This window comes from Paenibacillus sp. GCM10023252 (genome assembly GCF_042653305.1).
Taxonomy (GTDB): Bacteria; Bacillota; Bacilli; order Paenibacillales; family Paenibacillaceae; genus Pristimantibacillus.
In genome coordinates this window covers 115344-172389 of record NZ_JBHSHW010000022.1, presented here as the reverse complement: position 1 = coordinate 172389, position 57046 = coordinate 115344, and the positions used below count along the sequence as shown (strand labels likewise).

Below are 57046 nucleotides of genomic sequence, written 5' to 3'. Positions count from 1 at the left end.
AGCTGGTACAGTTAGCGTGATTGGTACCACGATAACGGCTGGAACGCTAACGACGGTAGAGAATGTGTTGGGAGCGACAATCACGGCAGGAACATTGTCCACCGTAGGCAGCGTGCTGGGAGCAACGATCACAGGTGGAACGCTGAACACAATCAATAGCATACTAGGAGTTACGATTACAGCTGGTACAGTTAGCGTGATTGGTGCCACGATAACGGCTGGAACGCTAACGACGGTAGAGAATGTGCTTGGCGCGACGATAACCGCAGGGACCTTGTCTACCGTAGGCAGCGTGCTTGGCGCGACAATCACGGCCGGAACGTTGTCCACCGTAGGCAGCGTGCTAGGAGCGACGATTACGGCAGGTACCCTTAGCAGCATAACCTCGATCTCGCAGAGGAGCTTCCAGGAGATTGCGAACACGGGCATTGTGACATCGAATGCCTTCACCCCGCTGCCAACTGTCACCACAAGCGTATTTGGCACATATTCTTATTTTGTATACAACCAAGGGCCTGGTATTAATGCAGTAGATGCCCGAGTGGAGATTAGCGCGAATGGATTGAACTGGTATACGGACGTAACGACTACGACTGGAATTGCGGTTGGGCTGACGGATGTTCTAGTACCCCAGCGCTTCCTGAAGTACACCAGACTATCCTATAAATCTCGTCTAGTTGGATTCCCATCCACGATTGATGTCTACTTCAACGGTCAAGGCAGCTAGTATCATTGCTACGTTGTTGCAGCTAGAACGGAGGATATTGCGATGCTGCTTGGTGTTCACCTGATTGCTCGTAATGAAGAGCGAGTTATAGGGCGCTGCCTAGACAGCTTGGCTGGCTATGTGGACGAGATTGTAGTGGGCGATACCGGTTCAACAGATGGTACGAAGGATATCGTGCGTCAATATGGAGCGAGAGTCGTTGATCTCACTTGGCAGGACGACTTCGCTGCAGCACGCAATGCTCTGCTGCTGCATAGCCGCACAATCTGGGTGCTGGTAATCGATGCCGACGAATGGGTGATGGACGGGGAGGCTATCCGTTCCGCCCGGGAGTGGCTTCGCAGCCAGCAGAGCTCGGCCGCCCGAGTGCAGATAGATAACTATACGAATGAGGAGCATACCGAGCTTGTATCCTATGAAGCGGTACGGTTGCTGCGTGCCGATCAGGGCTTGGAATATGCAGGTGCCATTCATGAGCAGCTAGTTAGGCCCTCATCCAGAGAGGGCCTGGCTAGCTATGCCTATGTTGATGGGCCTCTATGCGGAATTCGGCTCGGTCATGACGGTTATGTGCCACGTATAATGGCAGCCAAGGCGAAGGCAGAGCGGAACAGACGTATTCTGGAGGGGCAGTTAGCGCAGGGGATTGGGGGTGCTTTTGCAAGGTATAACATGGGAGTTACGCTCTGCCAGCTTGGTCGCTGGGGGGAGGCGTGCACGAGCTTCCTTGCCGCTTGCGAGAGTGTTCCGCTCTATGCTGCCTATCGGCCTGTGCTCATGCTGGATACCGGGAGAGCTATGCTTCAGACCGGCCAGCATGATGAGGCGGAGAGGCTGCTGAGGCCAGAGGCAGCAAGGTATTCCGACTATCCTGACCTGCAGCTGCTGTATGGTCAATGCCTGCAGCGGCTGGGCATGCTGCCTGAAGCAGCCGCTGCCTATCGGGCAGCTGTGCAGGCGGGACTGGAGCTGCAGAGGAGGCGAGGGACGGGCGGCTCCCATATGCCTGAAGCAACTGAAGTAACTGAGTTAACCCCAGCAGCAAAGTTAACTGAAGTAACTGAGTCAATTCCAGCAGTGGTGTCAACCCCAGCAGCTAGCCAAGCAACCCACTACATCCTGTCCAAGGGAGCGGCTACCTATCAAGCCTATACGGCTCTGGCGGATGTCACTCATCGACTTGGGGAAGCTGCGGAGGCTCTGAAGCTGTACATGGCAGCACTGCGGGAAGAGCCGACGCATGCAGATGCCCAGTCAGGGATGGCGAATCTGCTCCAGCAAGCGGGAATGAGCGACGAAGCTATCCATCATCATCTGGAGAGCTACATCGCTGCAGGCTATCAACAAGACTACACTAGGCTGCAGACAACTGTAGCTTCCAGGCTGACTGGAATTGGCGGATACATCGAAGCGCTGCCCCTATGGCGTTCTCAACTAGATGCACTGAACCCGGCACAGCGCAAGCAATATATAGAATGCCTAATGGGTACGGGGCAGTACGGCGAAGCAGCGAGGCTCCTTAGACTTCAGACGATGAACGGTGAGCCGGCGGATGAGCAGATGGAGCTGGACCTCATTCTATGCTGCTGGACAGAGGGGCATCTGGTGACAGGCTCCGCTGGGGTCGTATGGGGTGAGGAGCCTATGACATTCGAATTGCGGTTAGCCTTAATGTCGCGTGCTGTTCAGCTCGGGATGGTGAGATTGGCGGCGAAGCTAGCCAGTCGGGAGGAGCGGCTGGGGGAAGAGCTGGACCTGCTGCTCTACGATCAAGGATATGTCCAGGCCGCCGCCTATCGGCTGCTAGAGAGAATGGAGAGGGGGCCCCTGCTGCCCGCAGGATTATTCCGCCTAGCTGAGATTCTCTACAACCGGCACAATTACAATGAAGCGCTGGCACTCATGGAGCAGGCAGCGGAAGGTGTGACGGAGGCTGAACAGGAGCAAGCTGGCTCCCTCCGCACCCGGGCATATCTAGGGGAGGCTTCCTGCTGCGCAGCCTTGGCGCTGGAGGCTATTCAGCTGTTGTACCAAGGGGAGGCCGAGGCGGCTGTTCAGGATCGAGGGGCTCTGGACCGTGATGCGGTGAAGCTGAGAGCTTCCTTGCAGAGACTGCTCGGCACGGGCTGGAAGACAGAATGGAACGGCGTACAGAGGAGGCGAATGCAGGACCATGGCGGAGCGGAAGCTGATTTCCTTATGCATGATCGTGAAGAATGAGGAGGAGAATCTGCCGCGTTGTCTTCAGAGCGTGCATGGAGCGGTCGACGAGATCATCATTGTAGACACAGGCTCGGAGGACCGCACCGTGGAGATTGCCCAGCAATATGGCGCAGTCATCGTCACCACCCCTTGGCAGGATAACTTCGCCCAAGCACGCAATGCCGGCCTCTCTCAAGCTGCCGGAGACTGGATCTTGTTCTTGGATGCGGATGAAGAGCTCGAGCAAGGCTGCGCTGATCGGCTTCGCCACTATGCGGAGGGAGATGAGGCAGTTGCCTATCTCCTGCAGGTGTGGAACTACGGAGGAACAAGGGAGGATGGCGGAGCTGCCATTAATCCTGTGCTGCGAATGTTCCGCAATAGGCCCCAGCATCGGTTCGTCGGCCGCATTCACGAGCAGATTGCGGCACCGATTCTGGAACACAATGCGGAAGCGAAGTTCGAGTTAACCGATATCCGTATCCACCATTATGGCTATCACCCGAGGGCGGTAGCGGATCGAGACAAGGTTCAGCGTAACACCAAGCTTCTTGAGCAGACCCTGCTTGAGGAGCCTGGGCAGCCTTTTCACCTGTACAATCTGGGTGTGGAGTACTTGAGGAGCGGCAGAGCGGCAGATGCGCTTGCTTGCTTCCGTGCAGCGGAGGTGGCGGACAGCTTCCTGCACCTGAACTTCGCACATCTTGTACTCAAGTACCAAGTGCGCTGTCTGCTTGCACTAGGGGCCCTCGATGAGGCGCTTGAAGCGGCGTCGGGGGCAGCAGAGAAGTTCCATGACTATCCCGACATCTGGCATTACAAGGCCGCCGTATTCACTCAGCTTGGGAGGAATGCAGATGCTAGGGCGGCCGCTCAGAGAGCGCTGGAGCTCGGACCTGCCCAGGGTGCCTACCATACAGAGGATGGCATGGGAACCCATCAGACGGCTTATCTCCTTGGTCAGCTCTATGAGGCAGACTGGCTGCTGCCGCAAGCGGTCAAGGCGTATGAAGATGCGCTTCGGCTGAGCCCTGGCCAGCTTGCACCTCTATTGCGAATATGCCGCCTCATGAGTATAGAAGGCAAGGAACGGCTGCTTCTGCCTAGGCTGCAGGCAAGATTCGCTTGGCACACACCACAGGCGATGGAGCGGCTCGCGAACGCCCTGCGTGGCAGCGGGTGTTGGATCGCGCTGGAGAGCTGGACGCGTCTTCATCCCGAGGTGCAGGGAGCGGATGAAGGCGCGGGCGAGGGGACTTATATGGACTATGCGCGGAAGGCAGATCGTTACCTGAGTCAGTGCAATGAAGCAGCAGGCTTAGACCGTCCTAGTCGATGCTTGCAAGCCATTCGGCTGTTGCTGCCTATGTGAATAGATGACGGAGGGGGCGTGAGGAGATGAGCATGAAGCTGCCTATATCCCTCTGCATGATTGTGCGGGACGAGGAGGATATGTTAAGCGGGTGTCTGGCCTCTGCAGAGCCTTACGTGTCTGAGATCATTGTGGTAGATACGGGCTCTCGCGATGAGACCATTCCAATTGCTGAGTCCTATGGGGCAGTGGTTGTGAGGGCAGAGTGGGAGGATGACTTCTCAGGGGCACGCAATAGGGGGCTGGAGCTTGCGGAGCAGCCATGGATCCTCGTGCTGGATGCGGATGAGCGTCTGCTTCCTTGCAGCGAGCAGGTATGGGAACGGCTGCTGTCTCCACAGCAGACCACGCTTGGCTACTATGTCACGCTTAGCAGCCTGACTGGGGACGTATCTCAGCCTGCGGAGATTCGCGACATGGTCTGCCGCTTGTTCCGCAACGATCCTCAGATCAGGTTCGCAGGGACCATTCATGAAGAAGCGGCTACCTCTATTACAGCTATCGCAGCGGATGGGATAGGGATAGCGTATTGCCCGATTGTCATTCGGCATTATGGATACTTAGATGAGATGGTTACCCGTCGGGACAAAATAACCCGAAACCTAAGGCTCATCGAGCGAGCCTTGCATCTAGCACCGGAAGATCCGGTGCTTCGGTATGCGATGGGGGCGGAGAGCTTCGCGGCGGGGCGCATGGAGCAAGCTGTAGAATGGCTTGCTCCGCTGGCAGCTGAGCTGGAAGCCGAGCTGGCAACTGAGCTGGCAACCGAGTGTAATGGAGGGCTTGCTGCCGGTTGCCTAGTTGATGGCTCAGCGGATTGTTCAGCAGAGAGCTCTGCTGATGATGGCTCAGCGGGCAGCGGCTATGGCTCGGACCTGTTTTTGAAGCTGAGTCATGCTTACCGGCAGGCAGGGAGGCTGGCGGAGGCAGTAGAGTGGGCGAAGCGCGGAGTAAGGATGTACCCGGACTTCCCCGACCTGTACGAAGCTGCCGCTGCTGCACATCTTACGAATGGGCAGCCCGTAGAGGCGCTATTCGCCTATGAGGAAGCAATCGACGTTGGCACGTCCCCTCCTTACTATACTTCAGCTCCTGGAGCGGGAACGTATCGTGCGATGTACGGGGCGGGGCTTGCCTCCGAGCAAGTGGAGCAGTGGGTGCAGGCAGCAGCCTATTATGGCAGAGCTATACAGTTGCATTCGGCCTATTACCCAGCATGGGAGCGTCTGCTGCAGATGGCTAGCTGCAATGAACCTGTGTGGGCCGCGGTTGAGGAAGCCCTTGCACACTACTCGGCGCTTCTGCAGGGAAGCGGAGGGGTCCCGGACCTTAAGCTGCTGGAGCTCCTTACGGACTTGCCTGCAGAGAAGGCAACCGTCCTCTTGCTTCAACTGCTGCCGCTCACCTCAGCAGCTGAAGACACAGCTTGCTCCCCCCGCGATATGCTCGCGGGCGGCGCTGCACTTGCTGCCGCGGGCCGCTGGGCTGCCGCGTCAGACCGCTTCGCCTCCGCTGCCCGCGCTTCGGCGTCAGACCCCTTGCTCGCGCGGGCGGCGGCCTTCGGCCTGGCCGCAAGCTTCGCAGCACGATCCCGTGCGCATGCTGTTGCCGCACGGAACCCCGCAGGGGAGCGGTCAGCTTCGCTCCCCTTGCTGGAATTGGAGGCGGAGCTGCTTGTCCGCCTCCTCATTGCCATTTACCAGGGATGACGGAGCCGACGCTCCTTCCCTGGCTGCACTATCCCCCTCGCTCAGGCCGAAGGACGTGCGTCTATTTCGCTCCTTTTGCCCACTATACCCCTCGCTCAGGCCGAAGGACGTGCGTCTATTTCGCTCCTTTTGCCCACTGTCCCCCTCGCTCAGGCCGAAGGACGTGCGTCTATTTCGCTCCTTTTGCTCACTATCCCCCTTGCTCAGGCCGAGGAGCTCTCGTGCTCCTTTAGTCCACTATCCCTATAGCTCAGGAAGCATAATGTCGCTCCAATTGCTTACGTCGCATTGACCATAATCATTATCGCCCACAGCAATCACTGTACCATCTGATTGAAGTCCCACAGTATAGGCGCACCCCGCAGCAACTGCCACAATATCGCTCCAAGTAGTTACTTCACACTGCCCATACGCATTCCAACCAGCAGCAACTACGGTGCCGTCCGACTTAAGCCCGATTGTATGATTACTCCCCGCAGCTATAGCAATGATTCCATGCCATCCACTTACCTCACATTGCTCATACTTATTCAATCCCGTAGCTACCACAGTGCCGTCAGATTGAAGCCCTACCGAATGAAGATAACCCGCTGAAGCCGCCACTATGCCGCGCCAGTCGTTCACCTTGCTCTGACCATATCGATTATTACCTGCAGCCGCGACTGTTCCATCCAATCTAAGACCGATGGTATGCCAATCTCCCGCGGCTACTGCCACCATATCCCTCCAAGAGCTTATCTCGCATTGGCCCTCGTTATTTCTACCTGCAGCCACCACGGTTCCATCTGATCTAACCCCCACGGTGAAGCGCCAACCCGCGGCTACCGCCACAATATCGCTCCATCCGCTGACCTCGCATTGCTCGTGCTTGTTCCAGCCCACAGCCGCCACTGTACCGTCCGATCTTAGTCCAACTGTATGAGCATTGCCCGTGTTGGCAGCCATATGTACATTACCCGCCGCTACTGCCACCATATTACTCCATTCGCTTATGTCGCATTGACCATATGTATTGTCACCTACAGCGGTCACCCTGCCATCCAACCTCAGCCCAACCGTATGTCGATGACCCGCAGCTATTGTATCTTTAGGGCGCACCTTCACCTCTAACCCTCCCTCCCTCTCTCTGAAAAAAATCCAATCTCATACACAGCTCCCTGAGCTCCTCCTAGATTGGATTTTAATTCCACTGTAACGCAGTTCCTATCTGGATAACAAGGGATGGCTAGCTAATACCGAGTATGTATATTTTGCGCCTATCGACATTATCCCTTTCAGTCAGGAGAGGGCAGTTTTGGTCCTTTGCCCCACTATCCCCGTCGCTCAGTAATAGGTCTTCTTAAGGCGCAAGGCTTGCCGTCCCCCACCCTGACGGAAGGGGATAGTGAGGCAAAGGCAAGCACATCCCCCACCCTGACGGAAAGGGATAGTGTGGCAAGGCGCGCACAACCCCCCATCCTGACGGAAGGGGATAGTGTGGCAAGGCGCGCACACCCCCCCCACCCTGACGGAAGGGGATAGTGAGGCAAAGGCGCTCAGCGCCTCAGATCATCTGTTACTCTCCAAGCGGCCTAAGAGCAAGCTGGGCTTCGAGAATGTCCCTCCAGCGGGCCTGCCACTTCTGCAGGCGGAAGGAGTGGGCGGTTCGACGTGCCATACGGCCCATCATGCGGCGGGCAGAAGCATCCTGCAGCAGCTCGTCTATAGCGGGCAGCATGGCTTGTGCTGTCGGAGCGACGAGTCGTCCGTTCAAGCCGTCGATGACGATATCGTTAAGCCCGCCAATATTGGTTGCGACGACAGGTACGCCGCAGCTCATCGCTTCGAGACAGGAGAGTGAGGTGCCTTCAGAGAACAGGGTAGGAATGACGACCACATCGGCAGCGCGATAGGCTTCGCGCACCTCAGCGAATGTATAGGTCTGATGGATGATACGAGTCCGATGCGGATGGGCGGCCGTCCACAGGTGGAAGGCCGACGCTAGAGGCGTGCCCTCCACCAATTCACCTGCGAACTCAACCGTGAGCTGAGGGTGCAGAGCTAACAGCTCATTGCTGATCAGCATCATGAGGACAAGTCCCCGCTCGTAGCTGAGACGACGAGGGAACAGCAGTCTCAGCCTCGCATCCCCCTCTGGAGCAGCGGAGTTGGGCCTGCGCACAGGTGTGAACCAGTCTACATCGACGGGGTTAGGGAGGAGGGCAACCTGATCAGCATCCTCATAGACTGCAACCGATCGGCAATACGTCTGGAAGTGGCTGTCCACCGACACGACCAGCTCAAGCTGCTGCATCGCCTCTCCAATGTTGCGAGCGACATCCACCTTCGTCTGCAGAGGCAGATCATGACGGTCCCAGCTGACCCCATGGCAGATGGCTAGACTGCCTGAGCGGTACTTAATCGGGTGCCATATACAACTGGCATAGATAAGCAGAGAGTCGCTATCCGCAGAGTCAGCCATTCGCTCCATGCCTATAGCAATCTGCTCGGGATCGAAGGGGAAGCCCCGTACGAGACAGCCTTCATAGTCAACCTCGAATGCACCGTAATAGGAGAATTGATGGACGATGGGCGTCACCCCCATCTGTCTAATCAACTGACAGAGCAGATGAATATAACGCTCCAACCCACCCCCGAACGTCCGCTTCACATCGAAGTTATACCCGTCGAGATAGCTGTGGGTCAGTATCGTAATAGAGGGGGCCGTCATCTCTCGGACTCCTCCTCGCGCCACCTAACGAGATGAGGATCGGTGTCGAGTATAGAAGCATAATGAGCGAGGCTTCCCCATCGTCCGTCAGGGTCAAGCTTCATATATCGCTCGAACTTGGCCAGCCGCTCCTCCTCACTTCCAGCCCATCCCAGATGCTTCACACGCAGCTCTGTCCGCAGCCCCTGCAAGGCAGAGCAAGTGACCGGCAGCCGCGGCACATGATGATCCCACATCGGATAAGCATACGGGTAACCCGGCAGATAACGAACAAGCGTCATCGTATGCCGCTTGTGCAGATTCCACCACTCATCCTCTCTATAGTGAGAGAGAGAGCCCCAGAAGTCATATAGTCGGCAAGCAATCCAATCATACCTGTCCTGATTAATCAGCTCCCGAATCTGCTGCTTCGCTCTCGTCTCGTACAGCTCATCTGCATCGACTGCGAGCAGCCAGTCCGGGCTCGTCGCCGCCGCTTCGTCCCAGAGCCGCTTGCGCAGCTTCCATTCCTCTGCGAATAGAGGCTGCTCCAGACAGACCAGCTTAACAACCTTAGGGAATGAGCGGCACAGCTCTGCCGTACCGTCGCTGCTCGCATCATCTACGATTACGATCTCATCAACGAAGGAGGACAAGTCGGCCAGTACGGCCTCTAGATAACGACCTTCTTCATTACGCACTTGCAGCATGGCGGTCAGCTTGTTGCCCGTGCTTTGGCGAAGCAGTAACCGCTTCTGTTCCACTCCCTCGTTACCTGTTGTCTCAACGTGCATGCTCGGTCTCTCCTTCCGCTAATCGTATGGCTGCCGCTTCTATGGTAATAATCTCTGCTAGATTAGCTAAGCAGTCCTGCCGGTATACGGCTGCCTCCAGCAGCTTGTGAATGGACGCATGGCGCTCCCCTTGAAGCAGCAGCACGGTTCCTTCGAGCAGAGCCTGCTCCTGCTTGCTGGCAGGAGAGGGTCGCGGCTCTCCGCTTGTGAGCAGCAACGCCTGCTCAAGCCTGCCGGTCTGGAGGTAAGTATCCTGCAGGATGCGCTTCGCATCCAGGCTGTGATCAGCAAGCTGCAGCAGCAGCGGAAGGGCTTCGTTATAGTCGTCATTCAACCGGAACAGAACGGCTCGAGCCAGCTCCTCCTGTCCGGAATCGAGCCAGTTGAACAACTGGTGGACGACAGCATGCTCTCCCTCGGATTGCGCTGCAATCTCGTAGGTTCGGATGGCTTGCTCCGTCTGGCCAAGCTTCAATTGAATGGCGGATAGGAATAGGTAATGGCTCTTCAGCGCATGCTCATTGCCTTGCATAATCTCCCGCACATACGCCTCTACTATAGCAGTCTGCGCTTCCTGCAAGTCTCCCGTTAGATAACGATAGATGGAGTAATAGTAGGATGAGGTCGCTTCCGTAGGGTCGGAAGCGGCAATCCCTCTGCACCGTTCTGCGCGAATATGCTGCTGCAGCCGCAGGAGCGGGGAAGGGTCGAAGCCTTCCAGCACCCAGTCGAGGGCCTGCACAGCGAGCCGGTCGCTGACCGGATCTGTGCCGTCCATCAGAGCAACTGCGCTCCTGCGGAAGCATTGCTCGAAGTAGAATGGCTCTGTCGGTGCGATGACCAGATCTCCTCTGGCACAGAGCCAGTCCCGGTACTTGCGCCAGAGGGAATCCGAACCATAGTCATCGGTTAGGAGGACGGTCAGCTTAGCTGCTCCTAGCGGCAGAGCTTCTAGAATCCACGCTGGATGCATGACGATGGTCAGCAGCAGTTCCTTCGGGAGCTGCAGCTCTCGAAGCTCATGTATGGATAAGGCGGTCATTGAAGTGCCAGCCTCAGACGGCAAGGGTGCACTTGTAATGAAGTAGAGGCGATGCTTGCTTCTTAGACTAAGCAGGAACTTCCGAATAACAGGCGATAGTTCGGTCCATGCGCAAGGAGGGAATACGACAACCGAGCTTTCCATGACGAGTTCACCATCCGTATCTCTTGTTCTGACTGTAGCTTATGGGCGAATGACTAGAAATGTGCAAACCAGTCAAGCCTTCTTATATTTTTGCGAGATTTTGTGTATGATAGAGGGATAGTAATTTTACGTGGGAAAGGTTGGTCGCCATGGAGATCAAGACATCATCTTCTAACTTTATTAAGAACATTGTCGTAGAAGACTTGGAGCAAGGCGTAGTGAAGGAAGTCGTGACCCGGTTCCCTCCGGAGCCTAACGGGTATCTCCATATTGGCCATGCCAAGTCGATCTGCATTAACTTCGAGCTTGCCGATGACTTCAAGGGCCGCACGAATCTAAGGTTCGATGATACGAATCCGGTGAAGGAAGATACGGAATATGTGGAATCTATTCAAGAGGACGTGCGCTGGCTAGGATTCGAATGGGACGAGCTTCGCTTCGCTTCGGATTACTTCGAAGAGCTGTATGACCGGGCTGTGTTGCTTATTCGCAAGGGCAAGGCCTACGTCGACGACCTGACGGCTGACCAGATGCGCGAGCTGCGCGGCACGCTGACCGAGCCTGGCAAGGACAGTCCTTATCGTAACCGCAGTGTGGAAGAGAACCTGGATCTGTTCGCTCGCATGCGCGCGGGTGAGTTCAAGGACGGGGAGAAGGTGCTTCGCGCCAAGATCGATATGGCTTCGCCGAATATGAACCTCCGCGATCCAGCGCTGTATCGTATTCTGCATGCCCATCATCACCGTACCGGTGACAAGTGGTGCATCTATCCGATGTACGACTACGCGCATCCGCTAAGCGACGCGATTGAAGGGGTCACACATTCCATCTGTACCCTTGAATTCGAAGACCACCGTCCACTGTATGATTGGACGATTGCGGAATGCGAGATGGAATCGGTGCCTCGCCAGTATGAGTTCGGCCGCCTTAATGTGACGAACACGGTCATGAGCAAGCGCAAGCTGAAGCTGCTCGTGGACGAGAAGGTCGTGGACGGGTGGGATGACCCGCGGATGCCGACGATTAGCGGCATGCGCCGCAAGGGCTTCACCGCTGAAGCGCTGCGTGAATTCTGCAGAGAGCTGGGTGTGACCCGCGGCGGCGGCTTCGTCGATGAACGGATGCTTGAGCACTACATCCGCGAGGACCTGAAGCTGAAGGCGCTTCGCACGATGGCCATTCTGCGCCCGTTGAAGGTCGTCATTACGAACTACCCGGAAGGGCAGATCGAGCAGCTTGAAGCTGAGAATAACGCAGAGAATGAAGAGATGGGCTCCCGTCATATTCCATTCTCCCGCGTGCTCTACATCGAGCAGGACGACTTCATGGAGAATCCGCCGAGCAAGTACTTCCGCCTGTTCCCTGGTAATGAGGTGCGTCTGAAGCATGCGTACTTCATTACCTGTCAGGAAGTCATTAAGGATGCCGAAGGCAATGTAGTCGAGCTGCACTGCACCTATGATCCCGAGACGAAGAGCGGATCTGGCTTCACCGGACGCAAGGTCAAGGGGACGATTCACTGGGTCGAAGCGACCCAAGCCGTGCCGGCGGACTTCCGCCTCTATGAGCCGCTCATTACGAGCGAAGCAGAGGAGGAAGGCAAGCCATTCCTGGAGTGCATTAACCCGAATTCACTAGAATTGCTGAACGGCTTCGTGGAGCGCAATATGCAAGGCGCGGCAGGGGGAGAGAAGTTCCAGTTCTTCCGCCACGGTTACTTCGGTGTTGACCCGAAGGATACGACCGAGCAGAAGCTGGTATTCAACCGCATTGTCTCCTTGAAAAGCTCCTTCGACCCGTCGAAGGCGTAGCAACAAGAGCACAAGGCCTGCCGCCATCATAGCGGCATGGCCTATAGGTGAACAAGAAGCCCGCCGGCACACAAGTGCTTTGGCGGGCTTGTTTTGTTTTTTTATTTTTTTTAACCCGTGTGGGTCACCGATAATTCGGCATGTATGGTATAATCTGGGGACTACATACTAACAGATTATGAAGCTGAGTGGGGGAGTAGCATGGCAGGTCGCACAGCGGTACGAGGGTTAATATTGGCAGGGGGCAGAAGCTCCCGAATGGGGGAGGATAAGGCGCTGCTGAAGGTCGGAGGGAAGCTCTTGCTTGAGGCATTGGTGGATCAGCTTGCACCATGGTGTGACAGCGTTATGGTTGCCGTCGGTGATGCGGACAGGGAAGAACGGTACCGCTTGGAGCTCGGGGCGGCTGCCGAGCAGGTAGAGTTCGTTCACGATCAATACCCTCGGTGCGGACCGCTATCCGGCATGCATGCTGGACTTCGTCACATGAGTGAAGGTTATGCCTTCGTCATCGCCTGTGATATGCCCGTCATCTCCATGCCGTTGGTCTCGCGACTGCAGCAGCATATCCCGGACGGGGCGGCTATTATCTATGCGAACAAGGAGCCGATGCATGCCTTCTATCATTCGCGAGCAGCTGAGCAGGTAGAAGCAAGCCTCTTAGCTGGTGAATATAGATTAATGAATCTGCTAGCCAAGCTTGATTCGCTAGAGGTGGAATGGACGGATATAGAGGAGGAGGGCGCAAGCCCCTTCCTCAACTTGAACACACCGGAGGACTACGCTCGTTATAGGAGGAAGGCTGCTCCTGTGACAGAATCGGAGGGGACGTTATGAACGGAACGTTGCAGAAGCACAGCGGCCTCATCATCAGCTTATTAGTCTTGGGAATGGCGTCGTTAACAAGCCTGATGCTCGTCGACCTGTTCACCTTCCGGCCGCGCCCGAATGGGCACTTCTCTGGCAACGGGAATCCAGCCCTGCTGTTCGTATTCCTGCTAGTTCCACTGTATGCCGTCTGGCTGGGGCTGGTGGGCCGTGCTTCCTATCTCTTCTTCGGAGAAGGGCTGACACGAGGGGAGGAGCGGCTTGGCATTGTGGTTCTATTGATCCTGCTGCTGCTCCTGCAAGCCTTCATCGCTTACGGCTATGCACATCTCATCTTCCATTCCTTAGGTTCGACCTCGGACCCTGAGGCGACTTTTGCAGGGAGCAGGGGAATGAATCAATATACGAATACCGCTTATGTGAATCTCATTACGTATACGATAGGCACTATTATCGCAATTCTTGCAGGTTACGTGTTTGCTCTGCTTCGGAGGAGGAATTAGATGACTTTCCAGACGAGGAATTCACCGCGAGTTCCGGGAGTTATTGTTTACACAATCTACCTAGGGTGGGCCCTTTATCAATATCTCGTCTTGTTTCGAGACAACTTCTTATCTGGAATCTTCGGCATTGTATACCTTATTCTAGTGTGCATTCTCATTGCCTTCGCCATCTATCGGGCATTCGACAAGCCTGCACCGCTGACATTGGCAGATGACTCCCTTCAGATCAGTCCTATCACACTGACAGCTAATCAGGTCAAGGTTATCTACATTAGTGGATACTTCAAGCCCGTGATCGGCATTAAGCCGGTCGGTAAGCAGCTGGTACCGATCCCCTTGTCCTTCCGCTTCATCAGAGAGCAGGAGGACGAGGGGATTAAGGAGCTTGAGCGCTGGGCTGAGCGGAACAAGGTCAAGCTGAGCAGGACAAAGTTCATGAGATGGTTGTAGGGGGGCTATGAAGTGAATAGCAATTTTGTCCAATACATGACTAGGAGCCCAGTTCCTAAGGGTTTTTTAGTTGTAAATATGGTGTTTGTTTTTATATATGTTTACCTGTTCTATTTAACCTTGGATTGGACGAGCATCCTGACGTATTTGTATATTGCACTTATTATATTCATGTCAGGTTACCTCTACCAAGTCATTGTTAGAGCCTTCGAACCTCCTTCACTTCTAGTGATGAATAGTGAGGCTATTCAGAGAGAAGGGCAGACCTTATTGGCTGCTGATATTCATTGTATTTACCAGGAGGGTGCCTTCCGTCCTATCATTGGAATTAGTCTTGTAGGGGAGAAAAAGGTACCAGTACACCTATGCTTCCGGTTTACCGCGGAAGACTCGGATGCTGGAGTGCAGCATCTACAGAAGTGGGCAAGGAATCATCAGATTCCGTATCGCTGGAGACCATTCGCAAGACAACTTAGGAGGCAAGAGCATTGACATCATCGAACTCGGCTGCTGAGAAGGTCGTCTACGTCGACACCAAGCAGGCAGCACTTACAACGAACACCCTTCCTGTAGAGCATGCCCATCCCGTGAAGACTTGGCATCGCTATTGGGCGAGGATGCTTGATATTCTTTTTTTCACCATGGTTATTCAGATCATTGCTGCCCTTATACCAGCCTATCAGCCAGGTCTCTGGATGGGATTGCTGGAGAACGTGATTATTCTCATTCTATACATACCTGTAGAGGCGCTGCTGATGTCTGGAATTGGCACGACTTGCGGGAAGTGGCTGTTCAACATTGTGGTTAGGCGCACTGGGGATGATGGTAAGTTAACTTATGTGGAAGCGCTCATGAGAGGCTATACCGTAATCTGGCGAGGACTGGGCCTATCTATTCCGTTCATTAATCTGCTATGTCTGCTGAATGCGCAATATGATCTGCGTGCGAAGGGGACGACGAGCTGGGATCAGGACCGCTTCCTCGTTATGCATGAGAGGATGGGCTGGCTGCGCAAGATGGCCTCTGTACTGCTCGTTATCGGCTATGTCTGCCTGTGGTTCGGGGACTTCTACATCCGGATAAGTCATATATAGTAGAGTGTGGTTCGACTATACGAGCAATAACAGTTGAGGGGCGTTACACGGGTGGAAATGAGTGAAGAGAAGAGCAGGCCGATCATCGTCCTGCTGCATGAGATCTATGGCGTGAATGCATTCATGGACAGCGTGAAGGGTACATACGAAGCACAGGGCTATGAAGTGATGTGCCCGAATCTGCTGGGTCGAGAGTCATTCAGCTATGAGGATGAAGCCTTGGCTTACAAGTACTACATGGGTGAGATTGGCTTGAACCAAGCACTCGATCAGGTGAAGCAGCTCCTGCTCGGGCAGCAGACGCAGCAGCGACAGGTTCTCCTCATCGGCTACAGTGTAGGAGCTACCCTGGCCTGGTTATGCAGCACGGAGCCGCAGGTGTGCGGAGTAATCGGGTATTACGGATCGCGAATTCGCGATTATACGGAGCTGTCCCCGGCTTGTCCCGTCTTGTTATTCCTAGCGGAGCAGGAATCTTCCTTCGAGCCCGCTGTGCTGCAGCAGCAGCTGGCTTGCAAGGAGAGGGTTGCGGTGAGCATGATGAATGGAGGGCACGGGTATGCGGACCCATATTCTCTTCATTATAACGAGGAGCTGGCGGTTCAGAGCCAGGAGCTGGCTGAGAGGTGGATGGAGGAGCGTATTGCAGAATAGGGAGGAGAATGCCGATGATCGTCGTCTATCTATTCGCCGGAGCGGCGGTGTTGTACCTGATCATCTACTTGGCCGTCATTACGGCGATGAATGACTCTAAGTCGACGAAGCTGCTCTCCGACATTCAGCAGCTGCTGCAAGAGAAGCAGGAGGTCGAAGCGACTGACAAGGAGCGGGTGCAGAGTAGGGATGAACTGTAACGATGGAGGGATACAGTAACTTCCTGCTGCTTCGATACGTCTCTAATGACAAGAACGATATTGGAGAGGGTGTAGAATGACGGGAATGGAGTGCTGCTTATGAGCGAGGTCATTAATTATTACACTTCCTTCGGTGAACGGGAGTGGAGCCGATTGGAGCGGGAGCCGCTCGAGTTCCTTGTGAATTGGCATTACATTCGGAAGTATCTGCCACCTGAGGGACTTGTGATGGACAATGGAGCTGGTCCAGGGCGTTATGCTATGGAGCTCGCCGTTCTTGGCTATCGGGTTACGCTCACTGATCTCACCCCAGGACTGGTGCAGCTTGCTGAGAGGAAGGCAGATGAGCTCAAGTTAAGCCGTTCATTCGATGGATTCCATGTTGCTAATGCTACGAATCTTAGCTTCATCTCGAATCATACCTATGATGCATCTCTCATGCTCGGCCCTCTCTATCACTTGCAGCAGGTCGAGGAGAGGGAAGCGGCGATGGCAGAGCTGAACCGGGTCACTAAGCCGGGCGGCGTTGTTTTCATTGCTATACGGAGCAGGCTTAATCATATGCTGACTTCACTTCTGCATCCGGAGAGTTGGAAGCCGAATAATCAAGTCGATGCTATCGAGCGATTTATGGAGACGGGATTATTTAATCATGCGGATGAGGGCAGGTATACGGGAGCTTACTTCTACAACGTGGAAGATATTCGTCCGTTCATGGAGAGCCATGGCTTCGACACCTTGGAGCTGATTGGGTCAACTAACGCAGGCGCTGTTCTCAGAGAGGACCAGTGGGCGCATTGGCGGGCCAAGGGTGAAGAGGAGTATGCCAAGCTCGTTCAGATGCTTATTCGGACGGCTTCAGAGCCTTCGCTGCTGGGGATGTCCTCTCATCTCCTGTACATCGGACGGAAGCGCTAATGGAACAACCAGTTCATATAGATACTTTATATAGATACTTAATTATCAAAAAATAAAACGAAAAGTTGCGGTAGAGGGAGAGGCTGCTGATGTATTCGGGACAATCGTGGAATGTATGGACCTCGGGAGATGAGGTGCTTAACTTCTGTATCTATGTCGGCTGTGCTTACGGGGTATTCGAATCGCATGACCGGAACAGGTACAGCTGTTGGCCCAATCAGAGCTTGCTGCGGGCAGAGGACGACCTCATGACGATCAAGCAGAATTGGCATCAATGGTGGACGAAGGTCGTTGCGATGAAGGCAGACCGTGTGGTGCGTAAGCAGTACCCTGCCTCACCTGCCCTAGTAGCCCCTTACTTCACAGCAGAATGTCCGATACTTCGAGCTTGCTGCGAGCGGGCATGGGAGCCATTCCAGCAATGGTGGTACATGCCGGCCGGCGGCCAGAGTGCCATCTACTACTGGGAGAGCGCTCCGCATATTCCTAGCTATATCTCGGAGTTCGAGCGTGAGATGGGTCGCAAGTCTAAGCCTTTTCAGCTTCAGATTGATCTGGTCTACACCGGTCTGAATAACCCGATTGAGCCAGCTCCCAATTACATCATATTCCCCGTAGGCCCCCTTCTCATTGATAAGGAGTGGTGGATGGAGCGGCTGAGGAGGATGGGGTAGGTGAACGAAGTGGTCCAGATGGAGGAATCGGACATCGATAAGAGTACTGGGCGAAGGCGGTTATCTTGGTACTTACTGTTTTGGTTAGTTTCGTATGCCATCATTCATTTGGTTTTATTTTTTATAATCTATGTCATGGACAGTGACTTCTCCTTCCTATCGGTACCCTCTGTCATGCTCCCCTTACTCTTCACCTTCATTATCATAGTAGCCGAGTGGCGAAGCGCGGCCGTACTTAATCGCTCCCGCCCGTTCATCGTGGCAGTTGCTCTGCTCTGTGTGCTCATCTCAGCGGTTCCCATGTATCGCTTATCCATGAACGAATACTACTCGTGGTTCACAGTCAGCAAGTGGGAGCAGCTTCCAATGAAGAGGCACATCATGATGGATAGCCTGCTGAAGAAGCATAAGCTCGTGGGGATGGAGAGAGATGAAGTAGAAGCGCTTCTGGGCGAAGGGGAGGAGTCTACCGAGATTGGGGAGACTGGTGCAATAACGACGACCTATCTAATAGGCTCAGTCATGATTGACCCCGTCTTCCTGGATATTGAATACCATTCTAATCGAATAGTATCAGCCTACCATATTAGACACCACGAGTAGCGAGCTCTAACTTAGCATGACGACGGAATCCAGTGAGTGTAGTATAATATGGACAAGTTGGTTCACAATTGGAGCTAGACTTAAGTTAGAGCGAATCCTAACCTTGAAGAGGAGGCGTTGCCGCTTGACGAGAGGGAAGTTGATCTATAACTTGGTCAGTGTCGTGTTGGTCGTCGCATTAGTCATGCTGATTAGTCTATTCATTAAGGATTATTGCATAGAGAGCTTAGAGATGACCCCATCGCAGACGAACAAGGTGCTGCTCCTCATGTACATCGTTAGCATTGCGACCGCTATCGGCGGGTGGGGGCTGGAACTGCTTAAGCATCGTCTCGTTGATCGTAAATAAAATAAACGGTACCCATACAATAGACACTTTGAGATAAGTGCTATCGTGTGGGTACCTTTTTATAGTCTAGAGACATACCCACTCCGTCCCATAGTAATTCCCTCCGTGTATGATGCCGTTCATTTGTCTCCTACTTTATGCTCCCAGTAACTAGTGCTTGTGACTCTTATCGAAAATCTCAGATGAGATACAATTTATCTGTTCATGAAAATTATTCCTACAACCTAGAAAGTGAGATGATGGAGCAGTGAAGAACGTAAGTTGGCGCAATAAACTGGGTGGAAAAGTGCTTCCTTGGTTAGTTGCAATTGGAATTGTGACGACTGGGGGAGTGCTGTACTCGGACATTGCAGAGGGGCATGGCTACATCCAGCAGCCGGCGAGCCGCGCAGTGCTGGGGGGAGCGAACAATGTGGGCGCTGTTCAGTATGAGCCCCAGAGTCTGGAAGCGCCTAAGGGCTTCCCTGAGGGCGGCCCCGCTGATGGGAAGATTGCTTCTGCAGGAGGTCTGTTCGGAGGAGTACTGGATGAGCAGACAAGCACGCGCTGGATTAAGCATGAGATGACAGGCGGTATCAACGAATTCACGTGGTATAAGACAGCGGCCCACAAGACGTCCAAGTGGCATTATTATATAACCACCAAGACCTGGAACCCGAACGCCCCGCTGAAGCGTTCCGACCTGGAGCACATCGCTACTATTCAGCATGACGGCTCGAACCCTGCCCAGACTGTCACTCACAGAGTGAACATTCCAACAGACCGCAGCGGGTATCATGTGATTCTTGCGGTATGGGATATTGCGGATACTGCGAATGCTTTCTACAATGTCATTGATGTGAATCTGAAGAATGGAAGCGTTGTGGTTCCGCCGGATACAGTAGCTCCTTCTGCTCCAACGAATCTGCATGTGATGAATACCGCCTCCAATGAAGTGAATGTGATGTGGATGCAAGCTTCCGATAACACAGGAGTGAGCCATTATGTCGTATATCGTGCAGACAACAATGGAACGGCTCGGCAGATCGGAACATCCGATACAACAAGCTTCAAAGATACTTCGGTACAACCAGGCAGCAAGTACTCCTATTATGTGGTGGCTGTAGATCGTGCCGGCAACGCTTCACAATCCAGCAACGTCATCCATGTGAACACTCCGGCAGTAGAACAACCGAATCCGACGGACCCCGATACGGTTAAGCCTTCTGTTGTAACCGGCTTGCATACGATGTCAGTGACACATGGGAGCGTCGATGTGATGTGGAATGCGGGTTATGACAATGTAGGTGTGAAGCACTACGTGGTGTATCGCAACGGTGTAGAGCTAGGCATTGCTGCGGGAACTTCGTATCTGGACACAACTGTGCAGCCCCAAGCGACCTACCAGTATACCGTCGTTGCGGTAGATGCAGCTGGCAATCGGTCGAATCCGAGTACAACGCTATCGGTAACGACACCTGCTAAGCCTGAATTGCCGTCGGTTCCCGAATGGAATGCGTATAGCACCTATACCGTCGGGACGAGAGTACAATACAAGGGTGTGGTGTATCAAGCTCGTGTCACGTATACAGGCCACGGAGATCCGAGCTGGAATCCGGAATCGGCATTGTCTCTATGGCTCCCAGTGAAGTAAATCATGTAAGGCGGCAGCGATAATCGCTGCCGCCTTCATCTCTGTAGGAGCTCCATTGCACGCATACTGACCTAACATCATGACTTGTTCTCCAGCGACTCCCGAGCGACACGCTCCACGCGCACGGTGCAGATCTTGAACTCCGGCATCCGCGAGATGGGATGCAGGGCATCGCTGGTGAGCTGGTTCACCGACAGCTCGCCGCCCCAGTGGAAGGGCACGAAGATCGTTGAGCGGTGGATGCTCTCCGTGATCTTCACCTCGAACACGAGCGAGCCGCGGCGCGTCGTCAGCCGCACCCGGTCGCCGAGCCTCAGGCGCAGCCGCTCGGCCACAACCGGGTGAAGCTCGGCGACAGGCACCGCCGCCTTCTTCAGCAGCGCAGGAGTCCGGCGAGTCTGCGCGCCGCTGAGGTAGTGATTGCCGAGGCGGCCGGTCGTCAGGATGTACGGATACTCCGTACAGACGGTCTCCGCCGGCAATCCCGGCGTAATGCCATGCAGACGCGCACGGCCGTCGGCATGGTAATAACGGCCATCCTCGAACATGCGAGGGGTGCCGGGATGGTCTGGGGCAGGGCAGGGCCAGAATAGGCCGCCGCTGCCCCGAAGCCGGTCATAGCTCATGCCGCTGTAGTCGGCCTTGCCGCCTGCCGTTGCCCGGCAGAGTTCAGCGAATACATCTTCCGGTGATTCGTACCGGAAGTATTCGCCTCTGCCGAGCCGTTCAGCCAGCTGCGAGATCAGCTGGTAATCCGGCATGCTTGCGCCGGGCGAAGCCAAGGCGCCGGGCCGGTGGAACACCCGCCCTTCGAGGTTCGTCAGCGTGCCCTCTGCCTCGAGGAAGGAGGAGCCGGGCAGCAGCCAGTGGGCATACTCGGCGGTCTCCGTCTCGAACAGATCCACGACGACGAGCAGCTCCAGCCGCTCCAGCGCCTCCTTCACCCGCTTGCTGTTCGGGCAGGAGACGAGCGGATTCGAGCCGAGCACGATCATGGCCTTGATCTCTCCATCGAGCACGCGGTCGAACAGCTCGTACGCCGACACCCCCTTGCCTGGCAGCTCCGCAGGATCGATGCCCCAGACGCCGGCGACATGCTCCCGCGCAGCAGGATCATCGATCATGCGGTAGCCTGGAAGCTGATCCGCCTTCTGCCCATGCTCGCGGCCGCCTTGTCCATTAGCTTGGCCGGTGACGGCGCCGAAGCCGCAGCCTGGCTTGCCCATCTTGCCTGTGAGCAGACATAAGTTCATATAGTTGAGCGTATGCTCCACGCCGTTCACCTGCTGCTCTACTCCGCGAGCCGTCAGCACGATACCCGTCTCCGCCTTGGCGAAGCCTCTGGCGATAGCGCGGATGAGCTCTGCAGGAACGGCCGTATAGCCGGATACCGTCTCTGGCGAATAGCCCCGTACCGCTGCGCGGATATCCTCCAAGCCATTCGTATGGTCACGAACGTAATGACGATCGTACAGCTGCTCCTCTAGAATGACGTAGAGCAGCGCGTTCACGAATACCGAATCGAAGCCCGGCTGCAAGCTGACATGGACATCCCCGAGCTTGGAGGTCATCGTCTGCCTAGGGTCAATCGTGACGATGACGGCGCCATTCTTCTTCGCAGCGACCAGGTAAGGGGTCATCGTAGGCTGGCATTCGGCAATATTCGTGCCTGCTAGAATAATATACTTCGCGAGCGGAATATCATCGAGCGGAATGGTAAGTCCCCGGTCAACGCCGAAGGCGCGCATGCCAGCCGCTGCTGCAGAGGACATGCAGAAGCGGCCGTTGTAGTCGATATAGCGGGTGCGCAGCGCGACACGGGCGAACTTGCCCAGCAGGTAACACACTTCATTCGTCAAGGAGCCGCCCCCGAATACAGACACCGCATCTGGTCCATGCTCCTGCTGAATATGCTGCAAGCGACTCGCAATATCATCCAGCGCGTCGTCCATCGTGCTAACCGACCAAGCTCTTCCCGGACCCGCAGCGCCATAGTCCCGGCGGAGAGGCGTCAGCAGCCGATCCGGATGCTGGGCGTGGACGAGTGAGTTCAAGCCCTTCTGACAGAGACGGCCGGTCGCCACAGGGAAGGAGGAGCTGGGCTTCACCTCCCAGCCGGAAGGATTCTCCGCCGGTAGGAGCTCCATGCCACACTGCATACTGCAGTAGCAGCAGTGCGTCTTCACTCGCTGGTTCAGTTGTTGGTCTTCCTGGATGGGGGCAGCCGTCATCTGTTCGTTCCTCCTTCAACCGTCGACATCATCTATTACATCAAGCAGATCGCCTATATCCTCCCCGTCCCAGATGGACATAGAGCTATCCCTCCTCATTCTCGGTCCCGGTGCCAGGCGTCCTGATTAGGAAGCAAGCGTATCTTGCGTGAGCGCCTTGCCGCCCTGACCGATCCATGACTTCTTCCAACCAATCTGCACGATCATAATCATCACGATACAAGCAAGCGCAATGCCGCTCAGGATGAGGAAGCCAGGCGTATAGGAGCCCGTTGTCAGCTTCATATTGCCTAGAATCTTAGGCAGGAAGTAGCCGCCGAGGCCGCCCGCCGCGCCGACAATGCCCGTTACGATGCCAATCTCATTCTGGAACCGCTGCGGCACGAGCTGGAACACAGCCCCATTGCCCATCCCCATCCCCATCATCGCGATGAACAGCAGCCCTACCATGAGTCCGAGCGGAGGGAGGGAGGAGACACAGGCCAGCATAATCCCGACGACTCCGTACAGCACGAACAGCATCCGAATACCGCCGAACTTATCCGCCAGCCAGCCCCCTACCGGTCGGAAGAAGCTGCCCGCGATGACGCAGATCGTAGCGAAGTCCGCAGCGCGAACGGCACTAAGCCCATATTGTGTGTTGAAAAAAATCGTCAAATAATTCGCCATCCCGACAAAACCGCCGAACGTCACACTGTACATAATACAGAACACCCACGTATCCTTCTGGCTCAGAATCGAGGCATAATCCTTCAGCTTCTTCGGAGCGGGCTGGTTCGGACTGTCCTTCGCCAGCAGGCTGAAGACCAGGAACACCACAACGATTGGAATGAGAGCGAAGCCGAACACGACATGCCAGGAGCCGTAATGCTCGGCAATTCGGTTAGCGAAGAGCGTCGTGAACACGGTGCCGCTGTTGCCGGCGCCGGCGATACCCATAGCGAGCCCTTGATATTGCGGCGGATACCAGCGGGAGGCGAGCGGCAGAGCAGCGGCGAAGGAAGCGCCGGCTACGCCGAGCAGCAGGGCGACAATGTGCAGCTCCTGCAAGGAATCAGCGAACTGCCAGCCCCATACGAGCGGAACCATCGTAATGATCATCCCGATCTGTCCGGTCCGCTTCGGTCCGATATAATCGGTCATGAAGCCGAGCACGAGACGTAGGATGGAGCCTCCCAATATAGGCAGGGCAACGAGATTCGCCTTCTGAGCGGCATCCATCTGGTAATCATTCATGATGACGACAGCGAGCGGGCCGAGCAGCACCCAGATCATGAAGCTAACGTCGAAGTATAGGAAGGAACTGAGCAGAGAAGGACTGTGACCGCTTTTTAGGAAACCATCACGATTCATCATACAACATTACTCCTTTGGCTTTTGGAATTTTAGATGGATTGCATCATAAAAGGCCGCATAACAATCCCCAGTAGAGGATTGAAAATGCGGCCTCATTGCCTGACGGCGGCACGACATTGTGCCAGCCGGAATTCGTTTCGTTCACGTCCTTGTGAGCTTAACCGAATTATAGGGGACGTCTTGCGGGTATGTCAAGATAGTTAACATGAATTATTTTGTGAAAAGAATTCGAAGCCGCCATCACCCATGAATGAGCTGATACACCTTCACAATGTTCATCGCAATGTCCCCAATCCTCTTCCGCTCATTCATCGCTTGCTTGCGCAGGAAGTCATAGGCTTCCGCCTCGGATATGCCCTTAATCTCGCACAGCACGGACTTCGCTTGATCAATCCACTTGCGCTCCTCGAGCCGCTGCATGAGCTGCTCGCGCTCCTCGCCCCAGCGCTTGCGCTGCAGGAAGCAGCGGACGCCCCAGCGCAGTGCATACTGCATCTCGTATGCCGTCATGGAGGGGAATAGCAGACCGTCAAGTGAATACCCCCAGTCCATCTCGCGTGGCAGCTCCTGCTTCGCGCAGCTGTACCAGAAGATCGGCAGCTTGCGCATCCGGACAGCGGAATTCTGCCATTCATTCATCTTCTCCAGCGGAACATGCAGCACGACTGCATCTGCCACCGAGATCAGCCTCTGAGATTCCTCTTCATTCTTCGCAAGATGCAGCGTCCTGCAGTTCTGCTGCAGCTGGGCCACCTGGGCATCGGGATGACCATTCGTAATTAGCAGGATTGTTGACAGCATTGAAGCAATCACCTCTTAGATTCCTTACTCATAGCCTTCTCTCACTCTAACACGGACTGGCAAAGTTGTAAGTTAATATAACACGGCTCCCCAGCTCTGTCGACGTAAAAAGGTGAGTACCCTCAGGGAAATAGAGTTCCTTCAACTATGGGAGAATAACTAACTTCATTATTGAATCTTGGCACATAGAAGAGAGATTCATATTTTTATGTTAACTATATTGACATGAAATTTGCTGGGAGGTATACTTTAGTCAAATTTATACGCAGTCGACACAACGGCGTGTCGCATCCAATTCGGCAACGAGGCCTATCTTTATGTGGTTTTTTTACACATGGGGATAGGCCTTCTTATGTACAGGAGGAATAGCTGATGATGAAGTCCAGATTAGTAATGATTGGCAATGGGATGGCCGGGGTGTCGTTCGTCGAACAACTGTTGAAGCTGAATCCGAATCGGTACCAGATTACGATTATTGGCGCAGAGCCGCATCCGAACTACAACCGCATCATGCTCTCGTCGGTGCTGGCCGGTGACGCGACGATGCAGGACATCGTGCTGAACGACTGGAGCTGGTATGAGCAGAACGGCATCACGCTGCATACGGGCCAGACGGTTACGGAAGTGAATACGACCGAACAGGTCGTAGTGACACGGGAAGGGCTGTCCCTTCCTTATGATGAGCTGGTGCTGGCCATCGGCTCGCTGCCGTTCATGCTTCCGCTGCCAGGCGCAGACAAGGAAGGGGTCATCGCCTTCCGCGATATTAAGGACTGCGAGACGATGATCGAGACGGCGAAGAATTACCGCAAGGCGATCGTCATCGGCGGCGGCCTGCTCGGCATTGAAGCGGCCAGAGGCTTGCTGAATCTGGGGATGGAAGTTAGTGTGGTGCATATTTTCAAGTACCTCATGGAACGTCAGCTTGATGATACGGCCTCAAGACTGCTGCAGGAGGAGCTGGAGCGCCAGGGCATGAAGTTCCTGCTGGAGCAGCAGTCAGACAGCATCCTCGGGGAGGATCGCGTGAAGGGACTCCGGTTCAAGGACGGTACTGAAGAAGAAGCGGACCTCATCGTCATGGCGGTCGGTATCCGGCCGAATGTACAGCTGGCGAAGGATGCAGGCATTGAAGTGAATCGGGGCATCGTCGTGAATGACTATATGCAGACCAGTATTCCGAATGTGTATTCGGTAGGGGAATGCGCGGAGCATCGCGGCATGGTATATGGATTAGTTGCACCGCTCTATGAGCAAGGCGCTATCCTCGCTAAGAAGCTGGCAGGTGTAGACAGCGAAGGCTATCAGGGCTCGGTCTTGTCGACGAAGCTGAAGGTGTCCGGCGTGAACGTCTTCTCCGCAGGAGACTTCGCGGATGCTCCGGGTACGAAGGCGCTTCGTGTACAGGATGACCTGGACGGTGTATATAAGAAGGTCGTGTTCAAGGAGGGCAAGGTCGTCGGTTCCGTTCTGTTCGGCGATACGTCTGAAGGCTCGCGGATGTTCGCACTTATTCGCAGTGGCGAGGACTTCTCCGGCAGGGAGAAGGAAGTGCTGTTCGGAGCAGGGGGCGGCGGTAAGCCTGCTAGCACGGCGGATCTGGTTGCCACGATGAGTCTGGATGAGATCGTCTGCGGCTGCAACGGCGTCACCAAGGAGACGATTGTCGAGGCGATTACGGAGAAGGGCTGCGTCAGTGTGCAGGAGATTAAGGCGTGCACGAAGGCGTCGGGCTCCTGCGGCGGCTGTAAGCCTCTTGTTGAAGCGATTCTGCTGAATACGGTTGGTGCGGATCAAGTGGTTGCAGCGAAGGAAGGCATCTGCAGCTGCACGGCGCATACGAGGGACGAAGTCGTTGCTTCTATTAAGGAGATGCATCTGACGACGACGAAGGAAGTCATGCATGTGCTGGAATGGAGCAATCCGGAGGGCTGCTCGAAGTGCCGTCCTGCCATTAATTACTACCTGGGCATGATCTATCCGGAGGATCACGAGGATGAGCCGGAATCCCGGTTCGTCAACGAGCGCAACCACGCGAATATACAGAAGGACGGCACGTTCTCCGTGGTTCCTCGAATCTACGGCGGGGTTACGACTCCAGAGGATCTGAAGCGGATCGCGACGGTTGCAGAGAAGTACGAGGTCCCCTTGGTTAAAATAACCGGAGGCCAGAGAATCGACCTTCTCGGCGTCAAAAAAGAAGATCTTCCGAACGTCTGGAAGGAGCTTGATATGCCTTCTGGCTATGCTTACGGGAAGTCGCTGCGGACGGTGAAGACTTGCGTCGGCAATACGTTCTGCCGGTTCGGCACCCAGGATGCCATCAAGATGGGCATCGATATGGAGAAGCGGTTCGAGCGGCTGAACACGCCGCATAAGGTGAAGCTGGCGGTGTCAGGCTGCCCGCGGAACTGCGCGGAAGCGACGATTAAGGATCTTGGCGTCGTCGCGATCGACGGCGGATGGGAGATCTATGTTGCCGGCAACGGCGGTACGAGAGTGCGTGCTGCTGATCTGCTGACGAAGGTGAAGACGGAGGAAGAAGTGCTGGAGTGGACGGGGGCCTACCTGCAATATTACCGGGAGACGGCGAACTTCGGGGAGCGTACGAGCGAATGGTCCGTCCGCGTAGGCCTAGATACAATCAAGGCGGCGCTGTCGGAGCAATCCGAGCGTGACGCGCTCGTTGAGCGGATTGACAAGACGCTTGGCCTGACGAAGGATCCTTGGCAGCAGATTATTGAGAGCGATGAGCTCCGCAAGGCATTCGACGCGCTGACTGGCCCGGTGGCTCCAGAAGCGGCTGCGGCTGGAGAGCCGGGAGCTTAGCATAACGAGGACTCATGCTTGAGGGTTGCCGGCGTAGCTGCTGAACGAGCTGAGTCTCCGCCGGAGTAGGCGTAACAGCAGATATTAGCTTAACTGGTTGGGCTGGCTAACGGAACGGACAGACGTTATTTCACAGTAAACAGCCAATATGGAAGAGCTAACGGAACTGGATGCTCTTATTGTGCAATACACAGCCGTATACCTCTCGATGTTAGCCTAATAAGGTCGCTTAGTTCCGTTAGGTAATGAGAATGTTGCTATATAGACCGAATAAGGGCTGTAGGTTCCGTTAGACACCTAGCCAATCAGACATAACAATAGCGATAGTTGGCGGCATGCCCGACTAATCCGCTAGTAGACTTACTGCATCGGTCCCCATCATATTGGAATGATTGGTTCGATGGGATTCTTCTTGAAGCTGTTCCTTTACTAGGGATGCAGATGGTTAGTGAGAGGGCTGGAATCACATGGAGGGAGAGGTTAGGATGAATGAATTCATCGTGGGTCATATATCGGAATGGGAGGAGAGGCGCAGCCGCGTGCTGCGCTTCGGCGATCTGGAGCTGGCGTTGTTCCTGCTGAGCGACGGGACCGTTAAGGCCGTAGAGAACAGCTGCCCGCATAAGCAGGGGAAGCTGTCCGAGGGTATGGTGTGCGACCATCATGTCTATTGCCCTCTTCATGATTGGAAGATTGATCTGAGAGACGGCAAGGTGCAGGATCCGGATGATGGCTGCGTGACGACGTTCCCAGCCAAGGTGGACGCTGGAGGCAATGTGGTGTTGCAGATTGATATCATGCGCTATCGGGCGGGGTAGTGGTTGATAGTTAGATTAGGCCGGTGGGCAACCATGGAGAGCCTATCATACAGTAGTAGAGATGGAGTGCAGATGTAGATAGAGAGTGAGTTCGGTCTTTTTTTTATCGAAGGGGAGGGGTGGCCATGGCTCGGTTAGAGGGAATTCGGATTGCAGTTACCGGTCCGCGCAAGGCGGAGGAGATGAGCAAGATGGTCGGCAAGTTCGGAGGAACGGCGGTCATTCGTCCAGCTCAGGGAACGGTGTTCCTGGATGACTCTTCTATAGAAGAGCAGCTGGGTGAGCTTATCCGCAGGCCTGCGGATTGGATGCTGCTGACGACTGGTGTCGGGACGGAGGCTCTTGTGCAGACGGCCGAGAAGCTGGGACTGCTGGAGCAATTCCTGGAGACGCTGGGTCGGATGAAGCTGGCCGCCCGCGGCTACAAGACCGTCGGCGTCCTTCGCAAGCTCGGGCTAACGCCGACTGTCCGAGATGACGACGGGACAACAGCCGGATTGCTGCGTGCGATGGACGACTATGAGTTGCAGGATGCTAGAGTAGTGCTTCAGCTCTATGGCGATCCCGCCCCTCGAGTTACCGGAGCCTTGGCCGCCCGCGGTGCGGTATGTGAGGAGCTGCTGCCTTATCGGCATATTCCGCCCGAAGGCGATGTAGTTGAGAGATTGATAGGTGAGATCGTGGCTGGCGAGGTGGATTCGGTTGCTTTTACGAGTACGGTGCAGGTTCGGTATGTGATGGGTTCGGCCGTTCAGCTCGGTCTGTATGAGCAGGTGCTGGCAGCGTTCGAGGGTCCGGTGCTCGCAACAGCCGTTGGCAAGGTAACCGCGGAGGCGCTTCAAGAGGAAGGCATCGAACGGATCCTCTATCCCGAGGAAGAACGGATGGGCAGCATGGTGGTTGCGATGTCGAAGTACTTCGGCAAGGGGGGCGGCTCGCTTGCTGCCGAGGAGCGTGAGGCTGTGGTGCGGGCGAATGAGGCTGGGGAGTGCTCGAGGGAACAGGGAGTGGGCTGCCTGAGATAAGATCTCCCTATCGTGGTTGTCCAGTAGTGAACCTGAGTGAAAACAACTGCCATGGCAGCACAGGGGAGTGGCGAAGCTGCCCAGCGTCTGCAGCTGCGAGCGAGCGGTGGGCGTCCAGGCTCCGCCCTCGACACGAGTGCAAGTAAGAACCGCCTAGGGTGCTTGGCGGTTCTTTTTGCGCTGCGCAGCCGACATGGGGCGGCGGCTGCCCCGCGGAGCAGCAATAGCATCGCAATGTGATGCTGCAGGGAGCAGACGGGGGTAGTTGAGCGCAATAGCATCACAATGTGATGCTGCAGGGAGCAGACGGGGGTAGTTGAGCGCAATAGCATCACAATGTGATGCTGCAGGGAGCAGACGGGGGTAGTTGAGCGCAATAGCATCACAATGTGATGCTGCAGTGTGCAGGCGGGGGTAGTTGAGCGCAATAGCATCACAATGTGATGCTGCAGGGAGCAGACGGGGGTAGTTGAGCGCAATAGCATCACAATGTGATGCTGCACGGTGCAGACGGGGGTAGTTGAGCGCAATAGCATCACAATGTGATGCTGCAGTGTGCAGGCGAGTGTAGTTGGGCTCAATAGCATCACAATGTGATGCTGCAATCCGCTGGGGAGCGCAGTTCGCTGCAGTAGCATCCAATAGAGATGCACCTGAATGGCGGTCCGGCCTCGGCGGGCGGGCCAACGAGGTGCAAAAATGCACCTGAATGGCGGTCCGGCCCTGGCGGGCGGGTCAACGAGGTGCAAAAATGCACCTGAATGGCGGTCCGGCCTCGGCGGGCGGGCCAACGAGGTGCAAAAATGCACCTGAATGGCGGTCCGGCCCTGGCGGGCGGGCCAACGAGGTGCAAAAATGCACCTGAATGACGATCCAGCCCTGGCGGGCGGGCCAACGAGGTGTGCTCGCTAAGCAGCAGCGCCCTACACCTGCCGCTACCCTTCATTCCACCCTTGACAACGTAGAGGAAGGGGGATAGAATGATTTTCATAAGGGCAACCTAACGTTCGTTAGGAACAAGAACAGCGCGGCTGAGACGAAGAAGGCAACTTAGCTCTCCTACATGCACGGGTAACAACAAGCTCTTCTACATGCACGAGGTAACAACGAGCTCCACCTATTATCTACTAAGAGGTGAATAACCATGTCCGATATACATCCACCTTCAGTGCCGTCGTCAACACACTCAGCTGCCACAACCTCCGACCGGATCAAGCAGGAGGCGCTTGGATGCTTCCTGGAGTCCGGCTACGAGGGAGCATCCATGTCTGAGATCGCCAGGGCAGTGGGCATTAAGACACCATCTATCTACGCTCACTTCAAGTCGAAGGAGCAGCTGTTCATGGAGCTTGTCCACGATGTCTTGCGCGACGAACACCTCCAGCTGTCAGCCAGCATTCCGCTGAAGGAGGGCCAAGACGCAGTTGGTCAACTTCGAGCAGTATATGATTTATTCACGAACCTGAATCAACTGACGACCGGGCAAGCGTTCCTCAAGAGAACGATGCTCGTCCCTCCAAGGCATCTGAAGGAGGAGCTGCAGCGGCTGTTCTTGCAATATGAGACGGAGTATACCGACTATCTGCACACGATTATGCACAGAGGGCCATCCGGCCAGGCATCGCTGTCGCAAGCGGAGATCGATTGGATGATTGCCGTGTTCTTCGCTTATACAGATGGGCTGCTGGTGGAATACCAACTATACAATGAGGAGCTGTATGAAGCTCGCAAGGAGCTGCTGTGGGAAGCCTTGCTTGAGACCTGGGCAGCCAGAGAGGATGGATAGAAGATGGGTTGGATGTACTTGTTATTCGCAGGGGTGCTAGAGGTAGGCTGGTCCTTCGGGCTTAAGTATTCTGAAGGCTTCACGAAGCTCGTTCCAAGCCTCATTACGGTTGTCTTGCTTGCGCTCAGCTTCATGCTGTTCGCCAGGGCGATGCGTACCATTGAGATCGGCACGGCTTATGCGGTGTTCACTGGGATCGGGACGGTGGGAACGGTCATTGTCGGAATTGCTATCTTAGATGAGCCGTTCGACATGGTTAAGCTGTTGTTCGTAGCGATTCTAATTGCGGGGATTGTCGGGCTGAAGCTCGTCTCCAAGGATAAGAAGGCCGAGACAGCAGGTTAATGCATTTATTTGTAATCATGTAAAAAATAAGGGGTGTGTAACCATCATGGCATGGATTTTTCTACTCATATCAGGGCTGGGCGAGGTAGGCGGGGTTACGTTCATGAAGCTGTCGAACGGCTTCCGCAACTGGAAGGGCACCGTCGGCGCAGTGTTATTCGGCTTCATCTCCTTCTACTTCCTATCGAAGGCGCTGCAGGACATTCCAATCTCTACGGCGTATGGAATATGGACCGGAATCGGATCCGTGGGGAGCGTTCTGTTAGGTATGCTGGTGTTCAAGGAGTCGAAGGATCTGCGCAAGATTCTGTTCGTCCTCATGATTATCACAGGGGTTGTCGGACTGAAGTTCGTCGGAGGCGGCGGTCATTAAGGCTGAAGACCGTGACATTCGAGCAACTCGGGCGAATATCGCGGTCTTCGTTACGCCAGCAGCTATTCCAGCATATAGGATAATGTTGTAAACTAATATTCGTTATAGTCCATTAATAGAGGTGAACACCATTAATCCATCCCAACTATCCGAGCTGACCGCCCTTGTCGAGGGGCAGCTCATTCCAGGCCTGCAGCTCATGAGCGAATCTGACTGCGAGCCGATCAAGGTGACACATACTCCCAAACCGTGGAAGGTGCTGGGAGCCGGTAACTACGCTGGCGTATTCGCCCATCCCGATTGGGAGGACGCGGTCGTGAAGGTGTACGCTCCGGGCCGAGAAGGCTGGGAGAGCGAGCTGGAAGTATACAGCAAGCTGGGCAGCCATCCCGCCTACTCCGAGTGCTACGGCTCTGGCATCCACCAAGGCCGCCAATACCTAATTCTTAAGAGAATCAGAGGGATGACGCTATACAACTGTGTGCTTCACGGCATACTTATTCCCCAGAGCGTCATTCATGATATAGATGAAGCATTAGACTATGCGAGAACTCAGGGGCTTCATCCCCATGACGTCCATGGCAAGAATATTATGATCGCAGACGGCAGAGGGCTCGTCGTCGATGTGTCAGACTTCCTGAAGGAGCAGCCATGCGGCATGTGGGATGACTTGAAGAAGGCATACAACCGCATCTACATGCCATTCTTGTCCAGGCGGACAGTACCGGTCCCGGAATGGGTGATGGATGGCGTCCGCAAGGGATATCGCTATCTCCGGAACGCCGCCCTGACGGGCAAGTCCTCTTAGCCGAACATGCGCGAGCAGCGTAATACAGGCCAGCTCCCCTTAGCCGAAGCCATCAATGGACGATCATCTAGGCCGGACGTGCAACCTGCAGCAGCAAGCCAAGCATCTCTTCCTTCGGATAAGCACCAGACAGTGCATAGCGATTGTTGAATATCAGGTAAGGAACGCCCGTGATCCCCAGCTTCTTCCCACGCTGCAGACTGGCCTGCACCAGCTCCTCGCCATCACCTGACTGCAGCCGCTGCTCCAGCTCTTCCGGCGAGAGACCGATTCCCTGAGCAAGCGCGAGCAGAACGGTCAGCGACCCGATATCAGCTCCTTCTTCGAAGTAAGCGCTGCTGAGCCGCTGGACCAGCTCTTCCTGCTTGTGGGCCGGCGTGATGGCTAGCAAGCGATGGGCGAGTCTGGAATTCGGAGCAACCGTAATGCGGTCGAACGCCAGGGTTACGCCGACAGCAGCCCCGGCAGCGGCGGTAGACGCCGTAATGCGGGCAACCGCCTCAGCCCCGCCCATCTTCTTCTCCATCATCTTAAGGAATGGTTCGCCCTCTGGCGGGATATCAGGGTCTAGGATGAAGGAATAATATCGAATCGTTACCGTCTCATCATGACTCTGGCGCCATTCGTCCAGCGCATCATGCAGATTTCTCACACCGATACGGCACCAAGGGCATACGAAGTCAAGATACACGTCTATGTGCATGGATGCAGGTCTCCTTCAAGGGTGTAGTATAGGCTTGTCTTCACAGGGGGCGGATACCTATAAGTATGAACGATTCGGAGCACCTTCACAACGAGCCTCGCAAAAAAAAAGGAGCGACCCTCCTAATGGAGCGCCGCAGCAGTCATACGGAACAGCTTGTCAAATTCGAGAGGAGTCACGGAAAGTCCTTGAGCTAGAGGGAGCGGGCTACGCTTGTTCTTCGTCGAATGCAGCAAGCAAGTCGCGAGCACGGTCTTGGTCCTTAGTCCGTACATGGATTCGCTTCAGTCCGTTGCCCTCTAGCGTAATCTTGGACTTCAGCCCGCTTACCTTGAAGTAAGCTTCCAGTCGATCAATCAGTTCGGCTCTTGTGCCGCTCTCGGTTCGGAGGGGTGTCCACCGATTCCACAGCAGTCCCATAAGAAACTCTCACCACCTTGATCAGAGATGTGCATACTGTCTTCTACTTATGTTATTCAAGGGTCAGGCCTGATGATGACAGCTGTATGTGCGGTTCTGTATAAATTTTTAACCCCGGCTTGTCCCACCTCTGTTTCATCTATCGGGAAGGTGGTAATATAAAGAAGGCAAGCTTGCTGTATAGGTGTTGGTTGTAATCTGTACAATAAGAGAATGATGTCATGGGAAAAGGTTGACAGCCCCAACTGTAACTGATAAAATTACAGTAGAAAGCAGGGAGGCCGTACACCGTGAACAGCGAATTTACGATAGCCGTACACAGTCTTGTCTATCTGGCTTATGTGCCGGATCGCATGGCAACAAGTGAGATGATAGCTGATAATGTAGGGACTCATTCCGCGAGGGTGCGGAAGGTGATGAGTCTGCTCAGGCGCAGCGGATACGTGGATACACGTGAAGGTGCGGGCGGAGGCTATAGGCTGACGATTGATCCTGATGTCGTTACTCTGGGAGATATCTACCGGGTGATGGCTCAAGGCTCGCTCATGCCAAGCTGGTGCTCAGGCAATCCAGAGATGGATTGCGTCGTCGGATCCAATATGAAGCAAGTGATGGACGGCATCTTCTGCCGAGCGGAGAAGCAGCTGGAAGACCACTTCAGCGCTATCACGATTCAGGACGTCTTAGGACAGATTCATGACTGTAAGTAAGCTCGCGGTGAAGCTGGTGTGGCGGTACATTCCTTAGCATACGAATCATACGACTCGAGAGGATGATTGAATATGGCAGTAGCATTGACCAAAGAGAATTTCTCAGCAAGCGTAGAGAGCGGCGTATCCCTGGTAGACTTCTGGGCACCATGGTGCGGACCTTGCAAGATGCAGCTTCCAATCGTAGAGGAGCTGGCTACTGAGCTTGAAGGCACAGCCACTATCGCGAAGATTAATGTAGACGAACAGCCGGAGCTTGCTTCCCAGTTCGGCGTCATGAGTATCCCTACACTTATCCTGTTCAAGGATGGCCAGCCTGTCGATAAGATGGTAGGCGTACAGAGCAAGGACTCCTTGAAGAACAAAATCCAAAGCCACCTGTAAGCTCTAAGGCTGCAGATGAGTGGATGAACATGCAAAGCTGTTCCTTTTTTATAGGAATGGCTTTTTTTCTTTTTTTCCAAGGGATAGGCGCAACTTCCATATCATTCCTGTCGTCTATACAGGTGAACAGGCTATTGCCTTAGTTAATGACGAGGAGGGTATTCTTAGTGAAGAAGCTTCGGAATAACAAGAACGGCAAGCGTGCGGTTGCCATTGCAACCGCTCTCGTACTGGTAAGTACGCTTCCGGCAGGCGTGTATGCGCAGAGTATGACGGGAGCCATCCCTTATGATCAGGGGTCAGTAAGCTCGGAAGCGGGGGGAGCGGCAGTGGAGAGTGGAAGCGAGAGTGCTCCGGCTAATGTGAAGATTACGAAGGATAAGGCTGTCGCTCTTGCGCGCAAGGCTGTTAGCATCCCGGATGATTATAAGCTGCAAGGGGCGAACTTCTCTACGGACCCTCTCTTCAAGGGTGAGAGAAGCATATGGGGCCTGGAGTTCGTGAACAAGCAGTCGGGCAAGGTGCAAGGTACGATTAGTGTCCGGCTGAACGCTGACAATGGCCAGCTGCTTGGCTTCAACTCATGGGTGAACAATCCGAATGCTAAGCCCTCCTATCCGCTTAAGGTAGATCGGACGAAGGCACAGACTATTGCTCTGGACTTCTTGTCGAAGCAAGCTCCACAGCTTGCTGGACAGGTTATCTTCAACCCGGATTATGGGGTGCAGCTGCTCCCGCCGCTCACAGGTGCGGTCACGCACAGCTTCCGTTACAACCGAGTAGTGGCTGATATTCCATACGTGGATAACTATATGGAGCTTGAAGTGGATAGTGAAGGCCGAGTACTAAGCTACAGCCTGCAGTGGGACGAGACCATTGTATTCCCTAAGGTGGATTCGAAGCTGACAGCGGCTGAAGCGCTTGTGCAGGTGAAGGCGGCATCGAAGCCTGTGCTGAAGTATGTCCTTCCGTATCATGCCAAGGGTGAGCGCAAGCCGATCTTGGGATATGAGATGGATGGCGCGGTCATAGATGCGGTTACGGGCAAGCCAATCCTTCAGCCATATAGGAATCGAGCGGAGCTGTCTGCATCTCCGCTGGACAGCAAGCCGCTCGGAGAGAAGCCGAAGGTGAGCAGCCTGACGGAGAAGGGAGCAGTAGCTGCGGTGGAGGCCGCCTTCAAGCTGCCTGAAGGAGCCGAACTGACGAACTCGAGCTACAATGAATCCGAAGATGAGTATTCAGGTAAGGTTGCCTCGTGGAACCTGAATTGGACCGTGAAGTCGAAGGACGGCAAGGGTGAGGAAGGCGGAGCATGGGCCTCGGTGGATAGCCGAACAGGTACTGTTCGCACCTTCAGTTCGTATTCGAGTGGCAGAGGCGATGGAGCGGCGGCGGTCACCTTGGAGCAGGCGAAGACGAAGGCAATCGAAGTCATTCGCAAGCAGCTTCCGTGGCTCTCTCATGAGCTATATCTCGTTGAGCCGGATAAGGAGCAGTATGAGAACCGCAAGCCGGAGCAGATTCATACGTATGAGATCGGATTCCGGCACAAGGTTAACGGCGCAATCGTTGATTACGACTATGTGAGCGTGGGGATAGATGGCAAGACGGGGCAAGTGAGCGAATTCCACGCGAATATTCAGGATATCGCTTATCCGGAAGCTGCTCCGAAGACACTTACCCCAGCAGAGGCCGTGGCGAAGTGGCTGGAATTCTACCGGGTAGAATTAACTTACCAAGTGAATCATGAATTCTGGTGGGGCGGGAAGCCTATTCCGGTCGAGAAGTATAGACTGATGGTCGCTGCGGGAGAGATTCCAGCTGGCGGTGATTCTTCGGAGGATGCTAAGGAAGAGGCGACGGTCAAGCTGGTATACCGTCTTGTTCCCCGCAACGTAGATGAACCGCTCATCCTGAATGCCGAGTCAGGCCAGTGGGTGAATCGGGATACGGGTGAGGTCACCCAGCTGGAGAAGCCGAAGGCAGCAGATGTGACAGGGCACTGGGCGCAGCGCGAGCTAGAGCTCATGGTCGCTTACAAGGCGCTCGATGTGAAGGATGGCAAGGTCCGGCCGAACGAGATCGTGACGCGGGGCGAGCTGATCAAGATGCTCGTACTGGCGATGAACAGCGGACAGAGGCCGTATCTAGCTATGGACTCATCATCGGAGAAGGTCGGCTTCGGTGATGTAACTTCTACTTCTAATTATTACATCTACGTGCAATCGGCCCTGCAGCAGAACCTGATCGATATCGGTGACGGCTCCTTCAACCCTGAGGGCAAGGTGGACCGGGAAGAGATGGCACAGCTTATCGTCCGGGCGCTCGGGTACAATTCACTGGCTGACTATGAGGAGCTGTTCAACATCTCCTTCAAGGATGCTGCCAAGGTGGAGAGCAAGGGTCAGGCCGCAATTGTCGTGGGGTTGAAAATCATGAGCCTAACGGACGGCAACTTCCGTCCGGACCGTCAAGTGAGCCGCGCCGAGGCATCGGCGGCCTTCTTCCGCTACTTGCAGACTCGTGCGGAGCTCCAAGAGGCTTCCTTGCGCAACTAGTTCTGCGTAGGCTGTTGAAGCGGGGCAGGGAAATGTGCGGCATCAGGAGATTCGATGCTGCAAGCTCCAGTGGTGAAAAATCAAAGCCTTCCCATGCCGCATGACGGCACGGGAAGGTTTTTTTGCACGCAATGATGGGAGGTTCGAATTAGTCCGTCTTCTTCTTGTTGCCCGTGAAGTTACTCACCGACTTCGTATCCTCGAGCGTGTCGTTCACGAACGCCATGTCCTGGTTCTTCGCATGCATATGCGTCGTGCCCTTGTAGTTGCCCTTGTGGCTCTTGTTCTCCAACGTCATGCACCTCCGCCGCTTCATATTGCTGCACCAGCGCTAACCAACCTATCCTTCTAATCGATTCCATCTACCCAGCTCTTGTTGTTAGTCACGGTACTGCCGCAGACCTTGCTCGCTCTCCCTGACTTATTATCTCCGGCCCCGCCTCTCCCATGCGCAACCCAGAGGTTACCTGCCGCCGCGAAGAAGACAGCATCATCATCGTAAGATTAGAGTGGCTCGTGCAAGCTCCTGATGCTTTCTTTGTTGGGGGACCTAGGGTATAATGACGTGAGTATTGTTACTTCGGAGGAAATAGGGGTGTCTTGATCCATGGCTTTGAAGGCTGGAATCGTTGGACTGCCGAACGTCGGCAAGTCCACTTTATTTAATGCAATAACGCAAGCAGGCGCGGAGTCTGCGAACTATCCGTTCTGTACGATCGACCCGAACGTGGGCGTCGTTGAGGTACCGGATGAGCGTCTAGACAAGCTGACCGAGCTGGTGTCACCACAGAAGACCGTGCCGACGGCATTCGAATTCGTTGATATTGCAGGTCTTGTTGCAGGCGCGAGCAAGGGCGAGGGTCTGGGCAATAAGTTCCTCGCACATATTCGCGAAGTGGATGCGATCGTGCATGTTGTGCGGTGTTTTCAAGATGAGAATATTACGCATGTGTCCGGCAAGGTCGATCCGCTGAGCGACATTCAGACGATTAACCTCGAACTTATACTGGCTGATATTGATTCCGTAGACCGCAAGATCGAGCGCAACAAGAAGAATCTGAAGGGCGGGGACAAGAAGGTCGCTCAGGAGCTTGAAGTGCTTGAGCGTATTAAGGAAGCTCTCTACAACGACCAGCCGGCGCGCAGCCTCGAGCTGTCGGAAGACGAGAAGGGACTTGTGCGCGATCTTCACCTGCTGACGATGAAGCCGGTGCTGTATGCGGCGAACGTGAGCGAGGCGGAAGTGAATGATACGGATAATAATCCGTATGTGCAGCAGGTTCGTGAGTTCGCAGCTGGCGAAGCGGCAGAGGTTGTGCCGATCAGCGCGCGCGTAGAAGCGGAGATTGCCGAGCTAGAAGGTGAAGACAAGGAGATGTTCCTTGAGGAGCTGGGGCTCACGGAATCTGGTCTGAACAGACTGATTAAGGCCGCTTACAAGCTGCTTGGCCTATACACCTACTTCACGGCTGGCGTGCAAGAGGTTCGCGCTTGGACGATTCGCAAGGGAACGAAGGCTCCGGGCGCAGCAGGAGTCATTCATACCGACTTCGAGCGCGGCTTCATTCGTGCGGAAGTGGTGTCGTATGAGGATCTGGTCAATGCCGGAACGATGAATGCAGCCCGCGAGCGCGGTCAGCTTCGCCTCGAAGGCAAGGAATATCTCGTGCAGGACGGCGACGTCATGCACTTCCGCTTCAACGTATAGCATAGAATAAGGAAGGCTCGAGGCAGGCATGCGGCTTGCTCGGGCCTTTTTCGACATCGTATGGAAGTGGAAGTGCAATATGTGGCAGTGCAGGTGACCTGTCGAAAAAAACCAGCATCTATGTTATAATAAAGGTTATCATTATGCGAAAAATTAGAGGTGAATGACAGTGTTGGATCGTTTACAAGCGTTGGCCGATCGTTATGATAAGCTGAGTGAGCTGCTGTGTGATCCGGATGTATCGAGCGATCCTAAGAAATTGCGCGATTACTCCAAGGAGCAGTCCGACTTACAGGAATCATATGAAGCCTATACGGAATATAAGCAAGTGGTTGAAGGATTGGAAGAAGCGAAGGTCATGCAGGGTGAGAAGCTCGATGACGAGATGCGCGAGATGGTGAAGATGGAGATCGAGGAGCTGTCGCAGCGCAAGTCGGAGCTCGAAGAGAAGATTCACATTCTGCTGCTGCCGAAGGACCCGAATGACGACAAGAACGTCATCGTGGAGATTCGCGGAGCGGCTGGCGGAGACGAGGCGGCGCTGTTCGCATCGGACCTGTACCGGATGTACACGCGCTATGCGGACAGCAAGGGCTGGCGTGTGGAGCTGATGGACGTGAGCGAGAGCGATCTGGGCGGGTTCAAGGAAGTTATCTTCATGATTAATGGCAAGGGTGCCTACAGCAAGCTGAAGTTCGAGAGCGGTGCGCATCGCGTGCAGCGGATTCCAGCGACGGAGTCGGGCGGACGGATTCATACCTCCACTTCGACGGTAGCGGTTATGCCTGAGGTCGAAGATGTGGAAGTCGAGATTCTGGATAAGGATATCCGGATCGATACGTTCTGCTCCAGCGGCGCGGGCGGGCAGTCCGTTAATACGACGAAGTCGGCGGTTCGTGTGCTTCACGTGCCTACGGGCATCATGGCTACGTGCCAAGATGGCAAGTCGCAGAATGAGAACAAGGCGAAGGCTCTTCAAGTACTGCGCGCACGGATCTCGGATATTCGCCGCCAGGAAGAGGAAGCGAAGTATGCGGGCGAGCGCAAGAGTAAGGTAGGTACGGGTGACCGCAGTGAGCGGATTCGGACGTACAACTACCCGCAGAGCCGCGTGACGGATCATCGGATCGGCCTGACGCTGCACAAGCTGGATTCCGTCATGAACGGGGATATGGAAGAGATTATCTCCTCGCTCACGATCGCGGAACAAGCGGATATAATGGATCGGGAGTCTGTGTAACGGACGGATAAGAACGGTCGATCGTGAGTGAGTAGTGGTGATAAAAAAGGCTAGTGCATAAAGAGTAAAAGAATAGAGGTGAGTGGCTTGATTGGAATAGAAGATTCCTTCCAGCCGCCATTGACACTTAGAGAAGCCTGCTTGCAGGCTTCTTCGTTGTTGGCGGGGCAGGGCGTGGAAGAGCCGCGCTCGAACAGTGAGCTGCTGCTGATGCATCTGCTCGGCATTGACCGCGCGGTGCTGCTGCGCGATGGCGGGGAGAGGGTGCCAGAGGATCGGCTGGCGGAGTGGCGCGCGCTTGTGGCGCGCAAGGCAGCTGGCGAGCCGATTCAGTACATTATCGGCGAGGGGTGGTTCTACGGGCGGCCGTTCACGGTGGCGCCCGCGGTGTTGATCCCGCGGCCGGAGACGGAGCTGCTCGTCGAGGCAGTGATGGAGGCGGCGGACAGGCTGTGGCCGGGAAGCGCGGGTGGAGCTGAAGGTGCTGCGGGGACGGAAGGTGGAGGGGCTGCGCGGGCAGGAGCTGAAGGTGCTGCGGGGGCGGAGGCTGGAGGGGCTGCCGGAGTACTCGGGCAGCCTGCCGTTGAAGCTGTGCCTACGGTGCTGGATGTCGGCACGGGCAGCGGCGCCATCGCCGTGACGCTTGCGGCGCAGCGTCCGGGCTGGCGCCTGTGCGCGTCCGACCTGTCGCCGGACGCGCTGGCTGTCGCCCGCACGAATGCGGTCCGCCATGGGGCGGCGGACCGGATACAGTTCGTGCAGGGCGACCTGCTCGCGCCGTTCCTGCGGCGGCGCGATTCAGGTGTTAACACCGGCGACGGCGGCTGGAGTGCGGCGGGCCTCGCCGTCGACGTGCTGGTCTCCAATCCGCCGTATATTCCGGCGGATGACTTGCCAGGGCTGCAGCGCGAAGTCCGCGACTTCGAGCCGCGTCTCGCGCTGGACGGCGGAGCGGACGGGCTGGACCCGTACCGCCGAATGGCTGCGCAGCTGCCTGAGCTCGCTCAGCTGCCGCGCATTGTTGGCTTCGAGCTTGGCATGGGCCAAGCCCGGGAAGTGGCAGCTCTGCTGCAGGGACTCGGACACTGGGACGAGGTCCGAGTCATCCAGGACTATGCCGGCATCGAGCGGCATGTCCTGGCTGTACGCAGCAACGCGTAGCTCGCTGCGTGTACCGTGGTGAGCGCCGCGGCTTGAGCGCTCCCTCGGCAGGCACATGCTGCTGTGTGTTTGACTTCAGCGCCTCGGGCTCCCGCTCACCCACCGCGAGTTTGTAGCTGCCCACGATGCCAAACAACTAGCCACCTCAAGCGCGTGCAGCATCACAATGTGATGCTATAGCGCCCAACGAGTCACCTCGAGCACCTGCAGCATCACAATGCGATGCTATAGCGCCCAACGAGTCACCTCAAGCGCCTGCAGCATCACAATGTGATGCTATAGCCCTCAACGAGTTACCTCGAGCGCCTGCAGCATCACAATGTGATGCTATAGCCCTCAAAGAGTTACCCCGAGCGCGTGCAGCATCACAATGCGATGCTATAGCGCCCAACGAGTCACCTCAAGCGCCTGCAGCATCACAATGCGATGCTATAGCGCCTAACGAGTCACCTCAAGCGCCTGCAGCATCACAATGTGATGCTATAGCCCTCAACGAGTTACCTCGAGCGCGTGCAGCATCACAATGCGATGCTATAGCTCCTAACGAGTCACCTCGATCGCGTGCAGCATCACAGTGCGATGCTATAACGCCCAACGAGTCACCTAGAGCGCGTGCAGCATCACAATGTGATGCTATAGCCCTCAACGAGTTACCTCGAGCGCCTGCAGCATCACAATGTGATGCTATAGCGCCTAACGAAGTTAGTTTGGACCTGCAGATGCGGAATGCGTCTCAGCAGTCCAGCAGATTGGCTAGTTTGGACCTGCAGAGGCGGAATGCTCCTGCTCAGTTCAGCGAGCGGGTTATCTAGTTTATCCCTGCAGACGCGTAATGCATGCACCTCTCCAACTCTGTCCATCTCCCCAAGACCTCCCCCAATACCCCCCTCCTCACCCTCCCAAACTATTTTCAATAGTTTGATAGAGCTGCTAGGTTTAGATATTCCTCCTCGCGGTCATACTAGGGACATAGACGTTCCGGAACGCAAGCTGCAGCACTGACGGGTGCTCGCGAGAGGAGCTTGTGTATGAACCGCACTTATTCTTCCATCCCTTATGGTGAGTCTTCCCTTAATGTCGCTGCTAGCTCTTCCCTTAACTATAGCTCTTCCTACCAACCGTTCTACCGCAAGCCATCCAGATTCCCATACCGCAAGTCCTATGGCTACCTGGTGTTCCTGCTGCTGCTGCTCGTGATGAGCTGGGAAGCGCAGAAGACTGATGCCGCTGTGGTCAGCGCATCTATTCCTGCTGATGCCATCCGTCTTCGCATTCTAGCCAACTCGGATTCCGCGGTTGATCAAGCGGTGAAGCGCCACGTTCGTGACGCTGTTGTCCAAGCCATGAACAGCTGGGTGACGGGTCCCCAGACGATTGAGGAAGCTCGCAACACTTTACGCACTCATATGCCTGAGATTGAAAATATCGTCCGCGAACAGCTGAACAGCCGCGGCTTCTCTTATAACGCTCATGCTGAGCTGGGCGTGGTTCCTTTTCCAACGAAGATGTACGGTTCGAAAGTGTACCCTGCCGGCAACTATGAAGCGCTGCGCATCACACTAGGGGCAGGCGAAGGCCAGAACTGGTGGTGCGTGCTGTTCCCGCCGCTGTGCTTCATTGATGCGATATCGGGTGAAGCCTCTGCAGCGTCTGCGTCCAGCGACGAAGCTGCAGCAAGTGCTGCTCCAGCTAGCAGCCCTGCCAAGACAGAAGTGAGCAAGGCAGAGCCAGCTGGCAGCGAAGGAGTGGCGCCGGAGCCAAAGTTCTTCCTGTGGGAGATGATTCAAGGGCTGCTCAACTTCATTAAGTCCCTGTTCTAATAGATGTGGTATACTGTGGAATAAACTATGGCATTCGAGGATGATCGATCAATCATGCAATCCATAACCACACAACTATGGCACATTAATAGCTCCTCCTCCCAAGAGGGAGACATTCAGCAATCAGCAAGCCTTCATGAAGCGGCGGTTATGCTTCGTGAGGGGAAGCTGGTTGCTTTTCCAACGGAGACGGTATACGGACTTGGGGCCGATGCTCGCAGTACGCAGGCGGTTCAAGGTATATTCGAGGCGAAGGGGAGGCCTTCGGACAATCCTCTCATCGTTCATATTGGTCGGACCAGCCAGCTCGATGAGCTGGTGCTTCCTTACAGCGGCCTCGCTTCCCGTCTCATGGCAGCGTTCTGGCCTGGACCTCTTACGATGGTGCTGCCTATGCGTGAAGGATCGGTCTCGCCGCTCGTCACAGCTGGGTTATCGACGGTTGCTGTTCGTATCCCCGATCATCCCGTCGCGCTGCAGCTGCTAGAGCTGGCGGGCTGTCCGGTTGCTGCTCCTAGCGCCAATCTCTCAGGACGGCCCAGCCCGACGAAGGCTGAGCATGTGCTGGATGACTTGCGGGGACGGCTGCATGGGGTCGTAGATGGAGGAGCGACGGGAGTTGGGGTGGAGTCGACTGTCATTGAGCTGGTGGATGAGAGGACGGTTCGCATTCTGCGGCCGGGCGGCGTTACCTCGGAGCAGCTGGCGATGATTGCGCAGCATGTGCTGCTCGATGATTCCCACGGAAGTGAGATTCACCCGCAGGAGGTGCAGCAGCATGCAGCAGCAGCGGGTGCGACGGCAACAGGTGCGGCGGCCGAAGCTCCTCGATCCCCGGGCATGAAGTACACCCATTACGCTCCGCAAGGAATGATGGAGGTTGTGCTAGGGAGTCCGGAACAGACCGTTCTATATATTCGTTCCAAAGCAGCCCAAGCCCAAGCATCCGGATACAAAACCGGTATCCTGGCCTTCAACGAACACGCTGCTGGGTACGAGGCTGACCTCATTATAGAAGCTGGAAGTCTGGAGCGTCTGGAAGAAGCGGCGCATCTTCTATATGATGCCTTAAGAGAATTCGACAAGCAGGGCATTCAGATGATCTGGGCCGAAGGCTGCGAGCCGGAGGGCATCGGAATGGCGCTCATGAACCGCATGCTGAAGGCAGCAGGCAACCGGGTGCAGTTGGTGTAGAGTCCTCGCAGCGCGAAGCAGTAGATATTCGCGGTCAACGAGGTGCATAAATGCACCATATGGAGCCGGCCGCCCGCGCTACCCGCGCTGCCCGCACCCCAACGCGCCACACGCGCAGCCGGCACTTCCAGAGCCCCCCAGCTCCCACCCCGCCATCCTACAGCTTGGTCATTTTATCCTGCTCGTCCGCATATGCTCAGGTAGTGAGCTTAAGGCGGATATGGGGGTATGATGAGTGATTGAAGCGAATATACAGACAGGACAGTTCCTAACCTTGCTAATTATGGCCGTCGCGCTCGGTATGGATGCCTTGTCTCTGGGGATTGGAATTGGTCTGAAGGGAATTCGATTACGTGATATAATCAAGCTAAGCACCATCATCGCCCTGTTCCATATTCTAATGCCGCTTCTCGGCATAGTGACGGGTCAGTATGTGAGCGGGCTGCTGGGCCATGTGGCGACGACGGCAGCGGGGGTTCTGCTTATTCTGCTAGGTGGACATATGATCTACAGCTCTCTTCGCGGGGAAGAGGTGCAGTCCTTCGATCACCGTACGCTATGGGGCTCCATCCTATTCGCGCTGAGTGTCAGCATCGACTCCTTCTCGGTTGGTGTCACGCTTGGCATGTTCGCCGCGGATGTATGGCTGACGATCCTATTGTTCGGTCTGCTTGGCGGCCTGATGTCCATCATCGGCTTGCTGATCGGCCGAGAGGTGAGCGGCAACCTGGGCGAATATGGCGAGGCGCTTGGCGGCACGATTCTGTTAACGTTCGGCATTCTATTCATTCTATAACCCATTCCATAACCATAGTCTGGTTCACTGGGCAGAGAGGAGTTCGCACATCATGACACGCGTCCTATTCGTATGTACCGGCAACACTTGCCGATCGCCTATGGCGGAAGCTATGCTGAGGAAGCTGGCGAAGAGCCGGGGCATGAACGTGGAAGTACGCTCAGCAGGAGTATCTACAGTAGACGGGCTTCCGGTATCCTCTCATGCAGCAGCCGTTCTCAGACAGCGCTCGGCCCTGCATCAAGCCTCATCAAGAGCGATCAGCGGGGAGGCTGTCACTTGGGCGGACCTCATCCTTACGATGACCTCGGGGCATAAGCGTACGCTGCTGCAATGGTTCCCTGAGGCGGTGGATAAGGCGCATACTCTCAAGGAATATGTGAACACCGATGATTCCATACTAAGCGACATTACGGAGCTGGAAGGCTTGTATACCGATATGCATATGAAGCAGGTGCTGGGGCAGCAGTTGACCTCGGAAGAGAGAATGCGACTGCTGCAGCTGGAGCGTCGAATTCCGAGCTTCGATATTGGCGATCCGTTCGGCGGCAGTATGGACATGTATATCAGCTGCGCAGATGAGATCGAAGAGAGCCTGAACGCCTTGCTGGACAAGCTGGAGCAGAAGTGACACATTATGGTGATACAGACCGATTGATTTTCACCTGCAATTCCGCTATGATGAGAAGACAATAAGACGGTTTCCGATGTAACTGGCGACGGAAGTGGGTAACCACGGTGGAGCATCGGATCATACGGCCGGTCGCCTGGGCAGAGAGCAGCATGCTGAAGAGCATGTCTTGCTCTTTTTTTCGTCTTTTCGACAATCTTAGGTATAATAAGACCATAAGCAACAACCCTTAAGGAGGTCTATTCCTAATGAAAATCGTAATAGGAGCCGATCACGCCGGCTACCGGTTGAAGGACGAGATTGTTCCCTTCCTGGAATCACTCGGACATACGGTGAAGGATGTGGGCTGCAGCTGCGACCAATCGGTCGATTATCCGGATTATGCTCTGCCGGTCTGTGACCAAGTGGTCAGCGGGGAAGCAGAGCGCGGCATCCTCATCTGCGGGACGGGCATCGGCATGTCGATCGCTGCGAACAAGGTGAATGGCATTCGCTGTGCGCTTGTCCATGACCTGTTCTCGGCGAAGGCGACCCGCGAGCATAATGACACGAATGTACTCGCCATGGGGGAACGCGTCATTGGCCCAGGCGTAGCCCAGGAGATTATCCGCGTATGGCTGGATACCCCGTTCTCCGGCGGAGAACGTCATCTGGGACGAATTAACAAAGTGATGAAGCTCGAAGCAGGGGTGTAACATGAGCCCTAACGGAATTGCCGCACAGGTAGAGACCGTTGTTAGAGAGCTTGCTGCTGCTGGCCGTCTGACCGCAGGACAACTGCTCGTCATCGGTACCAGCACCAGTGAAGTGATTGGCCAGCATATCGGCACTTCCGGCACACTCGAGACGGCATCCGCCATCTTCGCGGGAGTGGAGGCCGTGAGGCAGGACATTGATTTCTTCCCAGTCTACCAATGCTGCGAGCATCTGAACCGGGCTCTCGTGCTCGAGAGAAGCGCTCTTGAGCGTTACGGTCTCGAGGAGGTAGCTGCTGTGCCTGTACCGAAGGCTGGCGGCTCGATGGCCGCCTATGCCTACCGTCATCTTGATCAGGCGTGCTTAGTCGAATCTGTTCAGGCTCATGCCGGTATAGATATTGGCGATACGTTCATCGGCATGCATCTCCGCAAGGTAGCTGTTCCGGTGCGGCCTACCATTCGTACGATTGGGCATGCCCATGTGACGATGGCCGTGACCCGGCCTAAGCTGATCGGCGGAGCAAGAGCGGTCTACCAGCTTCCAGTGGAGGAGTCAGGATCCGCATCAACCTGTGAGTAAGGAATTACTATTATATATTCATACTAGGAGGATTCATTAATTATGGAACATCTACGTAAGCAAGATCCCGAACTGCTGCAAGCACTTGGTCTGGAGCTGCAGCGCCAGCGCGACAACATCGAGCTGATCGCCTCTGAGAATATTGTCAGCGATGCAGTGCTTGAAGCAGCAGGATCAATCCTAACGAACAAGTACGCTGAAGGCTATCCGGGCAAGCGCTACTACGGCGGTTGTGAGCACGTGGATATCGCTGAGGACATTGCCCGCAAGCGTGCGAAGGAGCTATTCGGCGCAGACCATGTCAACGTTCAGCCTCACTCCGGTGCGCAGGCGAACATGGCGGTCTATCTGGCGGCGCTTAAGCCTGGCGACACGGTTCTTGGCATGAACCTTGCGCATGGCGGACACTTGACGCACGGCAGCCCGGTTAATGCATCCGGCTTGCTCTACAACTTCGTCGCTTACGGCGTTAGCGAAGATACGTTCACTATTGATTATGAAGAAGTACGCAAGGCTGCCTTCAAACACCGCCCTCGTATGATCGTTGCCGGTGCCAGCGCGTACCCGCGTATTATCGACTTCGAGAAGCTCGGCCAGATTGCTCAGGATGTAGGCGCGCTGTTCTTCGTCGATATGGCTCATATTGCGGGCCTTGTTGCCGCAGGCCTTCACCCGAGCCCGGTGCCTTATGCTCACTTCGTCACGACAACGACACATAAGACGCTTCGCGGTCCTCGCGGCGGGATGATCATGTGCCGTCAGCCATGGGCGCAAGCGATTGACAAGGCCGTCTTCCCAGGCTCGCAAGGCGGTCCTCTCATGCACATTATCGCGGCTAAGGCCGTTGCCTTCGGCGAAGCGCTGCAGCCGTCCTTCAAGACGTATGCTCAGAATGTCGTGAACAATGCGAAGGTGCTGTCCGAGTCCTTGCTAGCCCAAGGCATTAACATCGTGTCCGGCGGTACAGACAACCACCTGATGCTCGTGGATACGCGCAACCTGAACATTACAGGCAAGGATGCGGAGCATGTCCTTGATGAAGTCGGCATTACCGTGAACAAGAATGCTATACCATTCGACCCGACCTCGCCATTCGTCACGAGCGGTATCCGGATCGGTACGCCAGCCGCGACATCCCGCGGGATGGATGAAGCCGCTATGAAGGTTATTGCTGAAGTCATTGCTATGGTTCTTCGCAATCCGAAGGATGAGCAAGTGCTGTCCAAGGCTCGCGGAATGGTTCGTGACTTGACGGCGAAGTACCCGCTCTATCCTGGTCTGACTTACTAAGATTATCGTCAATTGCCAAGATGTTCAGCTTTCATGGGGGACCCATTCGGTGCTACACTACCGATGGGTCTTTTTTTTTTGATAGTGGTTCTATTTTTTAGGTTGTGGGTATTTGATTTTATAGTATATATTTGCCTGTTTTATAGCAAAGTATAGGTGAACCCACATCAAGATCAATGGGATGAAGGAGAATATCAGTAACACGCACGTGGATAGAAATGTAAGTTAATTCAAGTTATGACCATCTTTCCACAGTGGCGAACGAGAATATTCTAATTGGCGTTTTAACAAATGTTCACCTTTGCGTGATGAATGTTCGGATATTACAGCCTATAATCTTTACGACAACAACAGGCAGCAATTAATTATTTAGTTGATAATGCGTGTTATTATTTTACTAAATATGACAGACGTATTCTAATATTCTGAAAATTACATTTCGTTAACTGAATAACCGCTGTACAGCATTAAAGTAATAAAATAATTAAGTGATTAAACGCTTCGAAGCACTAAAGTGATAAATAAAATAATGACCGAAACAAAAATTAACAGCTGACATATTATTGATAAATAGTTAACATGGTTGTATAGTAAAAAATAAGTAAACATAATTTTGTATGTTTGATCGGAAAGAGTGCTAAGCGTTAGCTCAAGAATATATGCACATTTGTGCCGGACAAGCAGTTGAAGGTACGAACGGATGTATGGGGTCTTGGAGCGAGGTGAGGGATTCTGCCCGCGTAGAACAGACACACAAATGGGAGGATCTAAAGTGAGAACAAGAAAGTCTGCTTACACGTTTTTTGTTGCTTTACTCATTCTTGCGATTGTTGCTGTAGGTTGTACTCCAAAAGAAGAGAACAACGGTGCTAACAACGGCGAGACCGGTGGTAAGGTAGAGAAGAAGGTATTCCGCATGAACCTTCACTCCGAGCCATCCACACTTGATCCTGCACTAATGGAAGACAATGTGTCCGGTACAATTGCAACAGGGATCTACGAAGGTCTTACTCGTAAGGACGAGAACGGCCAATCCATCGCTGGTATGGCTGAGAAGTGGGACGTCTCTGAAGACGGCCTGACTTACACCTTCCATATGCGTGAAGACGCGAAGTGGAGCAACGGTGACAAAGTTACCGCTAACGACTTCGAGTTCTCTTGGAAACGTGCCCTAGACCCAGCAACAGGTTCCACTTATTCGTACCAGTTCTACTACATCAAGGGTGCACAAGAGTATAACGAAGGCAAAGTGAAGACAGCTGACGAAGTGGGCATTAAGGCTACTGACGAGAAGACGCTTGTCGTTACCTTGAAATCGCCGACTCCATACTTCTTGAGCCTTACCTCGTTCTACACGTACTACCCAGAGCATCAGTCCATTAAGGACAACGAAGCATGGGCAGCTGAAGCTGAGACCATCATTACGAACGGTCCATTCAAGCTTAAGGCTTGGGAGCACAGCGTATCTATCGACCTAGAGCCAAGTGAGCACTACTACGCGGCTGACGAGATCAAGCTTGCAGGCGTTCACTTCTCTATGATTCCAGATTCAGCAACTGAGCTTGCCACTTATGAGACAGATGAGCTGGATTACACAGGTAAGCCGACTGGCGAGATTCCTGCCGAGCAGATTGCTGTCCTGAAGGAATCCAAGAAGGACGAGATCTTCACTAAGGGGATTGCAAGCTCGTACTACTACCAGTTCAATACGCAAGAAGCTCCATTCAAGAGTGTGAAGGTTCGTAAAGCACTAGGTATGGCAATTGATCGTCAAGCGATTGTTGAGAGTGTAACGATGGCTGGCGAAGTTCCTTCCTTCGGCTTCGTACCTCCTGGTATTACTGGTGTTGAGAAGCAATACCGTGAAGAGATTAAGGACGACTTCTTCAAGGAAGACGCTGCTGAAGCGAAGAAGCTGCTAGCAGAAGGTCTTAAGGAGCAAGGTCTGGACAAGTTCCCTAAGGTTACTGTAATTTTCAATACAAGTGACGGTCACAAGAAGATTGCTGAAGCAATCGTTGAGATGTGGCGTCAGAACCTCGGTATCGAAGTAGGTATCGAGAACCAAGACTTCCCTGTTCTTCTGAAGAACCGTACAGCGATGAACTACCAGATTGCACGCGCAGGCTGGGGAGCAGACTATAACGATCCAATGACTTACCTGGATATGTTCGTTACGAATGGTACTCAGAACAATACAGGCTTCGCTTCCGCTGAATACGATTCTCTGATCAAGAAGGCTTACAGCACAGATGATCAGAAGGTACGTATGGATGCTCTAAGCAAGGCTGAGAAGATCTTGATGGATGAAATGCCGATTATGCCGATCTACTACTACAGCAACGTGTATATGGTCAAGCCAGGCTTGAAGAACATCGTTACGGACTACAAAGGCGATGTCGATTACACTAGAGCTTACTTCGAGGCAAAATAGTCATCCTTCCAGCACCTGAAGCTAGGGATATATGCGGGGTGCCGCATATATCCCTTTCTTGTTGCAAATAGCATGAGACAAGGTTGAATATCGATTTTTATATTCTATAAGGAGGTGTCCATTGCGTTGATTAAATATATATCCAAGAAGTTTCTATCTATGATTGCTTCTTTGTTTGTACTTGCGTCGGCCACCTTCTTCCTCATGAAGGCAATACCCGGCGACCCGTTCGTTAGAGAAAAAGCGATACCTGAAAAAATTCGAGAAAATCTGCTCGCGATGTATGGCCTTGATCAGCCCGTATGGAAGCAGTATCTGATGTATTTGAACAACCTGATTCATGGTGACTTCGGTATATCCATGAAATATCAATATCGGACAGTTGCGAAAATTATAAGCGAGAGCTTTGTATATTCACTCCAGATAGGTATTTTTGCTATCATTCTGGCAGTTGCTATGGGCCTGATATTAGGCATTATTGCAGCTCTTAACCATCGGAAGTTCTTAGACAGCTTCACGATCTTCATTGCAGTACTGGGTGTGTCTATTCCTAACTTCCTAGTTGCATCGATCTTGCAGTATTTCTTGGGAAGCAAGCTTCGTCTGCTTGATGTTCAAGGTCTTAATGACCCAACAGACTTCATTATGCCAGTCCTAGCGTTATCCTTCTTACCTGCAGCCTTCATCGCCAGACTGACTCGATCGACGATGCTGGAAGTATTGTCTGCGGATTATATTAAGACTGCCAGATCCAAGGGCTTGAGCGGGCGAATCATTCTCATTCGTCATGCGCTTCGCAATGCGATCTTGCCAGTCGTAACCTACATTGGCCCTATGACAGCCAATATCATTACCGGCTCAGTTGTTGTGGAGAAGATCTTCAGTATTGGAGGTCTAGGCAAACACTTTGTCGACAGTATTTCTAACCGTGACTATACGCTCATTATGGGGCTTACTTTATTCTATGGAATCATTCTGATGGTTGCTCGATTCTTGACCGATGTCGCTTACGGCTTCGTTGATCCGAGAATTAAGCTGTCCAGAGGGAAAGGAGGTTGACCGGTGGAAAATAAAACATTCGATGCTTCACAGTTCAAGAAACTGAACAAGGATGAGAAGAAACCCGAAGTAATCGTGCGTGAGAGCATATCGGCGTGGAAAGACGCATGGCTTCGTCTCCGCTCCAGCAAGATTGCCATGTTCTCTCTTATTGTGATATTGCTTGTATCATTAGCTGCTATTCTCGGACCTATCATCTCCGAACAGGACTATCGTACGAACCACCTTACTGAGAAAAATCTAGGACCATCGGCCACCTACTGGTTCGGAACCGATGACCTCGGGCGGGACTTGTTCACAAGAACATGGATGGGTACAGGAATATCTCTGCAGGTTGGTCTGTATGCTGCATTGGCTGACCTTATTCTAGGCGTTATTATCGGCGGTATTATGGGATACTTCGGCGGTCGTGTAGATGAGGTGCTTAACCGCATCTGTGAGATTCTATACTCCATTCCGAATATGCTGATCGTTATATTGTTCATCGTTGTTCTTAATCCGAGTATGTTCACGATTGTATTAGCCTTAAGTATAACCGGCTGGATTAGTATGGCCTGGATCGTTCGAGGCCAGATTATGCAGCTTAAGAATCAAGAGTACGTCCTTGCGTCTCAAGCACTAGGTGCGGGTGCTCCGCGCATTCTATTCAGGCATCTGATTCCGAATGCAATGGGACCTATTATCGTTACGCTTACTCTGACTGTGCCAAGTGCGATATTCGCTGAAGCGTTCCTAAGCTTCCTGGGCCTTGGTGTGCAATCGCCTGCGGCCTCACTGGGTACGATGATTAATGACGCAGTTAAGACCTGGCAGCTATACCCGTGGAGAATGATTTTCCCGGCGGGTGTCCTAAGTATAACTATGCTTTGCTTTAATATATTCGGAGACGGTCTTAGAGACGCACTCGATCCGAAGATGAAGAAGTAGGAGGTGGAATAGATGGAACGGATACTTGATGTCCAAGATCTTCGTGTGAACTTCAAGGTACGCGGCGGAATCGTCCAAGCGGTACGCGGCGTTAACTTTCATGTGAATAAAGGCGAGACCGTAGCTATCGTCGGGGAGTCCGGCTGCGGCAAGTCGGTTACGGCTCAATCGTTAATGCGGCTCATTCCTTCGCCGCCTGCGCATATGACGGGATCGATTATGTTCAAGGGCTCCGACATCCTGAAGAAGACGGATAAGCAGATGGAAGCCATACGGGGCAATGAGATGGGCATGATCTTCCAGGATCCTATGACCTCTCTGAACCCGACGCTGACGATTGGCCGTCAGATTACAGAAGGGTTAATCAAGCACCAGGGCATGAACGACAAGCAGGCGAATGCCCGTGCGATTGAGATGCTGCAGCTGGTCGGAATACCGAATGCGGCAGAGCGCGTGAAGCAATTCCCTCATCAATTCTCAGGCGGTATGCGCCAGCGGGCGATGATTGCCATTGCGCTTGCGTGCAATCCTGCTCTGCTCATCGCGGATGAGCCGACTACGGCGCTCGATGTAACGATTCAAGCTCAGATTATGACCGTGATGAAGGATGTTCAGCAGAAGCTGGGCACGTCCATCATTCTCATTACGCATGACCTCGGCGTTGTAGCAGATATGTGCGATCGCGTGATCGTTATGTATGCGGGCAAGGTCGTGGAGACCGGTACGAAGTGGGAGATATTCAAGAACCCTCAGCACCCTTATACAAGAGGTCTCCTTCGCTCCGTACCGCGTCTGGATCAGAAGAAGAACGAACCGCTTATTCCGATCTACGGTATGCCGCCGGATCTAATTAAGCCGCCAGCAGGCTGCTCGTTCTGCGCTCGCTGCGACGACGCTATGCGCGTGTGCCTGGATAACGATCCTGAGCTGCTTCCTGTAGCGAAGGGCGACGGACATGCTGCGGCATGCTGGCTGTCTCATCCACTCGCACAAGGGGAGGTGACTGCATGAGTACGCCTCTATTAGAAGTCAATAATCTCGTGAAGTCCTTCAATATCGGCGGCGGCAACACGCTGCATGCAGTGAATGATATCTCCTTCACGATCGGCAAGGGCGAGACGCTTGGCGTCGTTGGGGAATCCGGCTGCGGCAAGTCTACGGCCGGCCGTACCATTCTTCGTCTCTATGAGCCGACCAGCGGTACCGTGAAGTTCGGCGGAACGGACATTACGAAGCTGTCCGGTTCGAAGATGAAGGCTCTGCGCCGCGATATGCAGATGATTTTCCAGGATCCGTATGCTTCGCTCAATCCGCGTATGACGATTACCGATGTGATCGGGGAAGCGCTGGACATTCATAACCTGGTGAACAGCCGTCAGGAACGGAAGAAGAAGGTCGAGGAGATGCTGGATCTGGTTGGGCTTAACCCTGACCATGCCACTCGCTATCCGCATGAATTCTCCGGCGGTCAGCGGCAGCGGATCGGGATTGCCCGCGCGCTAGCCGTTAATCCGCAGTTCATCATTGCCGATGAGCCAATCTCCGCGCTGGACGTATCGATTCAAGCCCAGGTCGTGAACCTGATGCAGAATCTGCAGCGCAAGATGGGCCTGACGTATATGTTCATTGCCCATGACTTATCTATGGTGAAGCATATTAGTGACCGTGTAGCGGTTATGTACCTGGGTAAGGTGATTGAGATTGCGGAGAGCGCGGAGCTCTATGCGAATCCTTCCCACCCTTATACACGTGCGCTGCTGTCCGCGATTCCGATTCCGGATCCGGAGATTGAAGCGACTCGTGAACGCATCGTCTTGAAGGGTGACCTGCCAAGTCCGGTTAACCCGCCGAGCGGCTGCCACTTCCGTACGCGCTGTCCACTCGCGACAGAGCTGTGCTCGAAGGTAGAGCCGCCTCTGGTTGAGATGAAGAGCGGTCACTTGGCTGCTTGCCACTACGCTTCGGCGTAAGGGTCGTCAAGCGGATTGCTATGGAATGGCTCCGCCGTCTTGAAGGCGGCGTGAGCTTGGTAAGTTAGGAAGCACTCTGTTCAGCCTGCAAGGAGCTGGACGGGGTGCTTCCTATTTTTTTGCTAAGGCGCTGACTTATTCGTGAGGTTCCTATGTTAAGATATGGGTAAATGGTGCATGGTATAGAGGAGGGCGAGAATGATGATCGGATTCACGCTGGTTATTGTATTCCTGTTCGTAGCGATACTTATTGGTGTAGTAGCGAAGTCTGCCGGAGGCAATCAGGGGCGCGGCGGATATATCGGGGGGAACTATCGACCAGTAAGGAGCGGAAGTATGGCAGCCCCATGGAGTGATGGGACGCCTCCTGCTGCACTAGGAGTTCCGGAAGGCCATCCTGCGAGGATGGCTGCTGAGCGGCTGGAAGCTGCACTGGGTCTAGACATGGAAGCGAGAGTCAAGGATCGGATCCTGAGGAAGCATACTCGCATGCAGGACAAGGAATGGGAGTGGACGTGGTTCGAGCTGAAGCGATTCTTCCTGCTGTGCGGGGTATTGCGCGGCGTGCCGATGTACAGCAGCAAGGTGGATGAGGTCTGGCATGAGATGCTGATGTTCACACGGGAATATGAGCAGTTCTGTAAGCAATTCACGGGCGATACGATTCATCATGCTCCCCACGGAGCTGAGGTGCAGCCAGATCAGGGAGAGCGTGCGCTGTTCGACTGGGCCTACGGCGAGCTGTTCGAGCAGGCACCGGCCAGCGGCCGTCTGTGGGGTGCATTCTACCGGACGCCGATGTCGGCTTCGAGGCTGCAGGAGCTGGATAGCCTGAGCGCCGATGAGCTGCGTATGCGCTGGTTCAACAGCAAGGCGTATGAAGCGAAGCCGGAGCTTCGGCAAGCGATTGATTATATGGTGGACCGAGTGAGAAGGCAGCATGCGGCTGCGAAGGAGCCTGCTCAGGGTGAGAGCTTCTCACGCGATCGGATTCACGATTCCTTCTCAAGAGATGCAGGGATGACGACAGGTCTGCTGTCGGGCTTGCTCATCATGAACTCGGTGCAATCGCCGAGTGCCTTCCAACAAGAGATGGATGGGGCGCAGACGGAGGAGGAGCGCAAGGCGAACAGCGGCTGCGGAAGCAGCTCAAGCTGCAGTGTACACGATGACAGCTCGGATAGCAGAGGTGATCAAGGCGGCAGCGGCAATGACGGCGGTGCGGGCAGCTCTTGCAGCAGCGGCAGCGACGGAGGAAGCTCGGGCAGCGGCGGTGGCAGCTCCTGCGGCGGCTCGTCCTGCGGTGGAGGGGGAGGCTGCGGCGGCGGGAGCTAGGTGTTGGTTTCTTTTTTTCTCACCAAGTTGCCTATTTTCCGAAGATGCAGTCTGTCCTCTACAATGCTATAATAATACGGATGTTCTCCGGCAAGGGGAAAATCAACCGAATTCAATAAGAGCCATTGCAGGCATACAGGAGGAACATGCTCCATGAGTAAATTGGTCATCTGCGACCATCCCTTGATTCAGCATAAGCTGACGTTCATCCGGGACAAGAATACGATAACGAAGGACTTCCGTGAGCTGGTGGATGAAGTAGCCACGTTGATGGCTTATGAGATTACACGGGATATCCCGCTCGACACGATCAAGGTACAGACCCCAGTAACGGAGACGGAAGCCAAGGTGGTATCCGGCCGGATGCTCGGTCTTGTGCCTATTCTTCGCGCGGGGCTGGGCATGGTGGAAGGGATCTTGAAGCTCATCCCATCGGCGAAGGTAGGACATATTGGACTGGCGCGTGATCATGAGACGCTGCTGCCGAAGGAGTATTATATTAATCTGCCGACGGATGCGCCGGAACGCCTCTTGATCGTAATTGATCCGATGCTGGCGACAGGCGGATCCGCGAATGCGGCAATTGATTCGCTGAAGAGCCGGAACTGCGACCAGATTAAGCTCATGTGCTTAATTGCTGCACCCGAAGGGGTGAAG

The 57046-nt window shown here is 54.5% G+C and carries 53 protein-coding genes and 1 riboswitch (1 of these 54 running past the window's edge); of the genes, 43 read left to right on the top strand and 10 right to left on the bottom strand.

From position 1 onward, the window contains the following. The 4 genes from ACFO9Q_RS14130 to ACFO9Q_RS14115 all read left to right on the top strand — a co-directional run. Positions 1-727: DUF6385 domain-containing protein (locus ACFO9Q_RS14130; protein WP_379183067.1), on the top strand; the 727-nt coding region annotated here is incomplete at its 5' end. 42 nt (positions 728-769) lie between these two features. Continuing rightward, the gene (locus tag ACFO9Q_RS14125) at positions 770-2947 is read left to right on the top strand and encodes a glycosyltransferase (RefSeq protein ID WP_379183065.1); all 2178 of its coding nucleotides are present in this window, start codon (positions 770-772) and stop codon (positions 2945-2947) included. After that, the gene (locus ACFO9Q_RS14120) at positions 2901-4301 is read left to right on the top strand and encodes a glycosyltransferase (RefSeq protein ID WP_379183063.1); all 1401 of its coding nucleotides are present in this window, start codon (positions 2901-2903) and stop codon (positions 4299-4301) included. The genes ACFO9Q_RS14125 and ACFO9Q_RS14120 overlap by 47 nt, the downstream gene beginning before the upstream one ends. A 26-nt stretch (positions 4302-4327) precedes the next feature. Next, entirely contained in the window at positions 4328-6010 is a 1683-nt protein-coding gene (locus ACFO9Q_RS14115) for a glycosyltransferase (RefSeq protein ID WP_379183061.1), read from the top strand. 243 nt (positions 6011-6253) lie between these two features. Here the strand turns inward: ACFO9Q_RS14115 and ACFO9Q_RS14110 are convergent, their stop codons facing one another. From ACFO9Q_RS14110 to ACFO9Q_RS14095, 4 genes are all read right to left on the bottom strand, one after another. After that, positions 6254-7114: an RCC1 domain-containing protein gene (locus ACFO9Q_RS14110; protein ID WP_379183059.1), complete on the bottom strand. Its 861-nt coding sequence runs from the start codon at positions 7112-7114 to the stop codon at positions 6254-6256. A gap of 451 nt (positions 7115-7565) precedes the next feature. Further along, positions 7566-8720 (bottom strand): glycosyltransferase family 4 protein, encoded by a 1155-nt coding sequence (locus tag ACFO9Q_RS14105; RefSeq protein WP_379183057.1) that lies wholly within the window; start codon positions 8718-8720, stop codon positions 7566-7568. Continuing rightward, positions 8717-9493: a glycosyltransferase family 2 protein gene (locus ACFO9Q_RS14100; protein ID WP_379183055.1), complete on the bottom strand. Its 777-nt coding sequence runs from the start codon at positions 9491-9493 to the stop codon at positions 8717-8719. Before ACFO9Q_RS14100 ends, ACFO9Q_RS14105 begins: the two co-directional genes overlap by 4 nt. Further along, positions 9483-10679: a tetratricopeptide repeat protein gene (locus ACFO9Q_RS14095; protein ID WP_379183053.1), complete on the bottom strand. Its 1197-nt coding sequence runs from the start codon at positions 10677-10679 to the stop codon at positions 9483-9485. The genes ACFO9Q_RS14100 and ACFO9Q_RS14095 overlap by 11 nt, the downstream gene beginning before the upstream one ends. 149 nt (positions 10680-10828) lie before the next feature. On the opposite strand from ACFO9Q_RS14095, the gene ACFO9Q_RS14090 reads away from it, so the two are divergent. From ACFO9Q_RS14090 to ACFO9Q_RS14035, 12 genes are all read left to right on the top strand, one after another. Next, positions 10829-12490, top strand: coding sequence for a glutamine--tRNA ligase/YqeY domain fusion protein (locus tag ACFO9Q_RS14090; RefSeq protein ID WP_379183051.1), 1662 nt, complete (start codon positions 10829-10831; stop codon positions 12488-12490). Between the two features lie 201 nt (positions 12491-12691). Further along, complete coding sequence (locus ACFO9Q_RS14085) at positions 12692-13327, top strand: molybdenum cofactor guanylyltransferase (RefSeq protein WP_379183049.1); 636 nt, start codon at positions 12692-12694, stop codon at positions 13325-13327. Continuing rightward, a complete protein-coding gene (locus tag ACFO9Q_RS14080) occupies positions 13324-13821 on the top strand; it encodes a hypothetical protein (protein WP_379183047.1) in 498 nt (165 codons plus the stop codon). Before ACFO9Q_RS14085 ends, ACFO9Q_RS14080 begins: the two co-directional genes overlap by 4 nt. After that, the gene (locus ACFO9Q_RS14075) at positions 13822-14271 is read left to right on the top strand and encodes a hypothetical protein (RefSeq protein ID WP_379183045.1); all 450 of its coding nucleotides are present in this window, start codon (positions 13822-13824) and stop codon (positions 14269-14271) included. Between the two features lie 488 nt (positions 14272-14759). Then, positions 14760-15365 (top strand): RDD family protein, encoded by a 606-nt coding sequence (locus ACFO9Q_RS14070; RefSeq protein ID WP_379183043.1) that lies wholly within the window; start codon positions 14760-14762, stop codon positions 15363-15365. Positions 15366-15422: 57 nt separating this feature from the next. After that, positions 15423-16019: a dienelactone hydrolase family protein gene (locus ACFO9Q_RS14065; protein ID WP_379183081.1), complete on the top strand. Its 597-nt coding sequence runs from the start codon at positions 15423-15425 to the stop codon at positions 16017-16019. Between the two features lie 14 nt (positions 16020-16033). Next, entirely contained in the window at positions 16034-16219 is a 186-nt protein-coding gene (locus tag ACFO9Q_RS14060) for a hypothetical protein (RefSeq protein ID WP_379183041.1), read from the top strand. Between the two features lie 99 nt (positions 16220-16318). Continuing rightward, on the top strand, positions 16319-17137 hold the full coding sequence (locus ACFO9Q_RS14055; RefSeq protein WP_379183039.1) for a class I SAM-dependent methyltransferase: 819 nt from the start codon (positions 16319-16321) through the stop codon (positions 17135-17137). Between the two features lie 89 nt (positions 17138-17226). Beyond that, the gene (locus tag ACFO9Q_RS14050) at positions 17227-17811 is read left to right on the top strand and encodes a hypothetical protein (RefSeq protein ID WP_379183037.1); all 585 of its coding nucleotides are present in this window, start codon (positions 17227-17229) and stop codon (positions 17809-17811) included. Next, positions 17812-18414 carry a hypothetical protein gene (locus ACFO9Q_RS14045; RefSeq protein ID WP_379183035.1) on the top strand — a complete coding sequence of 201 codons (603 nt, stop codon included), beginning with the start codon at positions 17812-17814 and terminating at the stop codon, positions 18412-18414. Positions 18415-18538: 124 nt separating this feature from the next. Beyond that, on the top strand, positions 18539-18763 hold the full coding sequence (locus tag ACFO9Q_RS14040; RefSeq protein WP_379183033.1) for a hypothetical protein: 225 nt from the start codon (positions 18539-18541) through the stop codon (positions 18761-18763). A 247-nt stretch (positions 18764-19010) separates the two neighbouring features. Further along, complete coding sequence (locus ACFO9Q_RS14035; protein ID WP_379183031.1) at positions 19011-20396, top strand: lytic polysaccharide monooxygenase; 1386 nt, start codon at positions 19011-19013, stop codon at positions 20394-20396. A 77-nt stretch (positions 20397-20473) separates the two neighbouring features. Here ACFO9Q_RS14035 and ACFO9Q_RS14030 read toward each other — a convergent pair whose 3' ends face one another. From ACFO9Q_RS14030 to ACFO9Q_RS14020, 3 genes are all read right to left on the bottom strand, one after another. Continuing rightward, positions 20474-22627 carry a molybdopterin oxidoreductase family protein gene (locus ACFO9Q_RS14030; RefSeq protein WP_379183029.1) on the bottom strand — a complete coding sequence of 718 codons (2154 nt, stop codon included), beginning with the start codon at positions 22625-22627 and terminating at the stop codon, positions 20474-20476. Between the two features lie 126 nt (positions 22628-22753). After that, positions 22754-23980 (bottom strand): nitrate/nitrite transporter, encoded by a 1227-nt coding sequence (locus ACFO9Q_RS14025; protein WP_379183079.1) that lies wholly within the window; start codon positions 23978-23980, stop codon positions 22754-22756. 243 nt (positions 23981-24223) lie between these two features. Beyond that, the gene (locus ACFO9Q_RS14020) at positions 24224-24784 is read right to left on the bottom strand and encodes an ANTAR domain-containing response regulator (protein ID WP_379183027.1); all 561 of its coding nucleotides are present in this window, start codon (positions 24782-24784) and stop codon (positions 24224-24226) included. A 375-nt stretch (positions 24785-25159) separates the two neighbouring features. Here ACFO9Q_RS14020 and nirB point away from each other — a divergent pair, with 375 nt between their 5' ends. The 7 genes from nirB to ACFO9Q_RS13985 all read left to right on the top strand — a co-directional run bounded on the left by nirB (position 25160) and on the right by ACFO9Q_RS13985 (position 32768). Continuing rightward, positions 25160-27613: a nitrite reductase large subunit NirB gene (gene nirB, locus ACFO9Q_RS14015; RefSeq protein ID WP_379183077.1), complete on the top strand. Its 2454-nt coding sequence runs from the start codon at positions 25160-25162 to the stop codon at positions 27611-27613. A 485-nt stretch (positions 27614-28098) separates the two neighbouring features. Continuing rightward, on the top strand, positions 28099-28431 hold the full coding sequence (gene nirD / locus ACFO9Q_RS14010; protein WP_379183025.1) for a nitrite reductase small subunit NirD: 333 nt from the start codon (positions 28099-28101) through the stop codon (positions 28429-28431). A 125-nt stretch (positions 28432-28556) separates the two neighbouring features. After that, positions 28557-29456, top strand: a complete 900-nt coding sequence (locus ACFO9Q_RS14005) for a uroporphyrinogen-III synthase (protein WP_379183023.1) — start codon at positions 28557-28559, stop codon at positions 29454-29456. Positions 29457-30600: 1144 nt separating this feature from the next. Further along, positions 30601-31242 (top strand): TetR/AcrR family transcriptional regulator, encoded by a 642-nt coding sequence (locus ACFO9Q_RS14000; protein WP_379183021.1) that lies wholly within the window; start codon positions 30601-30603, stop codon positions 31240-31242. Between the two features lie 3 nt (positions 31243-31245). Continuing rightward, entirely contained in the window at positions 31246-31587 is a 342-nt protein-coding gene (locus tag ACFO9Q_RS13995) for a DMT family transporter (RefSeq protein WP_379183019.1), read from the top strand. Positions 31588-31633: 46 nt separating this feature from the next. Further along, a complete protein-coding gene (locus ACFO9Q_RS13990; RefSeq protein ID WP_379183017.1) occupies positions 31634-31960 on the top strand; it encodes a DMT family transporter in 327 nt (108 codons plus the stop codon). A gap of 121 nt (positions 31961-32081) precedes the next feature. Then, entirely contained in the window at positions 32082-32768 is a 687-nt protein-coding gene (locus ACFO9Q_RS13985; protein WP_379183015.1) for a serine/threonine protein kinase, read from the top strand. A gap of 67 nt (positions 32769-32835) precedes the next feature. Here the strand turns inward: ACFO9Q_RS13985 and ACFO9Q_RS13980 are convergent, their stop codons facing one another. Together ACFO9Q_RS13980 and ACFO9Q_RS13975 are read right to left on the bottom strand one after the other, a co-directional pair. Then, complete coding sequence (locus ACFO9Q_RS13980; RefSeq protein WP_379183013.1) at positions 32836-33471, bottom strand: DsbA family oxidoreductase; 636 nt, start codon at positions 33469-33471, stop codon at positions 32836-32838. Positions 33472-33678: 207 nt separating this feature from the next. Beyond that, entirely contained in the window at positions 33679-33891 is a 213-nt protein-coding gene (locus tag ACFO9Q_RS13975) for a hypothetical protein (protein ID WP_379183011.1), read from the bottom strand. Between the two features lie 290 nt (positions 33892-34181). Here ACFO9Q_RS13975 and ACFO9Q_RS13970 point away from each other — a divergent pair, with 290 nt between their 5' ends. The 3 genes from ACFO9Q_RS13970 (at position 34182) to ACFO9Q_RS13960 (ending at position 37546) form a co-directional block, all read left to right on the top strand. Next, positions 34182-34601, top strand: coding sequence for an RrF2 family transcriptional regulator (locus tag ACFO9Q_RS13970; RefSeq protein ID WP_379183009.1), 420 nt, complete (start codon positions 34182-34184; stop codon positions 34599-34601). Positions 34602-34673: 72 nt separating this feature from the next. Further along, positions 34674-34985 carry a thioredoxin gene (trxA, locus tag ACFO9Q_RS13965; protein ID WP_379183007.1) on the top strand — a complete coding sequence of 104 codons (312 nt, stop codon included), beginning with the start codon at positions 34674-34676 and terminating at the stop codon, positions 34983-34985. Between the two features lie 167 nt (positions 34986-35152). Beyond that, on the top strand, positions 35153-37546 hold the full coding sequence (locus ACFO9Q_RS13960) for a YcdB/YcdC domain-containing protein (RefSeq protein WP_379183005.1): 2394 nt from the start codon (positions 35153-35155) through the stop codon (positions 37544-37546). 148 nt (positions 37547-37694) lie between these two features. Here ACFO9Q_RS13960 and ACFO9Q_RS13955 read toward each other — a convergent pair whose 3' ends face one another. Then, the gene (locus tag ACFO9Q_RS13955) at positions 37695-37838 is read right to left on the bottom strand and encodes a hypothetical protein (RefSeq protein WP_379183003.1); all 144 of its coding nucleotides are present in this window, start codon (positions 37836-37838) and stop codon (positions 37695-37697) included. Between the two features lie 315 nt (positions 37839-38153). Here ACFO9Q_RS13955 and ychF point away from each other — a divergent pair, with 315 nt between their 5' ends. The 17 genes from ychF to upp form a co-directional block, all read left to right on the top strand. Next, positions 38154-39254 (top strand): redox-regulated ATPase YchF, encoded by a 1101-nt coding sequence (gene ychF, locus ACFO9Q_RS13950; protein WP_379183001.1) that lies wholly within the window; start codon positions 38154-38156, stop codon positions 39252-39254. Positions 39255-39423: 169 nt separating this feature from the next. Further along, complete coding sequence (prfA, locus tag ACFO9Q_RS13945; protein ID WP_379182999.1) at positions 39424-40494, top strand: peptide chain release factor 1; 1071 nt, start codon at positions 39424-39426, stop codon at positions 40492-40494. An 87-nt stretch (positions 40495-40581) separates the two neighbouring features. Next, complete coding sequence (locus tag ACFO9Q_RS13940; protein WP_379182997.1) at positions 40582-41655, top strand: N5-glutamine methyltransferase family protein; 1074 nt, start codon at positions 40582-40584, stop codon at positions 41653-41655. A 1028-nt stretch (positions 41656-42683) separates the two neighbouring features. Beyond that, the gene (spoIIR, locus tag ACFO9Q_RS13935; protein ID WP_379182995.1) at positions 42684-43475 is read left to right on the top strand and encodes a stage II sporulation protein R; all 792 of its coding nucleotides are present in this window, start codon (positions 42684-42686) and stop codon (positions 43473-43475) included. Between the two features lie 54 nt (positions 43476-43529). Further along, positions 43530-44669: an L-threonylcarbamoyladenylate synthase gene (locus ACFO9Q_RS13930; protein WP_379182993.1), complete on the top strand. Its 1140-nt coding sequence runs from the start codon at positions 43530-43532 to the stop codon at positions 44667-44669. A 235-nt stretch (positions 44670-44904) separates the two neighbouring features. Continuing rightward, complete coding sequence (locus ACFO9Q_RS13925) at positions 44905-45465, top strand: manganese efflux pump MntP family protein (RefSeq protein ID WP_379182991.1); 561 nt, start codon at positions 44905-44907, stop codon at positions 45463-45465. Positions 45466-45517: 52 nt separating this feature from the next. After that, on the top strand, positions 45518-46096 hold the full coding sequence (locus ACFO9Q_RS13920) for a low molecular weight protein arginine phosphatase (protein ID WP_379182989.1): 579 nt from the start codon (positions 45518-45520) through the stop codon (positions 46094-46096). Between the two features lie 68 nt (positions 46097-46164). Continuing rightward, positions 46165-46245: riboswitch (ZMP/ZTP riboswitch) on the top strand. Positions 46246-46344: 99 nt separating this feature from the next. Beyond that, complete coding sequence (gene rpiB, locus ACFO9Q_RS13915; protein ID WP_379182987.1) at positions 46345-46791, top strand: ribose 5-phosphate isomerase B; 447 nt, start codon at positions 46345-46347, stop codon at positions 46789-46791. A gap of 1 nt (position 46792) precedes the next feature. Continuing rightward, entirely contained in the window at positions 46793-47374 is a 582-nt protein-coding gene (locus tag ACFO9Q_RS13910) for a TIGR01440 family protein (protein ID WP_379182985.1), read from the top strand. A 42-nt stretch (positions 47375-47416) separates the two neighbouring features. Further along, positions 47417-48664, top strand: coding sequence for a serine hydroxymethyltransferase (glyA, locus tag ACFO9Q_RS13905; protein WP_379182983.1), 1248 nt, complete (start codon positions 47417-47419; stop codon positions 48662-48664). Positions 48665-49436: 772 nt separating this feature from the next. After that, positions 49437-51098 carry a peptide ABC transporter substrate-binding protein gene (locus ACFO9Q_RS13900; RefSeq protein ID WP_379182981.1) on the top strand — a complete coding sequence of 554 codons (1662 nt, stop codon included), beginning with the start codon at positions 49437-49439 and terminating at the stop codon, positions 51096-51098. A gap of 126 nt (positions 51099-51224) precedes the next feature. Continuing rightward, positions 51225-52157 carry an ABC transporter permease gene (locus tag ACFO9Q_RS13895; RefSeq protein WP_379182979.1) on the top strand — a complete coding sequence of 311 codons (933 nt, stop codon included), beginning with the start codon at positions 51225-51227 and terminating at the stop codon, positions 52155-52157. A gap of 3 nt (positions 52158-52160) precedes the next feature. Beyond that, positions 52161-53084 carry an ABC transporter permease gene (locus ACFO9Q_RS13890; RefSeq protein ID WP_379182977.1) on the top strand — a complete coding sequence of 308 codons (924 nt, stop codon included), beginning with the start codon at positions 52161-52163 and terminating at the stop codon, positions 53082-53084. A 12-nt stretch (positions 53085-53096) separates the two neighbouring features. Continuing rightward, a complete protein-coding gene (locus ACFO9Q_RS13885; protein WP_379182975.1) occupies positions 53097-54095 on the top strand; it encodes an ABC transporter ATP-binding protein in 999 nt (332 codons plus the stop codon). Next, the gene (locus tag ACFO9Q_RS13880) at positions 54092-55054 is read left to right on the top strand and encodes an ABC transporter ATP-binding protein (protein WP_379182973.1); all 963 of its coding nucleotides are present in this window, start codon (positions 54092-54094) and stop codon (positions 55052-55054) included. Before ACFO9Q_RS13885 ends, ACFO9Q_RS13880 begins: the two co-directional genes overlap by 4 nt. 198 nt (positions 55055-55252) lie before the next feature. Then, positions 55253-56389 carry a hypothetical protein gene (locus ACFO9Q_RS13875; RefSeq protein WP_379182971.1) on the top strand — a complete coding sequence of 379 codons (1137 nt, stop codon included), beginning with the start codon at positions 55253-55255 and terminating at the stop codon, positions 56387-56389. Between the two features lie 153 nt (positions 56390-56542). After that, positions 56543-57046: the 5' portion of a uracil phosphoribosyltransferase gene (gene upp, locus ACFO9Q_RS13870; RefSeq protein WP_379182969.1), read on the top strand. The gene runs 126 nt beyond the window's last position; the window shows 504 of its 630 coding nt (coding positions 1-504); its start codon is at positions 56543-56545; the stop codon falls past the right edge of the window.

Excerpts from the sequence above, each read along its gene's own strand:
- ACFO9Q_RS14105 (WP_379183057.1), bottom strand. The coding sequence starts at position 8,720 with ATGACGGCCCCCTCTATTACGATACTGACCCACAGCTATCTCGACGGG.
- rpiB (WP_379182987.1), top strand. The coding sequence starts at position 46,345 with ATGAAAATCGTAATAGGAGCCGATCACGCCGGCTACCGGTTGAAGGAC.
- ACFO9Q_RS13930 (WP_379182993.1), top strand. The coding sequence starts at position 43,530 with ATGCAATCCATAACCACACAACTATGGCACATTAATAGCTCCTCCTCC.
- ACFO9Q_RS13990 (WP_379183017.1), top strand. The coding sequence starts at position 31,634 with ATGGCATGGATTTTTCTACTCATATCAGGGCTGGGCGAGGTAGGCGGG.
- ACFO9Q_RS14100 (WP_379183055.1), bottom strand. The coding sequence starts at position 9,493 with ATGCACGTTGAGACAACAGGTAACGAGGGAGTGGAACAGAAGCGGTTA.
- ACFO9Q_RS13995 (WP_379183019.1), top strand. The coding sequence starts at position 31,246 with ATGGGTTGGATGTACTTGTTATTCGCAGGGGTGCTAGAGGTAGGCTGG.
- trxA (WP_379183007.1), top strand. The coding sequence starts at position 34,674 with ATGGCAGTAGCATTGACCAAAGAGAATTTCTCAGCAAGCGTAGAGAGC.
- ACFO9Q_RS14005 (WP_379183023.1), top strand. The coding sequence starts at position 28,557 with ATGGCTCGGTTAGAGGGAATTCGGATTGCAGTTACCGGTCCGCGCAAG.
- ACFO9Q_RS14050 (WP_379183037.1), top strand. The coding sequence starts at position 17,227 with ATGTATTCGGGACAATCGTGGAATGTATGGACCTCGGGAGATGAGGTG.
- ACFO9Q_RS14080 (WP_379183047.1), top strand. The coding sequence starts at position 13,324 with ATGAACGGAACGTTGCAGAAGCACAGCGGCCTCATCATCAGCTTATTA.
- ACFO9Q_RS14025 (WP_379183079.1), bottom strand. The coding sequence starts at position 23,980 with ATGAATCGTGATGGTTTCCTAAAAAGCGGTCACAGTCCTTCTCTGCTC.
- ACFO9Q_RS13885 (WP_379182975.1), top strand. The coding sequence starts at position 53,097 with ATGGAACGGATACTTGATGTCCAAGATCTTCGTGTGAACTTCAAGGTA.
- ACFO9Q_RS14030 (WP_379183029.1), bottom strand. The coding sequence starts at position 22,627 with ATGACGGCTGCCCCCATCCAGGAAGACCAACAACTGAACCAGCGAGTG.
- ACFO9Q_RS13980 (WP_379183013.1), bottom strand. The coding sequence starts at position 33,471 with ATGCACATAGACGTGTATCTTGACTTCGTATGCCCTTGGTGCCGTATC.
- nirB (WP_379183077.1), top strand. The coding sequence starts at position 25,160 with ATGAAGTCCAGATTAGTAATGATTGGCAATGGGATGGCCGGGGTGTCG.
- ACFO9Q_RS13975 (WP_379183011.1), bottom strand. The coding sequence starts at position 33,891 with ATGGGACTGCTGTGGAATCGGTGGACACCCCTCCGAACCGAGAGCGGC.
- ACFO9Q_RS14065 (WP_379183081.1), top strand. The coding sequence starts at position 15,423 with ATGAGTGAAGAGAAGAGCAGGCCGATCATCGTCCTGCTGCATGAGATC.
- ACFO9Q_RS13880 (WP_379182973.1), top strand. The coding sequence starts at position 54,092 with ATGAGTACGCCTCTATTAGAAGTCAATAATCTCGTGAAGTCCTTCAAT.
- nirD (WP_379183025.1), top strand. The coding sequence starts at position 28,099 with ATGAATGAATTCATCGTGGGTCATATATCGGAATGGGAGGAGAGGCGC.
- glyA (WP_379182983.1), top strand. The coding sequence starts at position 47,417 with ATGGAACATCTACGTAAGCAAGATCCCGAACTGCTGCAAGCACTTGGT.
- ACFO9Q_RS14060 (WP_379183041.1), top strand. The coding sequence starts at position 16,034 with ATGATCGTCGTCTATCTATTCGCCGGAGCGGCGGTGTTGTACCTGATC.
- ACFO9Q_RS14075 (WP_379183045.1), top strand. The coding sequence starts at position 13,822 with ATGACTTTCCAGACGAGGAATTCACCGCGAGTTCCGGGAGTTATTGTT.
- ACFO9Q_RS14020 (WP_379183027.1), bottom strand. The coding sequence starts at position 24,784 with ATGCTGTCAACAATCCTGCTAATTACGAATGGTCATCCCGATGCCCAG.
- ychF (WP_379183001.1), top strand. The coding sequence starts at position 38,154 with ATGGCTTTGAAGGCTGGAATCGTTGGACTGCCGAACGTCGGCAAGTCC.
- ACFO9Q_RS14095 (WP_379183053.1), bottom strand. The coding sequence starts at position 10,679 with ATGGAAAGCTCGGTTGTCGTATTCCCTCCTTGCGCATGGACCGAACTA.
- ACFO9Q_RS14055 (WP_379183039.1), top strand. The coding sequence starts at position 16,319 with ATGAGCGAGGTCATTAATTATTACACTTCCTTCGGTGAACGGGAGTGG.
- ACFO9Q_RS13875 (WP_379182971.1), top strand. The coding sequence starts at position 55,253 with ATGATGATCGGATTCACGCTGGTTATTGTATTCCTGTTCGTAGCGATA.
- ACFO9Q_RS14085 (WP_379183049.1), top strand. The coding sequence starts at position 12,692 with ATGGCAGGTCGCACAGCGGTACGAGGGTTAATATTGGCAGGGGGCAGA.
- ACFO9Q_RS13920 (WP_379182989.1), top strand. The coding sequence starts at position 45,518 with ATGACACGCGTCCTATTCGTATGTACCGGCAACACTTGCCGATCGCCT.
- ACFO9Q_RS13910 (WP_379182985.1), top strand. The coding sequence starts at position 46,793 with ATGAGCCCTAACGGAATTGCCGCACAGGTAGAGACCGTTGTTAGAGAG.
- ACFO9Q_RS14115 (WP_379183061.1), top strand. The coding sequence starts at position 4,328 with ATGAGCATGAAGCTGCCTATATCCCTCTGCATGATTGTGCGGGACGAG.
- ACFO9Q_RS14090 (WP_379183051.1), top strand. The coding sequence starts at position 10,829 with ATGGAGATCAAGACATCATCTTCTAACTTTATTAAGAACATTGTCGTA.
- ACFO9Q_RS14000 (WP_379183021.1), top strand. The coding sequence starts at position 30,601 with ATGTCCGATATACATCCACCTTCAGTGCCGTCGTCAACACACTCAGCT.
- ACFO9Q_RS14125 (WP_379183065.1), top strand. The coding sequence starts at position 770 with ATGCTGCTTGGTGTTCACCTGATTGCTCGTAATGAAGAGCGAGTTATA.
- ACFO9Q_RS14120 (WP_379183063.1), top strand. The coding sequence starts at position 2,901 with ATGGCGGAGCGGAAGCTGATTTCCTTATGCATGATCGTGAAGAATGAG.
- spoIIR (WP_379182995.1), top strand. The coding sequence starts at position 42,684 with ATGAACCGCACTTATTCTTCCATCCCTTATGGTGAGTCTTCCCTTAAT.